The organism is Edaphosphingomonas haloaromaticamans (genome assembly GCF_001853345.1).
GTDB classification, from domain to species: domain Bacteria; phylum Pseudomonadota; class Alphaproteobacteria; order Sphingomonadales; family Sphingomonadaceae; genus Sphingomonas_E; species Sphingomonas_E fennica.
Genome location: NZ_MIPT01000001.1, coordinates 3,420,033 through 3,476,140, shown reverse-complemented (window position 1 = coordinate 3,476,140; position 56,108 = coordinate 3,420,033). Strand labels below are relative to the sequence as shown.

The following is a 56,108-nucleotide window of genomic DNA, read 5'->3' as shown; positions in this document are numbered from 1 at the left end:
ACGCTGACGCCGGGCGCCAATTGGGGGGAGATCGCGACGATGACGGTGGGCTACGGCCACGGCATCGCGGTGACGCCGCTGCACCTCGCCACCGGCTATGCCACCCTGTTCAACGGCGGCATCTGGCGTCCGGCGACGCTGATCAAGACGGGGCCGCACCATCCCGTCCCGGCCGGCCGGCGCGTGTTCACCGAGGAGACGTCGGACAGGATGCGCGCGCTGCTGCGCCTCGTCGTCACCAACGGCACCGGCAAGAACGCCAATGCGCCGGGCTATCGCGTCGGCGGCAAGACCGGCACGGCGGAAAAGATCCAGGGCGGGCGCTACACCCACGGCGCGGTGGTGACCACGTTCGCTGGTGTTTTCCCGATGGACGACCCCCGCTATGTGGTCATCGCGATGCTCGACGAGCCGAAGGCGACCAAGGAAACCTACGGCTTTCACACCGCCGGCTGGAACGTGGCGCCGGTGGTGAAGCAGGTCGTCGCGCGAATCGGCCCGCTGCTGGGGGTTGCCCCGGACGAGGGCCGCGATGTGGATCTGACCGGCGTGCTTCAGTACGTCCGTCCTGAAAAAGGCAAGTGAGTATGCGGCTCGGCGCGTTGACCGGGGCAGATGAGGACCTGACGGTCACCGGCTTCGCGATCGATCATCGCAAGGTGGCCCCCGGCACGGTGTTCGGCGCCTTCACCGGCACGCGCTTCAATGGCGAGGATTTCATTCCCGCCGCGATCGCGGCCGGGGCCATAGCGGTGGTGGCGCGGCCGGAGGCGACGGTGGAGGGCGCCGTCCATATCGCCGATGCGGAGCCGCGCCGCGCCTTCGCCCGGCTTGCCGCCAAATTCTTCGCCCCCTTCCCGGAAACCGTGGTCGCGGTGACGGGCACCAACGGCAAGACCTCCACGGTGGAGCTGGCCCGGCAATTGTGGCGGGCGGCGGGCCATCACGCCGCCTCGATCGGCACGCTGGGCGTCACCACTTCGGAGGATCAGGTTTCGACCGGCCTCACCACGCCCGATGTCGCGACCTTCCTCTCCAATGTCGCCGGCCTCCGCCGCGAGGGCGTGACCCATGTTGCCTTCGAGGCATCGAGCCACGGGCTCGCCCAGTTTCGCACCGAAGGGCTGCCGGTGCAGGCGGCCGCCTTCACCAACCTGAGCCGCGACCACCTCGATTATCATCACACCATGGAAGCCTATCTGGAGGCGAAGCTCCGTCTGTTCAGCGAGGTGGTGGACGCCAACGGCACGGCGGTGGTGTGGGCGGACGATCCCGCATCCGCCCGCGTGATCGAGATAGCGCGCGAGCGCGGCCTCAAGGTGATCGATGTCGGCCACAAGGGGGAGGTGATCCGGCTGGCGGAGCGCATTCCCACCCATCTCGGCCAGACGCTGGTGCTGGAGATCGAGGATCGCCGCCACAAGGTGAACCTGCCACTGATCGGTGCCTATCAGGCGGCCAATGCGCTCACCGCGCTGGGCCTCGTGCTGGCGACCGGGGGCGAGCTTGAGCGGACGCTTGCCGATCTCGCCCGCGTCCAGCCGGTGCGCGGGCGGCTGGAGCGGGCGGTGATCGCCCGCAACGGCGCGCCCGTCTATGTCGATTACGCCCATACGCCCGATGGGCTGGAGGCCGCGATCCAGGCGCTGAAGCCGCATGCGAAAGGCCGCCTGATCACCGTGTTCGGCGCGGGCGGCGATCGCGATACCGGCAAGCGGCCGGAAATGGGCGCCATCGCCGTCCGCCTGTCCGATCATGTCATCGTGACGGACGATAATCCCCGCAGCGAGGACCCTGCCGCGATCCGCCGCGACGTGCTGGCCGGGGCGCCGGGCGCGATCGAGATCGGCGGCCGGCGCGAGGCGATCGCGGCGGCGATTGCGGAGGCGGGTGCCGACGATATCGTGCTGATTGCCGGCAAAGGGCATGAGCAGGGCCAGATCGTCGGCGACATGGTGCTGCCCTTCGACGACGTGACGGTCGCGCGGGAGTGCGCGGCATGAGCGGGAACGCGACCTTGCTCCTCCTCCCTTCCAAGGGAGGGGGCCGGGGAGCGGGCGAGTCCGGTGCATATCGGCGCGCGCTCACCCTTCTCGCAGCCGGCGCCACCCACCCCCAACTCCCCCCCTTGGAAGGGAGGGGGCTATGACGTCGCTCTGGACCGCCTTCGATATCGCCGCCGCCGTCGATGGCGAGGTGTTCGGCGATTTCGCCGCCAATGGCGTCGCCTTCGATTCCCGTGAGGTGGGGCCGGGCGACCTGTTCGTGGCGATGAAGGGCGAGACGACCGACGGCCACCGTTTCGTGAACGGCGCCTTCGCGGCCGGTGCGGCCGGTGCCCTCGTCAGCGATCCGGTGGATGGCCCGCACGTTCGCGTCGCGGATACGGCGGCCGCCTTGGACGCGCTCGGTCGCGCCGCCCGAGCGCGGACGGCGGCGAAGATCATCGGCGTCACCGGATCGGTCGGCAAGACGGGCACCAAGGAGGCGCTGTTCGCCGCGTTGGACCGCGCGGCGCCGGGCAGGGCCCACCGCTCGCTCAAAAGCTACAACAACCATGTCGGCGTGCCGCTCAGCCTCGCCCGCATGCCGGCCGCTACCCGCTTCGGCATCTTCGAGATGGGGATGAGCGCGGCCGGCGAACTGGCAGCGCTGACCCGGATCGTCCGCCCGCATGTCGCCATCGTCACTGCCATCGCGCCCGCGCACAGCGCCTTCTTCGCCAGCGAGGAGGCGATCGCCGACGCCAAGGGGGAGATATTCCAGGGGCTGGAGCCCGGCGGCACCGCCATCATCCCCTATGACAGCCCGCATCGCGACCGGCTGATCGCCGCCGCCCGGCCCTTTGCCGAACGGATCTGGACCTTCGGGCGGGGCGAGGGCGCCGATGTCCGCGCGCGTGAAGCGGTGCGCGGCCCGCGCGGCACGCTGATCGCCGCCGTGCTGCCCGGCGCGGAGCTGACCTTCACCCTTGCCCCTCCCGGCGATCACTGGGTGTCGAACGCCATGGCCGTGATCGCGGCCGTCCATGCCGTGGACGGCGATCTGGCGGCGGCGGGGCTGGCGCTGGCGGACATGGCCGGCCTTGCCGGGCGCGGCCGCCGCGTGATCGCACCCGTCGAGGGCGGCGAAGCGCTGGTGATCGACGAAAGCTACAACGCCAATCCGGCGTCGATGGCGGCCACCATCGCCCTTCTGGGCGAGGAGCCGGCCGAACGCCGCATCGCCGTGCTGGGCGACATGCGCGAGCTTGGCGAGAAATCGCCTTTGTTCCACGCGAGCCTCGCCCAGCCGCTGGTGCGGGCCGGCGTCGATTTCGCTCTGCTTGTCGGGCCGGAGATGGCCGCGCTCGCAAATGAGCTTGAGGGCCGGATCGATTTCGCGCATGTGCCCGACGCCGCCGCCGCGCTGGATCGCCTGGACGGGCTGATCGAGGCCGGCGACGCGGTTCTGATTAAAGGGTCCAACGCCATCGGGCTCGCTCGTCTCGTCGATCATTTCGGGTCCGGGGCGGTCGCGGCCGGGAACATGCCATGCTCTACCTGATCGCCGACCAGCTCGGATTTCCGGGCGTTCTCAACCTCATCCGCTATCTCACTTTCCGCGCAGGATCGGCGGCGATCACCGCGCTGCTGATCGGCCTCATCATCGGGCCGAAATTCATAGGCTGGCTGCGCGTGCGGCAGGGCAAGGGGCAGCCGATTCGGTCGGATGGCCCGCAGACCCACCTCGCCAAGGTCGGCACGCCCACCATGGGCGGGCTGATGATCCTGACCGCGATCGCGATATCCATGTTCCTGTGGATGGATCTTTCCAACCGTTATGTCTGGGCCTGCATCTTCGTGACGGTGGGCTTCGGGCTGATCGGCTTCCTCGACGATTACGACAAGGTGAAGAAGCGCAGCCACAAGGGCGTTTCCGGCAAGGTGCGCCTGCTCGCCGAATTCGCTATCGCGGGGCTGGCGAGCTGGCTGATCGTCTCCGGCACCGGCACCGAGCTTTATGTGCCCTTCTATAACGGCCCGGTCATCGATCTCGGGCCGTTCTACGTGCTGTTCGCCGCCTTCGTGATCGTCGGCGCGGGCAATGCCGTGAACCTGACGGACGGGCTGGACGGCCTGGCGACCATGCCGGTCATCATCGCCAGCCTCGCCTTCTTCGTGATCGCCTACCTCGTCGGCAACGTGAAGTTCGCGGATTATCTCGGCATTCCGCATGTGCCGGGCGCGGGCGACCTCATCATCCTCACCGCCTGCATCATCGGCGCGGGGCTGGCCTTCCTCTGGTTCAACGCGCCGCCGGCCGCGGTGTTCATGGGCGATACCGGCAGCCTCGCGCTCGGCGGCGCGCTCGGCGCGATCGCGGTCGCCACCCATCACGAGATCGTGCTGGCGATCGTCGGTGGTCTCTTTGTGCTCGAGGCCGTCTCCGTCATCGTCCAGGTCTATTATTACAAGCGCACCGGCAAGCGCGTGTTCAAGATGGCGCCGATCCACCATCATTTCGAACAGCTCGGCTGGTCCGAGCCTACCGTGGTGATCCGCTTCTGGATCATTTCCTTCGTGCTGGCGCTGGCCGGCCTTGCGACATTGAAGCTCAGATGATCACCAGCCCCGTCTTCTCCGGCAAGAAATACGCCGTCCTCGGCCTCGCGCGATCGGGGCTGGCCACGGTCGATGCGCTGCTGGCCAGCGGTGCGGAAGTCGTCGCCTGGGACGACAGGGATGCCGCGCGCGAGGCGCTGGCCGCCGCCCATCCGGGCGAGGCCGGGCTTTCCTTCGCCGATCCGCTGGTGATCGACCTTGCGGGCTTCGCGGGCGTGGTGGTGTCGCCGGGCGTGCCGATCATCCGCCATCCGATCCGGGCCAGGGCCGCGCAGGCCAATGTTCCCCTGATCGGCGATATCGAGCTGTTCGCCCAGGCGCGCGCCTCGCTGCCGGGCCACAAGATCGTCGGCATCACCGGCACCAACGGCAAGTCGACCACGACCGCGTTGATCCACCACATCCTGAAGGCGGCCGGCATTCCCACGCTGATGGGCGGCAATATCGGCCTGCCGATCCTCAGCCGCGATCCGCTGCCGGCGGGCGGGGTCTATGTGCTGGAGCTTTCGAGCTACCAGATCGATCTCACCTACAGCCTCGCCTGCGACGTCGCCGTGCTGCTGAACGTGACGCCCGACCATCTCGATCGCTATCCCGATTTCGAAGGCTATGCGGCGTCCAAGACGCGCCTGTTCGGGATGCAGCAGAATTGGGGCTATGCGCTGATTTCGACCGACGATGAGACGTCGGCGGCGATCGCCGTCATGGTCCAACGGCTCGGGCGCGGGCAACTGCGGCAGTTCAGCCGCTCGATGGTGGGCAACCAGTCCGGCTGGCCGGCGCTGCAGGGGCCGCACAACGCGCAGAATGTCGTCGCTGCGGTCAATGCCGCCTTGCTGCTGGGCGTGCCGGGCAAGGTGATCGACGAGGCCGTCGCCACCTATCCCGGCCTGCCGCACCGCATGGAGCGCGTGGCGGAGACAGGCGGCGTGCTGTTCGTGAACGACAGCAAGGCGACCAACGCCACGTCCACAGCGCCTGCGCTGGCGGCCTATCCGAAGATCCACTGGATATTGGGCGGCCTGCCCAAGGCCGACGATCTCGATCCCTGCGTGCCTTATTTCGATCATGTCGCGGCCGGCTACACGATCGGCCAGGCCGGGCCGATGTTCGCGCGCATCCTCGCCGCCGCCGGCAAGCCGGTGACGGAAAGCGGCACGCTGGATCAGGCCGTGCGCGATGCCGCCGCCGCCGCGCGGCCGGGCGAGGTGGTGATGCTGTCGCCGGCCTGCGCATCCTTCGATCAGTTCCGCGATTTCGAGGCGCGGGGCGATGCCTTCCGCGCCGCCGTGGAGGCGCTGCCGTCATGACCGGATCGACCGTCTATCGCCAGAAGCCATCGCAGGTTGTGCGGCTGGGCCGTGCCGACCGTAGCTGGTATGCCACCTGGTTCTGGGAGATAGACCGCGTCCTTTTGCTGCTGGTCGCGATGCTGATCGGCATCGGCCTGATCGCCGTGGCCGCCGCCTCGCCTTCGGCCGCCGCCAAGGATGGGCTGCCCGCGCTGCATTATTTCTGGCGGCAGATCGTCTGGATCATGCTGGGCGTGCCGCTGATGATCGCGGTGTCGATGCTGCCGCGCGACAGCGCCCGCCGCCTCTCGATCGGCGCGGCGGTGCTGTTCAGCCTGCTGCTGGCGCTGGTTCCGATCGCCGGCACCCAGGTGAACGGCGCGGTGCGCTGGCTGGGCGTGGACCCCTTCCGCTTCCAGCCGTCCGAATTCCTCAAGCCCTTCTTCGTCGTCGCCACGGCCTGGATGCTTTCGCTCCGTGCGCGCGACAGGGGGCTGCCGGTCGTGCCGCTCACCGGCCTGATCGTCGCCGTGATCGCCGCCCTGCTGATGAAGCAGCCCGATTTCGGGCAGACGGTGATCTTCTGCTCGGTCTGGGCGGCGCTGCTCGTGATATCGGGCGTGCAGACCCGCTTCCTCATGGCGCTCGGCGGGGCCGGCGTCGGCCTGCTCGCGCTGGCCTTCGTCTTCTACCGGAACGGCCGGGATCGCGTGATCGAGTTCCTCACCGGATCGGGTGACACCTACCATGTCGACGTCGGCTACGCGACGATCACCAATGGCGGCCTCGTCGGCCTGGGGCCGGGCGGCGGCGTCCAGAAATTCCGCCTGCCGGAAGCGCATAACGACTATATCTTCTCGGTGATCGGGGAAGAATTCGGCCTTATCTCGTGCATCGTCATCGCCATCATCTATCTCGCCATCATGGTCCGCGTGTTCCTGAAGCTGCTGGACGAGGAGGATCAGTTCGTCATGCTGGCCGCGTCCGGCCTCGCCATCCAGTTCGGGCTGCAGGCGGTGATCAACATGGCCGTCAACGTGCAGCTCGTTCCGTCCAAGGGCATGACGCTGCCGTTCATCAGCTATGGCGGTTCCTCGCTGCTGGCCGTGTCGATGGGCTTCGGCCTGCTGCTGGCCTTCACCCGGCGCAATCCCTTCCTCACCCGATCGCCCTATGTCGTCACATGGAGCGGGAAGTGAGAGGGACGCGGGAAATGAGGCTCCGGCCGTGATCGCACCGCGCCATTATGTTCTCGCCGCCGGGGGCACCGGCGGCCATATGATTCCCGCCCATGCGCTGGCGGCGGAGCTGATGCGGCGCGGGCACCGGGTCGCGCTCGTCACCGATGAGCGGGGCGCGCGCATCCCCGGCCTGTTCCAGGGCGTGCAGACGCATGTGCTGCCGGCGGGCCGCGTTGCCGGCGGGCCGGTGGGCTGGCTGCGCGCCGGCCGATCGATCCTGGCCGGGCGGGAAATGGCGCGGCGGCTCTACGAAACCTTCCAGCCTTCCGCCGTGGTCGGCTTCGGCGGCTATCCCGCGCTGCCGGCGATGCTGGCCGCGTTCAAGGACCGCATCCCCACCGCCATCCACGAACAGAATGCCGTGCTCGGCCGGGTCAACCGGCTGCTCGCGCGCAAGGTGGATGCCATCGCCACGGCCTATCCCCATGTCGATCGGCTGAAGGCGAAATATCAGGACAAGGTGCACCTGATCGGCAACCCCGTGCGCGAGGAGGTGCGGGCGCTGCGCGACCAGCCTTTCCCGCCGCTGACGGAGGACGGCATCTTCCGGGTGCTGGTGACGGGCGGCAGCCAGGGCGCGACGGTGCTGTCGCAGGTGGTGCCCGAGGGGCTGGGCCTGCTGCCGCTCAATTTCCGCCGCCGCATCCAGGTGACGCAGCAATGCCGGCCCGAGGATATCGAGGACGTGCGCGCGCGCTATGCGGCGCTCGGCATCCCCGCCGATCTCGCCACCTATCTGCCCGACATGCCGGACAGGCTGGCCTGGTCGCACCTCGTGATCGCGCGCGCGGGCGCCTCGACGATCGCCGAGCTTACCGTCGCCGGCCGCCCCGCCATCCTGATCCCGCTGCCTTCGGCCACGGACGACCACCAGACCGCCAACGCCCGCGAGCTGCACGAGGCCGGCGGCGCGCGTTCGATCCCGCAGCCGCGTTTCACCGCGGTGGAGCTGGCCAAGCAGATGCAGAAGCTGGCGCTGGAGCCGGGCTCGCTCCAGAATGCCGCCCGCCGCGCCTGGGCCTGCGGCCGGCCGGATGCGGCCAGCGCGCTCGCCGATCTGGTCGAGGGGTTGGGAGAGGGGAGCATCAACCATTCGGGGCCGGTGGACCCGGCCGAAACTTCGCCGCATGTGGGCGGCCGGGAGACAGTTGCGTGAAGGGCGTCGCCACCGATATCGGCACTATCCATTTCATCGGCATCGGCGGGATCGGCATGTCCGGCATCGCCGAGGTGATGCATAATCTCGGCTACAAGGTGCAGGGCTCCGACGTGGCGGAAGGCTATGTCGTCGAAGGGCTGCGCCAGCGCGGCATCCCCGTCGCCATCGGCCACAAGGCGGAAAATCTGGGCGATGCCGCCGTCGTCGTCACCTCCACCGCGATCAAGCGCGGCAATCCGGAGGTGGAGCTGGCGCTGGAACGCCGCGTCCCGGTCGTCCGCCGGGCGGAGATGCTGGCGGAACTGATGCGGCTCAAGTCCACCGTCGCGGTGGCGGGCACCCACGGCAAGACGACGACGACCTCGATGGTGGCGGCTCTGCTCGATGCGGGCGGTGTCGATCCCACCGTCATCAACGGCGGGATCATCAACAGCTATGGTTCCAACGCCCGGCTCGGTGCGTCGGACTGGATGGTGGTGGAGGCGGACGAGAGCGACGGCAGCTTCCTCCGGCTCGACGGCACGGTCGCGGTCGTCACCAACATCGATCCCGAGCATCTCGATCATTATGGCTCCTTCGATGCGGTGAAGGACGCCTTCGTCGAATTCGTCGAGAATGTGCCGTTCTACGGCGCGGCCCTGCTGTGCCTCGATCATCCCGAGGTGCAGGCGATCATCCCGCGCGTGCGCGATCGCCGCGTCGTCACCTACGGCTTCTCCGCCCAGGCGGACGTGCGCGGCGTGAACGTGACGCCGATCCCCGGCGGCAACCGCTTCGAGGCGATCATCCGCAACCGCGACGGCACGACCCGTTCGATCGAGGGGATCGAGCTGCCGATGCCCGGCCGCCACAATGTGCAGAACGCGCTGGCCGCGATCGGCGTGGCGATCGAGCTGGGCGTGCCCGACGACGTGATCCGCACCGGCTTCGCCAAGTTCGGCGGGGTCAAGCGCCGCTTCACCAAGGTGGGCGAGGTCGACGGCATCAGCGTGATCGACGATTACGGCCATCATCCCGTGGAGATACGCGCCGTGCTTTCGGCCGCGCGCGAAGGCGTGCAGGGCCGGGTGATCGCGGTCGTCCAGCCGCACCGCTTCACGCGGCTCCGCGATCTGATGGAGGAGTTCCAGTCCGCCTTCAACGATGCCGACATCGTCTATGTCGCCCCGGTCTATGCCGCCGGCGAGCAGCCGATCGAGGGCGTCGACGCGGCGGCGCTGGTGAAGGGCCTGAAGACGCGCGGCCACCGCGCGGCGCAGGAGATCGCCGATGCCTCCGCGCTCGCGGCGGAGCTAGCCGTCGTCGCCCGGCCGGACGACATGATCGTCTGCCTGGGCGCGGGCGACATCACCAAATGGGCGGCCGGCCTGGCGGACGGCATCGCCACGGCGCGAAAGGCGGGCTGATGGAACCGTTCAGCGCCTGGATCGACTTTCAGGCCGAGATGGTGAAGCTGCAGCGTTCCCAGCTTGCCGCCGCGCAGAAGGCGGTCGAGGCCGGGGGCGACATGGTGGCGGCGCAGAAGGCGATGGCCGACGCGGCGGAAGCCGGCGCCCGCGCCTGGAAGAGCTGGTTCCGCCTCTGGGGGCTGAAATGATCGCCGCCCCCGCCGCCACGACCATCGCCATGCCCGCCGTGCGCGGCCGCCTCACGGCCGATGCGCCGCTGGCTCCGCTCGTCTGGTTCAAGGCGGGTGGCAATGCGCAATGGCTGTTCGAGCCGGCCGAAGCGGACGATCTGGCCGCCTTCCTGCGCGATCTCGATCCCGCCGTTCCGGTGATGGGCCTGGGCCTGGGATCGAACATGATCGTGCGCGACGGTGGCGTGCCCGGCGTGGTCGTGCGCCTGGGCAAGGCCTTCGCGAAGGTCGACCGGGTCGATGCCACGACGCTGCGCTGCGGCGGCGGCGCTTCGGGCATCCTCGTTTCCTCCAGCGCGCGCGATGCGGGGATCGGCGGGATCGAGTTCCTGCGCTCCATCCCCGGCACGGTCGGCGGTTTCGTGCGGATGAACGGCGGCGCCTATGGCCGCGAGGTGAAGGACATCCTCGTCGAGTGCGAGGTGGTGCTCCGGTCCGGGGAGCGGAAGACGCTGGCGCTCGCCGACCTCGGCTACACCTATCGCCACAGCGATCTGCCCGAAGGCGCGATCGTCGTTGCCGCCACCTTCCGGGGCCAGCCCGCCGATCCCGACGCAATCCAGCGCGAGATGGACCGCATCGCCGCCGAGCGCGAGGCTTCCCAGCCGCTCCGTTCGAAGACGGGCGGATCGACCTTCAAGAACCCGCCGGGGCACAAGGCCTGGGCGCTGGTCGATGCCGCCGGCTGCCGGGGGCTGCGGCGCGGCGACGCGCAGGTTTCGGAAAAGCATTGCAACTTCCTCCTCAATCTCGGCGAGGCGACGTCCGCCGATATCGAGGGGCTGGGCGAAGAGGTGCGGGAAAAGGTGAAGGCGCATTCGGGCATCGTCCTGGAATGGGAAATTCAGCGGGTGGGGACGGCCGGATGAGCGTGAAGCCCCTCCATGTCGCCGTGCTGATGGGCGGCTGGTCCGCCGAGCGGGAGGTGTCGCTCACCTCCGGCGCGGGCGTCGCCGATGCGCTGGAATCGCTCGGCCATCGCGTCACCCGCATCGATATGGATCGCGATGTCGCGCTGCGCCTGCACGCGGCGAAGCCCGATGTCGTGTTCAACGCGCTGCACGGCACGCCGGGCGAGGACGGCACCGTGCAGGGCCTGCTCGACATCATGGGCCTGAAATATACCCATAGCGGCCTCGCCACGTCGGTGATCGCGATCGACAAGCAGCTCACCAAGAACGAGCTGGTGCCCCATGGCATCCGCATGCCGGAAGGCGTGATCGTTTCGTCCGAAAGCCTTTATGCCGGCGATCCCCTGCCGCGCCCCTATGTGCTGAAGCCGGTGAACGAAGGCTCGTCGGTCGGCGTCGCCATCGTCATGGCGGAAGGCAATTACGGCAATCCCATCGCCCCCGGCAGCGAGGGGCCGTGGAGGCATTTCGATCATCTGCTGGCCGAACCCTTCATCAAGGGGCGCGAGCTTACGGTCGCGGTGCTGGGGGACGAGGCGCTGGCCGTGACCGAGCTTCGGCCCAGGAACGGCTTCTACGACTATGACGCCAAATATNCCGACGGGCTGACCGNGCATGTCTGCCCGGCGGATANCCCCGCCGATATCGCCGAAGCGGCAATGGACATGGCGCTCCGGGCGCATAAGCTGCTCGGCTGCAAGGGCACGTCGCGGTCCGATTTCCGCTGGGATGACGAACGCGGCGAGGCGGGGCTCTATCTGCTGGAAGTGAACACCCAGCCGGGCATGACCCCGCTCAGCCTGGTGCCGGAACAGGCGCGCCATATCGGCATGAGCTATGCCGATCTGGTGCAGCGGATCGTCGAGGAGGCGCTATGAGCCGCAGCGGGACGATGGATGGAGGACAGGGGCGCGCGATGATCCGTCGCGGCGCCCAGCCGCGCCGTCGTCCGCCCGCCAAGGGGCGGGCGCGCAAGAAGGCGCCCGCGCGCAGCCCGTTCGCCTCGCTGCCCCCGCCGGTCGTCGCCATTGCGCGCAAGGTCGCCAATTATGCGCTGGTGGCCCTGCTGATCGGCGGCGTTGCCGCGGGCGTGTGGGCGATGCGGCTGCCGCAGATGGTCGGCACGGCCGCCGGGGAGGCTGTCGGCCGGGCCGGCTTCGCGGTGAAGAAGGTGGAGATCACCGGCATCGACCGGATGGATCGCGGCCCGGTGGAGGATGCCGCCTTCTCCGCGCAGGAACTGGCGATGCCGCTGGTCGATCTGGCGGAGATACGCGGCCGCCTGCTCCAGCAGGGTTGGGTGAAGGATGCGCGCGTGTCGCGCCGCCTGCCCGATACGCTGGTGATCGACATCGTCGAGCGGGAGCCCGCCGCCATCTGGCAGCACCGCCAGCGGCTGCACTTGATCGATGCCGATGGCCGGGTGATCGCGCAGCTTCGCCTGGCCGGCACGCCGCTGCCCGACCTGCCGATCCTGATCGGCCCCAACGCCAATTATCAGGTCGCCGCGCTGGATCGGCTGCTGGCATCCTCGCCGCAGCTCAAGCCGATGCTGGACGGCGCGACCTGGGTAGGCGACCGCCGCTGGGACATCCGCTTCCGTTCGGGCGAGACGCTGTCGCTGCCCGAAGGCGAGGGGCAGGCGCGCGCCGCGCTCGCCGAATTCGCCGAGCGGGATGGGACGATGCGGCTGCTGGGCCAAGGCATGCTGCGGTTCGACATGCGCAATCCCGGCCGCATCATCGTGCGGCCGGCGGCGCGCCCGGCCGCGGACCAGGCATCCGCCAGCGTCCGCCCGGCCACGGACAATGGCGAGGAACGGCCACCGGCCTCCACGGCGGCGGCCGACGCGCGAAGCATTTGAGGGCAGGGATTCAGGGAACGGTTTTCAGGGGGACAAGACGATCATGGCGCAGGCTCGCAGCGACAATCTGATTACCGCGCTGGACATCGGTTCCTCGAAGGTCTGCGCGCTGATCGCCGAGGTGACGGACGGCGGCGGCGAGATCCGCGTGCTCGGCACCGGCCAGCGCGAAAGCAAGGGCGTCCGCCACGGCTATGTGGCGGACATGGAGCGCACCGAGGCCGCGATCCGCGAGGCGGTGGAGCAGGCCGAGCGCATCGCCCGCACCAATATCGAGGATGTGTGGGTCAGCTTTTCAGCCGGCGGGCTGGTCAGCAAGCTGGCGGCCGTGGAGGTCGATCTCGGCGGCCACCGGATCGAGCAGCAGGATATCGATGCCCTCCTGAATGCCGGCCGCAACGCGATCGATCCCGAAGGCCGGATGGTGCTGCACGCCCAGCCGACCCTCTATACGCTGGATGGCCTCAAGGGCACGCGCACGCCGCTGGGCCTTCATGCCGACAGGCTGGGCGTGGACATCCACGTCGTCGCGGCCGAGGCCTCGCCCGTCCGCAATGTCGATCTCTGCGTCCGTTCCGCGCATCTCGCCGTGAAATCGATCGTCGCCTCGCCGATCGCCGCCGGCATGGCGGTGTTGTCGGAGGAGGAGCGCGACCTCGGCGTCGCGCTGGTGGAGATGGGGGCGGGCGTCACCAACGTTTCGCTTTTCGCCGGCGGCATGCTGGTGGGCCTCGCTTCGCTGCCAATGGGCGCGGCCGACATCACGGACAATATCGCCTCGGCGCTCGGCACCCGTCGCTTCGACGCGGAACGGTTGAAGACCTTCTACGGATCGGCGATGACGAGCCCACGGGACAACCACGACATGATCGATGTGGTGCCGGTGGCCGGCACGCAGGACGGGAGCGATCCGATGCGGATCACCCGCGCGCAGTTGATCGCGATCATCCGCCAGCAGCTCGAACGCTGGATGGGGGAGATCGGCACGACCCTGAAGGCGCTGGGTTTCACCGGCCCGGTCAGCCGCCAGATCGTGCTCACCGGCGGCGGCGCGGAGATGAAGGGGATTGCGGATTATGCGCAGGGCCTGCTCGGCCAGTCGGTGCGCGTCGGCAAGCCGCGCGGGCTTTCGGGCCTGCCCGAGGCGCATAGCGGCCCGGCCTTCGCCACGCTTGCGGGGCTGATCCACTATGCGGCGTCCGATCCGATCGACCTGCGCGCGATGGCGCCCGCCACCCAGACGGTCCATCGCGTGCATGGGGCCGGCATGATCCAGCGGATGATCGCCGCTTTTCGCAATGGTTATTGAGAAAATATCGCCGAATTACGCAGGGAACATAACTTTTCGCGTGCGTCGGCGAATCAGGTGATGTTAGATTCTTGTTCGGGGGCGCGTCGGATGCGCGCGGCACAGCGGAGTTGAGGTTATGACGATCGAGTTCATGCGGCCGGAAGTGGATGAGTTGCGGCCCCGTATCAGCGTGATCGGGGTGGGCGGCGCCGGCGGCAATGCCATCGCCAACATGATCAATTCCGATGTCCAGGGCGTGGATTTCATCGTCGCCAACACCGATGCGCAGGCGCTCAATGCCTCGGCGGCGGAACGGCGCATCCAGCTCGGCCTCAAGATCACCCAGGGCCTCGGCGCGGGCGCGCGCCCCGAAATCGGTCGTGCCGCGGCCGAGGAAGCGCTCGAGCTGGTTGATGCCGCGCTCGACGGCGCGCACATGTGCTTCATCACCGCCGGCATGGGCGGCGGCACCGGCACCGGGGCCGCGCCGGTGATCGCCAAGCTCGCGCGCGACAAGGGCATCCTGACGGTCGGCGTCGTCACCAAGCCGTTCAGCTTCGAAGGCAACCGCCGCTCCAAGTCCGCCGATGCGGGCATCGAGGAACTGCAGAAGCACGTCGACACGCTGATCGTCATCCCCAACCAGAACCTCTTCCTCGTCGCCAACCCGAACACGACCTTCAAGGAAGCGTTCAAGATGGCGGACGAGGTGCTCCAGCAGGGCGTCCGCTCGATCACCGATCTGATGGTGATGCCCGGCCTTATCAACCTCGACTTCGCCGACGTCCGTTCCGTGATGGGCGAGATGGGCAAGGCGATGATGGGCACGGGCGAAGCCTCGGGCGACAACCGCGCGATCGAGGCCGCCGAAAAGGCGATCGCCAACCCGCTGCTGGATGGCGTGTCGATGAAGGGCGCCAAGGGCGTCATCATCTCGATCGTCGGCGGCGAGGACATGCGCCTGATGGAGGTCGACGAGGCCGCCAACCACATCAAGGAGCTGGTGGACCCGGACGCCAACATCATCTGGGGTTCGGCCTTCAACAACGATCTGGAAGGCAAGATCCGCGTGTCCGTGGTCGCCACCGGCATTGAGGCGGAAGCCGCCGCCGTGCCGGAGCCGGCCAAGCTCTTCACCTTCCCGGCCGCGCGCAAGGAAGCGCCCGCCCAGACGCCCGCGCCCCAGGCGCAGCAGCCGGCGCCTCAGGCCCAGCAGGCGGCACCGGTGCAGCCTGCCCCGGTCGCGCCGCCCGTCGCCGTGGCGCCGCAGCCGGAAATCCGGCTCGAGCCGCCCGTCCAGGCGCCGGCCGATGCGCTCGACCTGTCGGCCAACGACATCGTGCCGCCCGCGACGGACGAACTGCTGCTCAACGAGACGCTGACGCCGCCGGTCGCGGGCAATCCGCTGCCGCCGCGCGATGCGGAAACCGGCTCGGCCCGCCCATGGCTGACGCCGGCTGCGGAAGCCCCGGCACCCGCGCCCGCGCCGCGCGCCCGTGAAGGGGCGACGCTGTTCGAACGCATGTCCAACATCGCCCGCGGCGCCGCCAAGGCGCAGGTGGACGAGGAAGGGCGCGGCGCCGATGTGCCGCGCTTCCTGAACCGCCAGAACAACCAGTAACCGGCGATCATCGCATGGACGGGGGCCGGCTGCCTTGGGGTGGCCGGCCCCCTTGCCTTTGGGCATGGCTTTCGGCGCCGCGGGCAGGCGGCGCCGGCCTGCCGCCGCCCGCCACCGGATCGGCGCGCGGCCCCCACGAATCCCTTGCGAAAGTGCGGCCGGCGGCCTCTATGGCGTGCACCATGTCACTCGCCTTTCCGTCGATCGCCCGCCGCCTGCTGGCCTGCACCGCCCCCTTTGCCATGCTGGTCGCGGCCCCGATGCCGGCGGCGGCTTTCTATCAGGCAAGCGCCCTGCCGCCGTTGATCGCGCCCGGCGATCCGGCGGAATCGCTGAGCCGCTATCTGCGCATGCTGGCGTCCAACCCGCGCGACTTCAATGCCTTGACCGGGGCCGGCCGCGCCGCGCTGATGGTGGGCGATCCGGAATCGGCCCTGAGCTTCTTCGCCCGGGCCGAGGAGATCCAGCCGCGCAACGGCCGGGTGAAGGCGGGCCTGGCATCCGCCCTCGTCCAGATGGAACAGCCGCGCGCGGCGTTGAAGCTGTTCGACGAGGCGACGGCGCTGGGCGTGCCTGAGGCGGAAATCGCCGGCGATCGCGGCCTTGCCTATGATTTGCGCGGCGACAACCGCAAGGCGCAGGCCGATTACACGCTGGCGCTCCGCAACAGCGACGATCCCGAAATCCTCAACCGCCTGGCCCTCTCCATGGCGATATCGGGGGACAAGCAGGGGGCGCTCACCATGATCGATCCGCTGGTGCGCAAGGGCGATCGCTCGGCCTATCGCACCCGCGCCTTCGTCCTCGCGCTCGGCGGCGACAAGGCCGGCGCCCAGCGCATCGCCGATGCCGCGATGCCGGGGCCGCAAGCCGCCGCGATGGGCCAGTTCCTGGGCCGCCTGCCGCAGCTCAAGCCGCCGCAGAAGGCGCTCGCCGTGCATTTCGGCCGGCTTCCCTCCGATGGCCGCCGTTACAGCGATGCGGAAATGTATGCCGATGCGGTGCTGGCGAAACCGGCGGGCCAGCCTCGCGCGGCCGCCGTTACGCCCGCCCCGCGCGCCGATGCCGGCCTAATCCCGTCGGGCAAGCCGCTGGGTGGCGCGGCGGAGCCGGCCCGCCGCGACGACGGCGATGCTTCGAAGACTGCGAGCGCGATTGCCGTGACGCCGCCGACGCGGATGTCCGCGCCGCGTGGCCCCGAGGCGGAACTGGCTTCGACCGACCCGGAAGTCGCCGCCGCGCGGGCCAAGGCGAAGACAGATGCCGATGCTGCCGCCAAGCGCAAGGCGGATGCCGCGGCAAAGGCGAAAGCGGACGCCAAGGCCAAGGCAGATGTGAAGGCCAAGGCCGACGCCAAGGCCAGGGCGGAGGAAAAAGCGAAGGCCGATGCCAAGGCGAAGGCCGAGGCGAAGCTGAAGGCGGCCAACCCGGAACGCTATTGGGTGCAGGTGGCATCCGGCAAGAACAAGGCCGATCTTCCCAAGGTCTGGGCGAAGCTGAAGGCGGACAAGCCCAAAGCCTTCGGCGGTCGTTCCCCCTGGGTTTCATCCTGGCGGATGTCGAACCGGCTGCTGGTGGGCCCGTTCAAGACCGATGGCGAGGCGCAGGCATTCGTCAACCAGCTCGCCAAGGAAGGCATGTCGACGATCCAGTTCACGTCGCGCGCCGGCGTGCCGGTGGAGCCGCTCGGCGGGAAATAGGCACCGGGCTGGACTTGTCGGCCCATGCCCGGCATGGGCCCGCGCATGTCCCGCCTCGCATCCTATGCTTCCGATCCCGCCCGCAGCCGTGGCCGCGCTCATGCCGAGGCCGGCGGCGAGACGCGAGGGCCGCGCGATGCTTTCCAGCGCGACCGCGATCGGATCATCCATTCGATCGCCTTCCGCCGGCTCCGCCACAAGACGCAGGTGTTCGTGGCGCCCGACGGCGATCATTTTCGCGTGCGCCTCACCCACAGCCTGGAAGTCGCGCAGATCGGCCGCACCATCGCCCGCGCGCTGGGCCTGAACGAGGATCTCACCGAGGCGCTCTGCCTCGCGCACGATATCGGCCATCCGCCCTTCGGCCATTCGGGGGAGGACGCGCTCAAGGCCGCCACCGCGGATGCCGGCGGCTTCGATCACAACGCCCATACGCTGCGTATCCTGACCCGGCTGGAAACGCCCTATCCCGGCTGGGACGGCCTCAACCTCTCGTGGGAGACGCTGGAGGGGCTGGCCAAGCATAACGGCCCGGTGGTGGCGGCGACCTGGGCGATGGTGGAGGCGGACGCGGCTTTCCCGCTCGATCTTTCCACCTTCGCTTCGCTGGAGGCGCAGGTGGCGGCGATCGCGGACGACATCGCCTATGACAATCACGATATCGACGATGGCCTGCGCGCCGGGCTGATCGCGCTCGACGATGTGATCGCGCAGCCGCTGGTGGCGCCGGGCTGGGCGCGGGTCGTGGCACGCCATCCCCACGCGCCGCGCGGGCGCCTGATCGCGGAGCTGATCCGCGAGCAGATCGGCCGGATGGTGACGGACCTGCTCGATGCCACCCGCGTCCGGCTGGCCGATATCGCGCCGGGCAGCGTGGAGGCCGTGCGCGCCGCCGGCCGGCCGATCGTGGGCTTTTCCGATGCGATGGCGGCGGACGAGCGCGCCTTCAAGCGCTTCATGTATGCCCGGCTCTATCATCATCCCAGCCAGCTCCATGTCGCGGCGGAGGCGGGGCGGATCGTCGCCGGGCTGGCCGCCGCCTATCGCGCGGACCCGAAGCTGCTGCCCGACCATTGGCGCGAGACGCTGCCCGAGGCCGAGCCCGCGCGCACCCGCCACATCGCCGATTTCATCGCGGGGATGACGGATCGCTACGCCGTGGCCCGCCATCGCGAAGTGGTGGGTCCGGTAGAGATGCCGGAAGGCCTCTGATCGCGCCAAGGCGCATGCTTTCCGGCTTCCCGCTTCAATTCGCCGCCGTCCCGCGCTAAGGCCGCGCGGTTTACCCTGTTTGCCGGATATTCGCCCGTGACCCTTTACGCCCGCTTCGCCGATCGCATCGGCCAGATCCTCGACGACCTCGCCCAGGCGGGCGACCTGCCGGCCGGGCTCGATCGACGGAACGTCACGGTCGAGCCGCCGCGCGATCCCGCGCATGGGGATCTCGCCACCAACGCCGCGATGGTGCTGGCCAAGCCCGCCGGCAAGAACCCGCGCGAGCTCGCCTCGCTGATCGCGCCCAAGCTCGCGCGCCTGCCGGAGATCGCGTCCGCCGAAGTGGCCGGCCCCGGCTTCATCAACGTCCGCCTCACCGAGGAAAGCTGGCGTGAGGAGCTGGCCGCGATCCTGGCGGGCGGCGCCGATTACGGCCGCTCGACGATCGGCAAGGGCGAGCGCGTCAATGTCGAATATGTCTCCGCCAATCCGACGGGGCCGATGCACATGGGCCATTGCCGGGGCGCGGTGGTGGGCGATGCGCTGGCGAGCCTGCTGGAATATGCCGGCTACGCCGTCACCCGCGAATATTATATCAACGATGCCGGCAGCCAGGTGGAGACGCTCGCCCGCTCCGCGCACCTGCGTTACCGGCAGGCGCTGGGCGAGCAGGGGATCACCATCCCCGAGGGACTCTATCCCGGCGACTATCTGATCCCGATCGGCGAGAAGCTGGCCGCCGAGTTCGGCGATCGCTACGCCCGCGCCCCCGAAGGCGAATGGCTGGTGCTGTTCCGGGAAAAGACGGTCGCGGCGATGATGGACCTGATCCGCGCCGATCTGGCGCTGCTCGGCATCCATCACGACGTGTTCGCCTCCGAAGCCAAGGTGCAGAAGGACGGCCGGGTCAAGGCCGCGCTCGACAAGCTGCGCGCCGAGGGCCTCGTTTACGAAGGCGTGCTGGAAGCGCCCAAGGGCGAGGTGCCCGAGGATTGGGAACCGGTGGAGATGACGCTGTTCCGCGCCACCGCCTTCGGTGACGACAGCGACCGGCCGGTGATGAAGGCCGACGGCAGCCTCACCTATTTCGGCACCGACCTTGCCTATCACGCCCAGAAGGCGGAGACGGCGGACCAGCTCATCGACATCTGGGGCGCCGACCATGCCGGCACCGTCAAGCGCATCCAGGCGGCGGTGAAGGCGCTGACCGGCGGCAAGGTGCCGCTGGATATCAAGCTGGTGCAGATGGTCCGGCTGCTGCGCGGCGGCGAGCCGGTGAAGATGTCCAAGCGTTCGGGCAGCTTCGTCACCCTGGCGGACGTGGTGCGCGAGGTGGGCAAGGATGTGGTCCGCTTCACCATGCTCACCCGCAAGGCCGATGCGCAGATGGACTTCGATTTCGCCAAGGTGGTCGAAGCGTCGAAGGACAATCCCGTCTTCTACGTGCAATATGCGCACGCGCGGGTCCATTCGCTCCACCGCCGGCTGGCGGAGGCGGGGCTGGCGCTGCCGGCCGCCGATCTCGGCCGGCTGGATGGGGAGGAGCTGGCGCTGGTCAAGCTCGCCGCGCAGTTCCCGCGCCTGATCGAAGGGGCGGCGGCGAATCACGAGCCGCATCGCGTCGCCTTCTACCTCTACGATCTCGCCGCCGCCTTCCACGCGCTGTGGAACCGGGGCAATGACGATCCGTCCCGTCGCTTTTTGCTGGTGGATGATGCCGAAACCACGGCGGCGCGTCTGGCCCTTGCCGATGCGATCGGGCAGATTATCCGCAACGGCCTGGCCGTCATGGGGGTCGCCGCGGCCGAGGAGATGCATTGATGACGGATGCTGTTGAGCGGGGACGCTTCGGTGTCGCGGATGAGGATCGCCTGCCCTGGCTGGAGGCGGTCGAGGATGAGGACGATCATGGCGGCGTCGGCACGGCCAAGCTGATCGGGGCCGTGATCGCGGCGCTGGTGTTCATCGGCCTGCTGGTCGGCGGCATCTTCTGGATGCGCGACAGGGACAAGAGCGCGGGCTCGGGCGAGCTGATCGCCGCGCCGGAAGGCGATTACAAGGTGCCGGCCGAAGGCGCCTCCGCCAACGGCATGGCCGTCGCCGGGGAAGGCGATGCCGCTTATGCCGCCAGCGAAGGCCAGGTGATCGATTCCCAGATCAACCCCAATGCCCGGCCGGAAGCCCCCGTCGCGGGCGTTTCCGCCGGCATGGATGTGGCGCCGGTGCCCACCGTCACCCTGCCGCCGTCGCAGGTGGCAAAGGCGGAAGTGACGCCGGGCACGCCCAAGCCGGCCGCTCCTGCGCCCGCCCCGGCAAAGCCGGCGCCCGCACCGGCCAAAGCCGTTGCCGAAACGGCGACGGCCCATGCGCCCGCCAATCTGCTGCCTACGCCCGCCCCGGCCGCGAAGCCGGCGATGGGCGGCGGCACCATCCAGCTCGGCGCGTTCAATTCCGAAGCGATCGCGTCCGGCGAATGGGGGCGGCTCGCCAGGCAGTTCCCGGAACTGGGCAAGCTCAGCCGCTCGATCACCACGGTCGAGGTCGGCGGCAAGACGCTCTATCGCCTGCGGGCCAGCGGCATCGGCGCGCGCGAAGCCTGCAAGGCGATCAAGGCCGCCGGAAAACCCTGCAACCAGGTGTGATCCGATCGGGGCCGGCCGCGCCGCCGGCCTCCATTCCCCTCATTCGATCGACAGGCACAAGCATGACCCCTCTCATCCTCGGCCTCGCCGGCCCTGTTCTTTCGGATGAGGAACGGGCCTTCTTCGCCGATGTCGATCCGGCGGGCTTCATCCTGTTCCGCCGCAATATCGAGGATGCGGCGCAGCTTCGCGCGCTCACCGATGCCCTGCGCGCCGTTTCGGGCCGCGCGGACGTGCCGATCCTGATCGATCAGGAAGGCGGGCGCGTGGCGCGGATGCAGCCGCCGGTCTGGCCGGCCTTCCCGCGGGCCGAGGTCTTCGACCGGCTCTACGATGTGGCGCCGGCTTCCGCGATCGAGGCGGCGAAGGCGAATGCGCAGGCCATCGCGACGATGCTGCATGAAGCCGGCATCAACGTGAACTGCCTGCCGCTGCTCGACGTCCGCCAGCCGGATGCGCATGACATCATCGGCGATCGCGCGCTGGGCGCCGAACCGCTGCGCGTCGCCGCGCTGGGCCGTGCGGTGCTGGAAGGGATGCAGGCGGCCGGCGTGGTCGGCGTCGTCAAGCATATCCCCGGCCACGGCCGGGCGATGGCCGACAGCCATGTCGAACTGCCGGTCGTCACCGCTCCGGCGGAGGAACTGGAAAGCGATCTCGCGCCCTTCATCGCGCTCAACGGCGCGCCGATGGGGATGACCGCCCATGTCGTCTACACGGCGTGGGATGCGCAGGAATGCGCCAGCCTCTCGGCCAGGGTGATCGGCGATGTCATTCGCGGCCGCATCGGCTTCGATGGGCTGCTGATGTCGGACGATCTCGGCATGCACGCGCTGTCCGGCGATTTCGGGGAACGCGCGGCCGGCGTGCTGGCGGCGGGCTGCGACATCGCGCTCCATTGTTCGGGCGACATGGCGGAGATGAGGGCCGTGGCGGGCGCCGTCGGCGCGATCGCGGATGACGCGCGCGCGCGCCTCGACCGGGCCATGGCGACCGTCGCCGGGCGGGGGCCGGATATCGCCTTCGCCGATCTGGTCGCGAAGCGGGATGCCCTGCTGGCCTATGCCTGACGGGGGCTTGCCGTCCGAACAATGATGGCGCCCCCGCAAAAGCCGCGCTAGCCTGTCGCCATGGCCGATGACGACGATTTCGAACTGCCTCTCGCCTCTCCCGATACGCTCACCCTCGCGCTCGACGGGTGGGAGGGGCCGCTCGATCTGCTGCTCAACCTGGCGCGGGCGCAGAAGGTGGACCTGCGCGAAATCTCCATCCTCGCGCTGGTCGAGCAATATCTGGCCTTCATCGAGGGCGCCAAGGCGCTGAAGCTGGAGATCGCCGCCGATTATCTCGTGATGGCGGCCTGGCTCGCTTACCTCAAATCGGGCCTGCTGCTGCCCAAGGACCCGGAGATCGATCCCAGCCCCGAGGAACTGGCGCTGCGCCTCCAGCTCCGGCTGCAGCGGCTGGATGCGATGCGGGAGGCCGGCGCCCGGCTGATGGCGCGGGATCGGCTGGGGCGCGATGTCTTCCAGCGCGGTTCGCCCGAAGGATTGAAGGTCGTCCGCAAGGCGGCGTGGCAGGTCGGCCTCTATGATCTGATCGCGGCCTATGGCGAGGTGCGCGCCCGTGCCGAGCCGGTTTTCCACGTCGTCTCCCGCCGGCCGGTGATGACGCTGGACGAGGCGATGCGCCGGGTGGAACGGATGATCGGCGTCAGCCTCGACTGGGCCTCGCTCGAAAGCTTCCTGCCGCCCACGCTCGATCCCGAATATCGCCGGTCGGCGCTGGCATCCAGCTTCCTGGCCGCGCTGGAGCTGGCACGGCTGGGCAAGGCGCATATCGAGCAGGCGGAGCCTTTCGCGCCGCTGATGATCCGCGCCGCATGAACCCGCCCGATGATCTGAAGCGCGCGATCGAGGCGGCATTGTTCGCGGCCGAGGCGCCGCTGACGCTTACCGAGATCATGGCGGCGGTGGGCGAGGCGGGCGATGTCCGCCGCACGCTGGGGGCGCTGGCGGACGATTATGCCGGCCGGGGCATCAATCTGGTCGAACGCGGTGGGCGCTGGCATTTCCAGACGGCGCCGGACCTTGCCCATATCCTCCGCCGCGATCGGGAGGAGCCGCGTCGCCTTTCCCGCGCCGGGGTCGAGACGCTGGCGATCATCGCCTATCACGAGCCCGTCAGTCGCGCCGAGATCGAGGCGATTCGCGGCGTCCAGATATCGAAGGGCACGCTGGACGTGCTGATGGAAGCCGGCTGGATCCGCCCGGCGGGCCGCCGCGAGGTGCCCGGCCGGCCGCTCACTTATGCGACCACCTCGGCCTTCCTCGCCCATTTCGGCCTCGCCAGCCGGCGCGACCTGCCGGGGATCGACGATCTGAAGGCCGCGGGGCTGCTGGACCCCGTCGATCTCGCCTTCGCGCAGTTGGAGGTGGAAAGCGACGACGCGGACGACTAGATAGGGGGCTTACCGGGAGAATTTACATGGGTGGCCTCAGTATCTGGCACTGGCTCGTCGTGGGCATCATCGTCCTCCTGCTGTTCGGCAAGGGGCGGTTTTCGGACATGATGGGCGACGTCGCCAAGGGCATCAAAAGCTTCAAGAAGGGCATGGCAGACGAGGATGAGGCGCCCAAGCCCGCGCCGCGCCTCCAGGCCCAGCCGCCGCTGGAGCCGAATGCCGATCGCAACCTCCAGCCGATGCAGGACGATCGGCCCGCGCAGCCCTGACGGGCGCGCCGCTTGTGCTGATCCGGGCCGGGATGCCGGCCCGGCTCGCGCCGTGACGATGCGCAGACAGGAATGGCGGGGCTGGCCGGCAGGTGATCCGGCCGGCCGCACCGCCCCGCGAAAGTAACCGAAGCTTCGATGTTCGATATCGCCCCTACGGAACTGATGCTGGTCGCGCTGGTCGCGTTGGTGGTGATCGGCCCTAAGGATCTGCCGCGCCTGATGCGTGTCGTCGGCCAGTGGGTCGCGCGCGCGCGCGGCATGGCCCGCCACTTCCGCTCCGGCTTCGACGAGATGATCCGCCAGTCGGAGATCGAGGAGATGGAGCGGAAATGGGCGGAGGAGAATGCCCGGATCATGCGCGAGCATCCGGTGATGCGGGAGGAAGGCGCCCCGGCCATGACGCCGCTGCCGCCGCCCGGGGACGGCGCGCCCGATAGCCCGCCGGCCGCCGATGCGCCCGCCGTGGACAGGCCGGCATGAGGGATATCGACGACACCAAGGCGCCGCTGCTCGACCATCTGATCGAGCTTCGCCGCCGCCTGCTATGGAGCTTCGCCGCGCTGGGCGTGGCCTTCGCGCTCTGCCTCTATTTCGCCAAGCCGATCTTCGCCTTCCTGGTGCAGCCGCTGCTGAAGGCGGGGCAGGGCAGGCTGATCTACACCAATATCTTCGAAGCCTTCTTCGTCGAGATCAAGGTGGCCTTCTTCTCGGCGCTGATGCTGGCCTTCCCGGTGGTGGCCAACCAGCTCTGGCAGTTCGTGGCGCCGGGGCTCTACGCCAAGGAGAAGAGGGCGCTGCTGCCCTTCCTCGCCTTCACGCCGCTGCTGTTCATCGCCGGAGCGGCGATGGCCTATTATGTCGCCATGCCGGTCGCCCTGCATTTCCTGCTGAGCTACCAGGGCAATATCGGCGGCGTCAGCCAGGAAGCGCTGCCCGGCGTCGGCAACTATCTGGATTTCGTGACGAAATTCATCTTCGGCTTCGGCGTCGCCTTCCTGCTGCCGGTGCTGCTGATGCTGCTGGAACGCGCCGGGATCGTGACGCGGGCGCAGCTCAAGTCCGGGCGGCGCTATGCCATCGTCGGCGCCTTCGCGGTCGCGGCGGTGCTGACCCCGCCCGACGTGGTATCCCAGCTTATGCTCGCGATCCCGCTGGTGCTGCTCTACGAACTGGCGCTGATCGCGATCTGGTTCACCGAGAAGCGCCGCGCCCGGGATGTGGCGGCGGAAGACGCCACCACCGCCTGACGCGGGCGTTCCGGCTCCGTTGGTGTGGCAGGGTTACTTGGCGGCGTCCTCCACGGCCTCGCCGGCAGATTTCACGTCCTTGCCGGCGCCTTCCACGGTATTGCAGGCGGCCAGCAGCATCGTGCTGGCCATCAGGGCCAGGGTGAAGATCCTACGCATGGAAATCTCCTCTAACGTTCCGGCGCGGGCCGGAAGACGGAGGGACAATGCGCGGTCATGAAGCTTTGTTCCGCGGGTGGTTCGATTCGGAACAACGCCTGGTCGCCCTGGAGGAAAGCCGTCTGCGGACCCGCTGATAGAATGCGGACCCGGGAACCGTCGTCGGGGGGAGGATCGACGGTCCCGGGCCCTGGGTTCGGATAGCGTGAGCGGGGGGGCATAAGGTCGCTATCCGAATTGCGGGAACGAGCCGGGAAGCCGCCGGTTCCGGGGCCATGAAAAAAAATCTGCGGGTCGTGGAGTCCGGGGGACGGGACGGCGATATAGCGCGATGATCTGCAAGGGCTGGGGCCGGAATCCGTCGATATGGTCGCATGTTCTACTTGGATGCGGCAGCCGGATATTGTGCCATTGCATCGCGTGGCCGCCGCGTTACGGAAGGGGCGGGGATCAACCACAGGGAATGGAACCGGATGCCGACCGGACTGGTAGCGTTGCTGGACGACGTGGCGGGCATCGCCAAGCTGGCGGCGGCATCGCTGGATGACGTGTCGGCCGCCGCCGGCCGCGCCGGCACCAAGGCGGCGGGCGTGGTGATAGACGATACCGCCGTCACGCCGCGCTATGTGGTGGGCTTCTCCCCGGATCGCGAACTGCCGATCATCGGCAAGATCGCCTTGGGATCGGTGCGCAACAAGCTCCTGATCCTGCTGCCCGCCGCCCTGCTGCTGAGCGCCTTCGCCGAATGGGCGATCACGCCGCTCCTGATGCTGGGCGGCGCCTATCTCTGCTTCGAGGGCGCCGAGAAGCTGGTCCACAGCCTGGGCGGCCACCATGACGAGGCGGACGGCGAGGAGGCGGTGCCCGCCTTCGAGGAACCCGCCGCGATCGAGGCCCGGAAGGTGAGCGGGGCGGTGCGCACCGATCTGATCCTGTCGGCCGAGATCATGGCGATCGCGCTCGCCGACGTGGCGGAAAAGTCGCTCGCCACCCAGGCGATCGTGCTGGCGGTGGTGGCGCTGCTGGTGACGGCGGGCGTCTATGGCGTCGTCGGCCTGATCGTGAAGATGGACGATATCGGCCTGCACCTTTCCCGCCGCGACAACGGCCTGGTCCGCGCGGTGGGCCGGGGGCTGGTGAAGGGCATGCCGGTGGTGCTGCGCGCGCTGGCGACGATCGGCATCGCGGCGATGATCTGGGTGGGCGGCGGCATCATCGTCCACGGCCTCGAACATTTCGGCCTCACCCCGCTTCCCCACCTGATCCACGACGCTGCCGAGGCCGCCGCCCATGCGCTGCCGGCGATCGGCGGTTTCGCGAGCTGGTTCGTCCAGGCGCTGGGATCGGGCATCTTCGGCGTGGCGGTCGGCGCGCTGATCGTGGGCGGCCTGAAGCTGGTGAAGCGATAGAAGCGGGCGGGCTGCTCCGGCCGGGGAGCGCGCCCGCAGGCTCCGTTCAAAAGGCCGGGATGTCGGTGATCGCGCGGCCGAGGATCAGGGCGTGGACGTCGTGGGCGCCTTCGTAGGTGTTCACGGTTTCCAGGTTCATCGCGTGGCGCATCACCTGATATTCGCCCGAAATGCCGTTGCCGCCGTGCATGTCGCGGGCGGCGCGGGCGATGTCGAGCGCCTTGCCGACATTGTTCCGCTTGACGATCGAGATCATCTCCGGCGCGAAACGGCCCTCGTCCATCAGCCGGCCGACGCGCAGCGAAGCCTGCAGGCCGAGCGCGATATCGGTCATCATGTCGGCCAGCTTCTTCTGGTAGAGCTGGGTGGCGGCCAGCGGCCGGCCGAACTGCTTGCGGTCGAGGCCATATTGCCGTGCGGCGTGGAAGCAGAATTCGGCAGCGCCGAGCGAGCCCCAGGAAATGCCGTAGCGCGCGCGGTTGAGGCAGCCGAACGGCCCCTTGAGGCCGGACACGTTGGGCAGTAGCGCCTCTTCTCCGACTTCGACCCCGTCCAGCATCAGCATGCCGGTGATCGACGCGCGCAGCGAAAGCTTGCCCTCGATCTTCGGTGCGCTCAGGCCCTTCATGCCCTTTTCCAGCACGAAGCCCCGGATGGCGCCGCCATGGGCATCGGATTTCGCCCAGACCACGAATACGTCGGCGATCGGCGCGTTGGATATCCAGGTCTTGGAACCGCTGATCCGGTATCCGCCGTCGATCTTCTCCGCTCGCGTGCGCATCGCGCCCGGATCGGATCCGGCGTCGGGCTCGGTCAGGCCGAAGCAGCCGATCCATTCGCCGGTCGCCAGCTTCGGCAGATATTTGTGGCGCTGCTCTTCCGATCCGTAGGCATGGATCGGATACATGACGAGCGAGGATTGCACCGACATCATCGAACGATAGCCGGAATCCACCCGCTCCACCTCGCGCGCGACGAGGCCGTAGGCGACATAGGATGCGCCCACCCCGCCATATTCGGCCGGGATGGTCGGCCCCAGCAGGCCCAGCGCCCCCATCTCGCGGAAGATCTCGGTATCGGTGGTCTCGTTGGCGAACGCCTCGATCACGCGCGGCTGCAGCTTTTCCTGCGCATATTGGGCGGCGGTATCGCGCACCATCCGCTCATCCCCGGTCAACTGGTCTTCCAGCAGGAAGGGGTCCGCCCAGTCGAACTTGGCCATGCCGCTCATCGTAACGCCTTTCTCTCACTCAAGCTGTCGTGCCCGCGATGGGGCCGGTTCATTCGGCGGCTTCGGCCGCCGCGTCCGCCACGGCGGGCGGCTGGCAGACGTCCACCCAGCGCGCGCCGACCAGATCGGCCAGCCGGGCGGGCGTCAGCCGGACCGAGCTGGTGGTCGATCCCGCCGCCGGATAGACCTCCGCGAAATCGCGCAGCGATATGTCGCAATAGACCGGGATCGCCGTCGCCAGGCCGAAGGGGCAGACCCCGCCCACGGGATGACCCGTCAGCGCCTGCACCTCCTCGGCCCCCAGCATGCGCGGGCGTCCGCCGAAGGCTGCCTTGGTCTTGCGATTGTCGATCCGGGCATCGCCGCGGGCCACCACCAGCACCACCGCATCGTTGATGCGCACCGACAGCGTCTTGGCGATCTGGCCCGGCTCCACGCCCAGCGTGCGGGCGGCATCCGCCACGGTGGCGGTGCTTTCTCCCTGATCGATGATGGCGATATCCGGCGCATGGACGGCAAGCCATGCCCGCACCGATTCCAGGCTCATCTCTATCCTTCGGAATTGTTCGTTGCGGACATCCTTGGCCGCCCGCGAGGCGGCTGACAACCCCGGCGGCTATCCGGCCGCGAAGACGGATTTGGGGATGTGGGTGATCCGGCAGGCGAGATCGGCCTCGCCCGATGCGACGACATAATGATCGCCCGCATCGGCGATGCCGGTGGTGAACACCACGTCGCGTAGATACATCAGGTCCTCGATCGGGCGGGTGAGGCCGGCATTGGCCTCCAGCAGCGGCGCCTCCCCGCCGCGCAGCACGCGCGACGGATCGTCGCGGTCGAGGATCGACCAATAGGTGCGGTATATGCCGACGATCTCGTGCCGTTCCACCCCGTGCCACAGGGTCAGCCAGCCTTCGTCGGTGAGGATGGGCGGCGCCCCGCCGCCAATCCGCGCGCTGACGGCCGTGCCCGCGCGGGGGCGGATGCCGGGGCGCTCGTACGGCTTCCAGTGGAGCGCATCGGGCGAGGTGGCGAGGTTGATCGATGGGCCGGCGCGCCATTCGCTGCCCGGCGGATAAGCGAAATACAGGTCGCCCAACGGCCGCGTCTGCGCCCAGTAACGGCCATCGATCAGCCCTTCGAAGATCAGCATGTCCTTGTTCTGGTGATCGAGGACGATGCCCTCGAACCGCCAGTCGAGCGCGTTTTCCGAGCTGTAGAGCGTGGTGCTGTGCCGTTCGGGGCTGACGGAGCAGGTCGTCATCAGCCAGCGATCGCTCACCCGGCTGATGCGGGCATCCTCTATGCCATAGCATTGCAGATCGGCCTGGGGCGCGATGGCGCGATCATAATGGACGGCCACCACCTCCAGCCCGTCCGGCGCAAGCTCCACGGGCAGCAGCCAGGAAAGCGAGGTGAGCGCCATCACCTTCCACCCGCCGCCCTGCAGCAGGAACTTGCGCGGATCGGCGGTGTCGGCCTGCTCCAGCGGCCAGGGATCGAGCACGTAGCGCCCGTCCGCCCAGCGGATGGCGTGGACATGGTCGTTGCGCACGGGCTCGCGCAAGGCCTCCGCCACACGGACCATCATCAGCAGATTGCCGTTCGGCAGCCGGGTCAGCCCCGGATTGAAGGCGCCGAGCACATAGGTTTCGGCCATCAGATGCCCGGCCAGCGGCGAGCGCGCGAGATCGACGTCGCCGGGGGCGAAGATCAGCCGATCGACCGGATATCCGGCCGCCGGGCCATTTGCGGGCGCGGCCATGGGGGGACCTTGCCGCAAGCGGGCGGCGCCCACAAGGCGGCAATGCCTGTCGACGGCGCTTACAGGCGACCGGGGAGTGGCTCGGCCGTTAACCATCGGAGAACAAAGGAATCCATGGCTTTCGCGATCGGGCAGGGCGCTTGCTTGGTTCTGGCCATGCGTGAGCGGGGAGTGGCTTTGCATGGTGCGTGGCGTGAGCGTGGGGTGTGAAGCAGGCCGGGGGACGGGCGTGGGACAGGTGATCGCGGCAATCGCGCTGGCGGGGGTGCTGGCGGGCCTGATCGGCTACCCGCCCGAGCCGGCGGGCTGGGCGATGACGCTGGTGGCCTTCGCCACCGTCGCCGCCTCGGTCCGCCGGCGGCCGAGCCGCAGGGCCGGCCAGATCGTGTGAAGGGCGACCGGAACCGGCGCGGGGAGGCGCTGGTTCCGGGGGCTTCGGTCGGGCTGCATGGGCAAAAGCGGATTGGCACCGGCGCCAGCGGAATGGCCTGTCCGCACGAGACGACCGGGCGGCCATTCCTCCCCTTTCTGAAAGGGAGGGGTTGTGGGAGGTCAGCGCGCGGAGCGAGGCCCGCCAGCAAGGGGCAGATAGAAAGCGAGCGCCTGATCTGGCGGCGGCTATCCCGCTACCGGCCGCGATTCATGAGGTAGTTTGTCGTCGGCCCCTATGGCTGATGCAATCTTGCAAGGGCCGCCGAGTGCCTCGGCGGAATCCACCCCCAGCCCTCCCTTCCAGGGGGGGAAGTGCTGAAGGCCGTTTCCCCAATCGGCCGGTCATCGGGTAGGCCGGCGCAGCGCCCCTGAAACCCACAGCCGTTGCGGCCCGCATTCCGTCAGCTACCTCGATGCAGCGAGGCGGCGAAGGCGACCACGAATTCTTCGAGCTGGGTGAGGACCGCGGGATCGGTCAACTCGCCTTCCGCGTCGAAGGCCTTGCCCGCGCGGGAGACGAGCAGGCGCCCGCCGGACCATTGGCGGCAGCCGAGCGAGCGCAGCACTGGTAGCCAGGCGGTCTGCGACAGGATCGTGCCGAACCCGCCGGGCGATGCGCCGATCACCGCGACGGGCTTGTCGGCGAACACCCGGCCGCTGTCCGCCGGCGGGCGCGATGCCCAGTCGATCGCGTTCTTCAGAACGCCGGGAATCGAGTTGTTATATTCGGGCGTCGCGATCAGCAGCCCGTCGGCGGCGGCGATCCGGTCCTTGAGCGTTGCGACGGCGGGCGGGATGCCGTCCTGCGCCTCGACGTCGCCGTCATAGAGCGGGATGCCGGCGATCGAGACGATATCGATCGTCACGCCTTCGGGCGCGCGGGCGGCGGCGGCGCGGATCAGGCCGCTATTGTAGGAATGGCGGCGCAGGCTGCCCGACAATCCGACGATCGTGACCATGCTGGCGGCTCCCTGTTGTGGCGGCGGGCAGGCTGGAACGGCACGGGGCGGGAATCAAGGGCCGCCGCCGGCTATGTTGCAAAGATTGCCGCGCCGGCCCGCTCCTACACCCGGCCATCCACAAGATACCGCCCTTGGGTGGCCGGGCGTGGGCTGTGCCGCATCGAATTTCTAGAAGCGGATTCCCAAACGGACCCTCAGAACCACGCCCGGATGCCGATCAGCGCGCGCCAGCCGCCGACACCTTCGTCGGCATCGCGGGCGAAATCGGCGGTGTCGCCGATCTTCCGTTCATATTCGACGCCGACATAGGGGGCGAACTCGCGCGCGAATTCGTAGCGCAGCCGAGCGCCGGCGGCGATTGACGTAAGGCCGGAGCCGAGTCCCAGCTCCCGCACGGCCTGCGCGGAAAGGTCGATCTCGACGCGGGGCTGGAAGATCAGCCGCTGGGAGAGGCGCTGGTCATATTCCACCTCCGCCCGCGCGGTGAGATCGCCCTTGTGCGAGACGAAGGCGGCGGCGTCGACCTCGAACCAGTAAGGCGCGAGGCCCTGGACGCCGAGGACGATCTGGGCGCGATCCGGGCCGGGGCGGAAATCGCCGCGCAGGCCGGCCTGGAGATCGAACCAGGGGCCGATCGCGTGGCTCCACAGCGCCTGCACCTCGGCATCGTCGATCCGCCCGCCGAACGTGCCCTCGCCCTCGGCCTTCAGCCACAGCCGGTCGATATCGCCGCCATACCAGCCCTGCGCGTCCCACAGATAGGCATCCGGCCCATTGCCGATCCGCGCCTCCAGCCGATCGAGCATCGCCGTGTAGCGAGTGCCGCCGCCATGCTCCCGCCCAAGCTGCGCGCGCGCGGCCGCCATCGCCCGCGGATCGAACAGCCCGTCGGCGGCGAAGCGCGGTCCGGCCAGCGCCTCCGCCGGAGGCGGTGACAGCGGCGGGGCATCGGCGGGGGGGGGGGCCATATTGTGGCCGGCGTGCGGATCGGCTGGCGTGGCCGGTGGCACGACGTGGCCGGCGTGCGGATCGACCGGAGCAGCCGGTGGCATGCTGTGACCGGCATGTGGATCGACCGGAGCGGCCAGCGGCATGTGGTGGCCCGCATGCGGATCGGCCGGGGGGGCCGGAGGCATGTCATGCCCCGCATGCGGGTCCGCGGATTGCGCGTAAGCGGGCGCGGCGAGGAGGGCGCTCGCCAACGCGGCGGCGAGGAGGGGCTTCATGCGTCCTCTCCGTCGAGCGGGCGGACGCTGACGACGCGGAACATGCCCGCATGCATGTGATAGAGCAGGTGGCAGTGGAAGGCCCAGTCACCCGGCGCGTCGGCGGTGAGGTCGAAGCTCACCTTGCCACCGGGCAGCACGTTCACCGTATGCTTCACGGGATGGTTGCCGGTGTGGCCGTTCACCACCTCGAAGAAATGGCCGTGCAGGTGGATGGGGTGCGCCATCATGCTGTGGTTGACGAGATCGACGCGCACCCGTTCGTCGCGGGCGAAGCGGATCGGCTCGGTCACCTCGCTATAGGTCTCCCCGTCGAACGACCACATGAAGCGTTCCATGTTGCCGGTGAGGTGCAGCTCCACCCGGCGCGCGGGCGGGCGCGTGTCGGCATTGGGGGCGAGCGATACGAGATCGCGATAGGTGAGCACCTTGTGGCCGGCATCCTCCAGCCCCAGGCCCGGATCGCCGGTGCGGTCCACGGGCATGGCCGCGATCGAATCCACGCCGGGGCCGACCTTCAGGCCCGGCGGCGCCTTGCTCTTGTCGCGCATCTTCATGGGCAGGGCGCCGCCATTGTCCATCCCGCCATGATCCATCCCGTCGTGGCCCATGGCGCCATGATCCATGCCCATATCCTTCATGGTGAGCGTGGGGCGGGGGCGGAGCGGGGGGACGGGGGCCTGCATCCCCAGGCGCGGCGCCAGCGTGGCCCGGGCCATGCCGGATCGATCGACCGATTCCGCGACGAGGGTGAAGGCGCGGTCCTCCGTGGGCGTGACGATCACGTCATAGGTTTCGGCGACGGTGATCTGCAGCTCGTCCACCGTGACGGGGCGGACATTCTGGCCGTCGCTCGCCACCACGGTCATGGCGAGGCCGGGGATGCGGACGTTGAAGATCGTCATCGCGGAAGCGTTGACGATGCGCAGCCGCACCCGCTCGCCGGGGCGGAACAGGCCCGTCCAGTTTTCCGCCGGGCCGTGGCCGTTGACGAGATAGGTGTAGGTGGCGCCGGTGACGTCGGCGATGTCGGTGGGGTCCATCCGCATCCGGCCCCACATCGCGCGATCCGCGGCCGACATGGCGCCACCGTCGCCCAGCGCCTGCTTCTGCCAGTTGAAGTAGCCGCCCTGGGCCTTCATCTTGCGGAAGATCTCGTGCGGATGGAGGAAGCTCCAGTCCGACAGCACGATCACATGCTCGCGATCATAGGCCACCGGGTCCGCGCCCGCCGGATCGATCACGATAGGGCCGTAATGGCCCATCTGCTCCTGCAGGCCGGAATGGCTATGATACCAGTAGGTGCCGGCCTGGCGGACGGGGAATTCGTAATGGAAGGTCTCGCCCGGCCTGATGCCGGGGAAGCTGACGCCCGGCACGCCGTCCATCTGGAAGGGCAGGATCAGGCCGTGCCAGTGGATCGACGTATCCTCGTCGAGGCCGTTGGTTACGGAAAGGCGGACCTGCTGCCCCTCGCGCAGGCGGACCAGCGGCGCGGGCAGCGTGCCGTTGACGGTGATGGCATGGCCGCTCCTGCCGCCGACGGCGAAGCGGGAATGGCCGACGGCGAGCTTGATGTCCGTGCCGCTGAGCATCGGCATGTCGGCCGTGAGGCCGTGCGCGCCGCTATGCGCCCAGGCGGGCAGGGCCGCGTTCAGCAGCAGGCCGCCGCCGAGCAACGAGGCGCCGCGCAACACATCGCGGCGGCCGATTCCATCCTTCATGCCAATTCCCACTCTCGGGGCCGGCCGGCCCCTTATTGCGACATCGGACCGGCGCGCTCGGCCGATCGCGCCCATCATATCGCCGGTCGCCGGCATGTCAGCGACTTTCCCACGGCGCCGCCGGCCGGCAATCTTCGGTTACGATAGGGCACAATGTGGCCATATTTGCCGCTTAGGGCGCACGGCGTCGTAAACCGCCGATCGGGCATCGGCTGGCGTTGCGACATGGGCAAATCAGGGGAGGCGCGGCCGGTCCGCGTCCGCAATCGCTTTCATGGCAGTTTTCACGTCACGGCACATCATGGCGGCCATGCCGCTCGGCCTGAGCCTGATCTGCGCCACGCCGGCGGCGGCCGAACCGATCTCCGCCGAGGAGGCGCAGCGCATCCGCGAGGAGATCAGGCTGCTGAAGGCGCAGCTCGCTCGGCTGGAAAGCCGGCTGGGGCCGGAAGAGGAGGCCGCGCCCACCGCGACGAGCGCGCCGGCTGCCGCGCCGGCGCCGCCGCAGGCATCCACCGCCGTGGCCGCCGCCGCCCCGCCGCCGCCCGCCAAGGCCGCGCCCGAAACCGGCATCAGCTGGAAGGGATCGCCCCAGTTCACCAGCGACGATCGCGCCTTCAAGGTGAAGGGCCGCATCCAGGCGGATGCGGGCTATGTCTCCCACCCGCCAGGTTCGGACGACAAGGGCTTCGGCTTCACCAGCGAGATGCGCCGCATCCGCCTGGGCGGCGAGGGCAAGCTGGGCTCGGGCTTCGGCTACAAGCTGGAACTGGAGCTTTCGGACAACAAGGTCGATCTGGTCGACACCTTCGTTACCTATGAGACGAAGGACTGGCTGGTCGCGATCGGCAACCAGAACCAGTTCCAGTCGCTGGACGAGCTGACCGGCGATACCACCGGATCGGTGATGGAACGCGCCGCCTTCACCGATGCCTTCGGCTTCGAACGGCGGCTGGGCATTTCCGCCCAATATCATCACAAGGACTGGCTGCTGCAGGGCGGCATCTTCACCGACGATATCGGTGCGCTTTCCAACAGCAGCGACGGGCCTTCGGGCGGGGACGAGAATAACAGTTTCGGCGTGGACGGCCGCGTCGTCTTCGCGCCCAAGGTGGACGATACCCAGCTCCATTTCGGCGCATCGGGCCATTGGCGGACGCTGAAGCGGCTGGCGGACAAGCCCACCGTCTACCGCCAGCGCCCCTTCCTGCACGGCACCAACAGCTATGTGCTGGAAACGCCGGGGCTGAACGTGGACGACGAGGTGAATTACGGGCTGGAAGCGGCCGCCATCCGCGGCCCCTGGCATGCGGTGGCGGAGGCGCACTGGCTGCGCGCCGTGCGGCCGGACGCGCCCGACGTCGGCTTCTTCGGCGGCTATGCCGAGGTCGGCTATTTCCTCACCAAGGGCGATACCCGATCCTACCGCAACGGCATATTCGGCGGCGCGGACCCGAAGCGCCCATTCGGCAAGGGCGGAATCGGCGCGGTCCAGTTGAACCTCCGCTACGACTATCTCAGCCTGAACGATCGATCGGCCGGCGTGCTGGGTGGCCGGCAGAACGCCTATCTGGCGGGATTGGTCTGGACGCCGATCAACTATCTGCGGTTCAACCTGAACTACGGATATCTCACTTATTCGCCGGGCGTGGCGGCCGACGGCGTGTTCGACGACTATAACCTGCACGTCATCGGCACGCGGATCGAACTGGACTTCTAAGCGGCGCGGACAAATTCGGATCACGGCCGCTGCTGGAATTTTCGACGACATTGCTGTCTGTACGGACCCGACGACATTGCGGACGTTGTGGCTGCCTAGCTAATTGGCCCGTCGGCGCTGTCGTATATGTCGAGGTGTAGGGACAGACCACGACAAGCCAGTGCCTGAAGTGTATCCGTTGAGAGCTTGGTCTCCTCGTTCGCGCCGCCCATGATGAGACCACAGAAGACATCGCCTGATAGACTGGTGTTGATCCTATCCCACAAGGCAGCGTCGTCCGGCACTCGATCCAGCAACTCACCTATTAGGCGTTCCAGCGGCTTGCCGGTATGCCAGCCGGTCGTTAGCTGAAATCGACCGGTGCTTGCTACCATCTCTTCACCCTCATCGGTGTAGTAGGTGTCGCCCTTGCGAGCCTGATAAGCAGGTGCGCATCCCAGCCATTCAGCAAGTTCGTCGGGGTTAAGGGTGTCGCCGACGATCCACAATGAGACCTTGCATTCGGGAATATCATTCATCGCGTGAGCTTAGCCAATCCGAGACCGCATTCCACCCCCAGCAGGGCATGCAGCGTTCCTTCGAACCGTTCGCTTGCCCCGACTTTTCTGGCGCTGATCGCCGTGCTTCCCCGCGTCACCCCGGATGACGGACCTTTTTGAACGGACGCAACAGGGGGAGCAGAGCAGGAAAGTGCCGTCCGGCTCAGCCTGCCGCCGCTTCGTCGAGCTCGCGTTCCACGCCGTCCAGCAGGGCCTGGAAGCCCTTGTTGAGGGTGCGGTGCGGATCGGCCTTCCAGATCCATTTGCGGCTCTCCTCCACCAGCGCGCGCTGGGTAGGGGTGAGATCGGCGACGCCTTCGTCCAGCGCCACCATGTCCGAACGATCGAGCACCTCGGACTCGCTGGCATAATAAGTGCCGATCAGGCCGACCGTGGCGGCCAGGAACCAGCTTGCCGTTTCGACCAGCGCCAGTTCCTTCAGGCCCATGCGGTGGAGCAGCTCCACCACCGGCGCCTGCACCTTGAGCCAGGGGCCGGCGAGCTGATCGTCCCACCCCATCAGCTTCATGACGCCATGGTGACTTTCGTACAGATTGGCGACGTGATTCTGCCAGGCGAGCAGCTGCTCGCGCCACGGCCTGTCCGCCGGCATGTCCGGGAAATCGGCGAACACCGCCGCCGACATCGCCGCCAGCAGCGCGGTGCGCGTCGGGAAATAGCGGTAGAGCGCGGGCGGGGAGACCGAGAGTTCGCGGGCGATCCGGGCCATGGTCAGCTCGTCGCCCGGATGCGCGTCCAGCAGCTTCAGCGCGATATCGACGATGGCGTCGGCCGAAAGCATCGCCGGGCGGCCGCGCATCGCGGCGGGCGTGACGGAGGGCGGCGTGTCCTCATCCGCGAACAGGGTCCGATTCTGGCTATTGCTGCTCGCCACGACTTAGTTTACCTCAATAAGTAAATAAGAGAAACAAATTCGATCCCCGCGATAGGCGAGCCCGGCGGGAAAGACAACCGAGGAGAGGATAATGGCTGATTTCCTGATCAAGGGCGGCACCGTCGTCGACGGCAAGATGACGCCCGCTTATGCCGCCGACGTGCGGGTGACGGGCGACCGCATCGCCGAGATCGGCGCCGGCCTGGCGCCGCGCGGCGGCGCTGAGCGGGTGGTGGACGCGACCGGATGCTATGTGACGCCGGGCTTCATCGAGGCGCACACCCATTTCGACGCGACGATGTGGTGGCAGGACGATCTCAACCCGCTGCCCGGCTATGGCGCGACGACGATCATCATGGGCAATTGCGGTTTCTCCTGCGCGCCCATCTCCGACGACAAGGCCGCGACGCAGGAGGTGATCAACATCTTCTCCTTCTTCGAGGACATCGCCAAGGAGCCGTTCGTCTCCGAGCTGCCGTGGGACTGGCGCAAGTGGAGCGAATATAAGGCGTCGCTGACCTCCAAGGTCCGCATCCCGCTGAATTATGCCGCCTATGTCGGCCATATCGCCATCCGGCTTGCGGTGATGGGCCTCGATGCGTGGGAACGCACCGCCACCCCGCTGGAGATCGAGCGGATGTGCGAGCTGCTGGACGACGCGCTCAACGCCGGTGCGCTCGGCCTTTCGACCAACCTGCTCGATCATGACGGCGACGACCGCCCCGTGCCGACGCAGATCGCCGACGATGCCGAATATGCCGCCCTGTTCGAGGTGCTGGATCGCCACCCCGGCAGCGCCGTCCAGGTCATCATCGATACCTTCATGCGCATGACCGGCCCGGAAATGGTCGCCCGCATGGGCCGGCTGCTGGAAGGTAAGTCGGTCCGCATGCAGTGGGCCGGCCTCCCCACCCTCGAATTCCAGAAGCCGACCCTCGGGCCGCTCCAGAAGCTGCACGACGACTTCAAGGCGCAGGGCAAGGATTATTGGACGGCCTTCACCCATGTCTCGCCGACCAACACGCTCTCGCTCACCAAGTCGCTGATCTTCGCCCAGTCGAACGATTATGCCTGGCACGAGGTGGTGCAGGCCGAGACCGACGAGGAGAAGGAGCGCCTGCTCGCCGATCCCGAATGGCGCGCCCGCGCCCGCGACAGCTGGGACAACCATGCCTGGGCGCATGCGCCGATGAACCGGCCGGACGACCTGCTGCTGCGCAATTCGGATAATGGAGCGGGGCCGGTGAACCTGACGCTGACCGAATATATGAAGCAGTCGGGCGCGGCCCACCGTTCGGATGCGATGGCGGACTGGATCCTGAAGAACGGGGTGAAGTCCACCGTCCACATGGCGCCGTTCCCGATGAACGAGGAACTGGTGATCGAGCTGATCCGCGATCCGATGTCGGTGGGCAATGTCTCCGACGCCGGCGCCCATGCCCAGATGTTCTGCGGGCCGGGCGAGAATATGCTGCTGTTCACTTATTATGTGCGGGGCGGCAAGATCAGCATCGAGGAGGCCGTGCACGTCCAGACCGGCAAGCTCGCCAGGCATTTCAACCTGAAGGGACGCGGCGTTCTGGAAGAAGGCGCGCCGGCCGATATCACCGTGTTCAACATCGAGGAGATCGAACGGCGCGAGGAGCGCAAGATCTTCGACGTGCCCGATGGCCATGGCGGCATCACCTGGCGCTATACCCGCGATCCCGCGCCGATGCGCCTCACCCTCGTCAATGGCGAGGCGACCTTCGACGGCGGCGAGCCCACCGGCAAGCGGCCGGGCGAGTTCCTGAGCCCGCAGGTGGATTCCGCCTACAGCATGGCGGCCGAATAAGGGGCCGGACCGGCGGGACGGGGCGTTTCATCCGTTCCGCCGGATCACGGAAAGGCGATAACGCCAAAAGGACTCGATGAACGAATAAGCGACCTAAGTCGGGCGGGGTGTCGCGCAAAGTCGAGCAAAGACGAGCGGGAAGTCTCGATCGTCGAATTTGGCCCGATCGCGCATCAGAATTTCGATGCAAGGCGCTTCATTATTCGCCGGGGGAGATGTAGCCTCCGGTACAGATACGAGCCGGCGCCCAAGCCGGTCGCATCCACAGGGAGAGGAAAATGAGGAAGTCGCTTGTCGCGGCGTTGCTCGCCAGCGCCGCTATGTTCGCTTCGGTTCCCGCTTACGCCCAGGACAGCGCCGCCGCCGACGCGCAGGAGACTGTCGGCATCGCCGATATCGTCGTGACCGCGCAGCGGCGCGAGGAAGCGCTGCAGAACGTGCCGGTCGCCGTGACCGCGCTCAGCAGCGACGCGCTGGACCAGATGCGCGTCACCAACGTGAAGAACCTGGCGGGCGTGGCGCCCAACCTGCAGATCAACACGCAGGGCCTGCAATCCAATCCCACCATCATCATCCGCGGCATCGCATCGGGCACGTCCAACAACGCCGTCGATCCCAAGGTCGGCATCTATCTGGACGGCGTCTATATCGGCCGCACCGTCGGCTCGGTGTTCGACCTGGCCGATATCGAGCGCGTCGAGGTGCTGCGCGGTCCGCAGGGCACGCTGTTCGGCCGCAACGCGACATCGGGCGCCATCAGCCTCGTCACCGCCGCGCCGAGCGGCGAATGGGGCATGAAGGCCACCGGTTCCTACGGCAATTACGATGCGTGGCGCGGCAAGATCACGCTGGACCTGCCGGCGCTGGGACCGCTTTCGGTGAAGGTTGCCTATCTGCACGACCAGATCGAGGGCGACCAGACCAACCTGATCGGCGGCCGGACGCTGGACCTGAGCGTGCGCGATCCGCGCTTCGGCAACCTGCGTTACAGCAACAAGCTGGGCGGCCGGAACATCGACGGCGGCCAGCTCGCTGCGCGGCTTGATGCGTCGGATGATTTCCGCATCGATTACCGCTTCGACTATACCGATGCCCGCGCCGTGGGCCGTGGCGTGCAGAGCCTGGGCGTGATCCCGGATGCCTCCGGCCAGCTCCTCCAGCCGATCGTGAACCTGCAGGGATTGCTGGGCGGGATCACCAACGAATCCACGAAGCGGATCGACAATCTCGCCAACGCCACCTCGCTTGAACATGTCGTGACGCAGGGCCACAGCCTGACGCTCAACTGGGACGTAAGCGATGCGCTGACGGTGAAGAGCATCACCGCCTACCGCAAGTTCAAGCAGGACCCGTATGTCTACGACCTCGCCGCATCGGGCGGGTTGAAGTTCACGGTCGGCCAGTTGCGCAGCCTGCTGCTGGATGGCGGAACGACGCTGTTCGATCCGGCCAATCTGCCGGGACCTAACGACAGCTTCTTCTCGCTCCTGACCGCGCGCGCGACCAAGCAGAAGCAGTTCACCCAGGAAGTGCAGTTCCAATATACCCAGGACCGCTGGGAACTGACGGCCGGCGTGTTCTACTTCCATGAAAACTCGCCCGCGACCGACATTCTCGGCATCCTCCAGCCGGTGGCGAACGGCAAGGTCGTTGGCGATCAGGCGATCCTGACGGCGTTCCCGGTCGGCACGCCGCTGGCGCCGTTCGGCATCGACATCAATGGTGACGGGGTGCTCGATGCCCGCGACGTCAATTCCTTCGATGCGCTGTTCGGCAGCGGCACGACCGACACCCGCGCAATCAACGACTCGATGGCGATCTACGGCCAGGCAACCTGGCACGTGACCGACAAGTTCGATCTGACCGGTGGCCTGCGCTACACGCTCGACGATCGGCAGACCAATATCTACAGCATCGCCGGCGGCCAGGGCGGTCAGCTCGGGCCGGGCAAGTACAAGGCCCATTTCGACAAGATCAACTTCACCGCCATCGCCACCTACCGGCCGACCGACGACGTCACCGCCTACGGCAAGGTTTCGTCCGGTTACGTCGCGGGCGGCATCCTGAGCGGCATCCCCTACAAGCCGGAATCGCTGATCGCCTACGAACTGGGCCTGAAGACGAAATTCTGGGACAATCGCGTCCGGGCCAACTTCGCGGCCTTCTACAGCGATTACAAGGATCTACAGACGCAGAACTTCATCGATGGCGTCCAGTTCTTCGACAATGCCGGCAAGGCGCACATCAAGGGCTTCGAGGCCGAGGTGGACGTGGTGCCGGTGCGCGGCCTGACGCTGAGCGGCAATCTCGGCTATCAGGACTTCAACTATAAGGAGTTCATCCTAGCCGGCGTCGACGTTTCGGATGTCGCGCGGACGACCTATTCGTCCAAGTGGACCGGGCGGATTTCGGGCCAGTATGACGCGCCGGAATTCTCGAACGGCGGCAATGCCTTCGTCCGTCTGGAAGGCCGCTACAAGTCCAAGGCGCCGCTGGTCTCGACGCCGATCACCGACCTTGCCGGCAATGTCTCGCCGCTCGAACAATATGCCTACACCAAGGCCTATTGGCTGGTCGACGGGCGGCTGGGCGTCGCCAACCTGCCCCTGGGCGGGGTGGATGCCAGCATCTCCGTCTACGGCCAGAACCTGTTCGATGTGGACTACAACCCCTTCGGCGCGCCGGTGCTGTCGCTGACCACGACCTACGATCGCGGCCGCACCTACGGCGTGGAACTGGGCATCAAGTTCTAGGCCGGGGATGAATGTGAAGGGGGCGCCGGCAGCGGTGCCCCCGATTTTTTCCGGGCCGCCCGAAGGCCCGCAGATGATGAGGTTTCAAGATAATGGCTGATCCGAACCCCGTGCTCGCTGGCCGCGTGGCGCTGGTCACGGGCGCCAGCCGCGGCATCGGCCGGGCCATCGCCCAGCGGCTGGCGGCGGCCGGCGCCACCGTGGTGGTGACCGCGCGATCGCTGAACGGCGCCGCCGCATCCCAGCGCTTCGGCAACGCGCAGATCGTGCCGGGCACGCTGGCCGAGACGGTGGCGCTGATCGAGGCTGCCGGCGGGCGCGCCATCCCGATCGACGCCGACCTCGAAAAGGCCGAGGACCGCGCGACGCTGGTGGAGCGCGCAGTAGACGCGGCCGGGCGGATCGACATCCTCGTCAACAATGCCGGCTTCGCCGATTATGCCCGCATCGACGCGATGAGCCTGGAGACGTTCGATCGCACCTTCGAACATTATCTGCGCGCGCCCTTCGCGCTGATCCGCGCCGCCGTGCCGCAGATGAAGGCGCAGGGCGCGGGCTGGATCGTCAATATCGGATCGGTGACGGCGCTGCCGCCGACCCGGCCCTATCAGGATTATGCCAAGGCGGGTGGCGACACCGCTTATGCCGCGATCAAGGCGGCGCTCCACCGTTTCAGCCAGGGGCTGGCGGCGGAGCTGGTGGACCATGATATCGCCGTCAACGTGGTGGGGCCTTCCACCGCCATCCGCACGCCGGGCGCGTCCCAGCTGATCCCGGACGATTTCCCGACCGAGGATGTCGAATATCTGGCGGAAACCGTGCTCGCCATGTGCCACCGCCCGGCGGCCGAGCGCACCGGCCTGGTCGCCTTTTCCATGCATTATCCGCACCATGAAGGGCTGACCGTGCGCACGCTGGACGGCGCGGGCACGATGCCCGCGCGCGAGCCGCCGGCCTTTTCGCACCCGGCCATCGCGCCGGCCGGAATTTGAGGGGAGGGGCCGTGAGCACCGCCACGACCATCTATGTGATCGACGAGATCGTCGCCCTGCCGGGCAAAGGCCGCGCGCTGCTGGAGGCTTATCACGAACGCTATGCCCCCGGCGCCCGCGCGCGGGGCATGGCGCTGGATCGCGTCCTGGTATCGCCGCCGATGTGGCTGGACGACGACAGCAACACCATCACCATAAGCTGGACGATCCAGGGCGCGCCGGCCTGGTGGGGCATGAGCTTCCAGTCGCGCAACGATCCCGGCGTGGCGGACTGGTGGGCGGAGGTGGATGAGATGATCGTCCGCCGCAGCCGCCATTTCGCCACGGCCGAAAGCGATATCGCGGAGATCTGCAATGTTTAGCCTCGTCAGCCTGGTCCATCTGGCCGAGGGCGCCGAAGGCGATGTTTCGGCGGCGCTGGGCGCGCTGGAGGCCCGCGTGGCGCGGACGCTGCCGGGCACGTTCAACGGCGGCGACCTGATCGCCCATTTCGACTTCGCCGACGAGGACAGCTATCGCGACGTGCTGCCCGCGATCGATGCGGTGCTGGGGGGCGGGGGCGTGACGCGTGCCGACAGCGCCTTCTACCGCCACGGCCGCCACGGCGCGGCCGATCCGGGGCTGGCGACCGGCGTCTATCGCGCGCTGCTGCTGAGCGCGGACCGGCCGGTCAGCCGCCCGGTGCTCGACACGTTCGAGGCCGAGATGGTGCGCATGCCGCATTATATCCCCGCCATCCGCAACTGGCGGCTGAGCCGGGTGATCGAGGCGCGGGGCGAGCGGCGCTGGACGCATGTGTGGGAGCAGGAATATGCCTCGCTCGACGGGCTGAACGGCCCCTACATGCTCCATCCCTACCATTGGGCGCGGATCGACCGCTGGTTCGATCCCGAATGCCCCGACTGGATGATCGACACGCGGCTCTGCCACAGTTTCTGCGCCTTCGGGCGCGCTGTGCTGACCGCCTGAGGGAGAGGCCCGACATGCGGGGACTGGACGGCAAGGCGATCCTGATCGCGGGCGGCGGGGGCGGCATTGGCGCGGCATCGGCCGAACGGCTGGCCGCCGAAGGCGCGCGTGTGGTGGTGGGCGATCTGTTCCTCGAGGGCGCGGAAGCCTGCGCGGCGCGCATCCGCGCGGCCGGCGGCGATGCCGTGGCAATCGGCTACGATCAGGCGGAGGAAGCCTCCATCGCCGGGCTGGTGGCCGCAACCGTCGATCGGCTGGGCAAGCTCGATTGCGTGCTGGCCAATGCGGCGGACATGCAATCGATCATGCTGGACGGGGACATATTGTCCTGCGCGCTCGACGTGTTCGATCGCTCCATCCAGGTCGACATGCGCGGCTATTTCCTGATCGCGCGCCATGCCCTGCCGCATTTGATCCAGAGCAGGGGCGCGATCGCCTTCACCAGCTCCGCCGCCTCGATCGTGGGCGAGCCGGAGCGCGTGGCCTATGGCATGGCCAAGGCGGCGGTGAACGCGCTCACCCGCCACATCGCCTCGCGCTGGGGCAAGGAAGGCGTGCGGTCGAACGCGATCCTGCCGGGCTTCGTCTATACGGAAAAGACCCGCGATCACCTGCCCGAGGAATTCCGCCGTCATGCCGTGGCGGCGACGCGCAGCACGCGGCTGGGCGAACCGGCGGACATCGCCGCGATGGTGGCCCACCTGTTTTCGGACGACGGGGCCTGGATCAACGGCCAGACGCTGAGCGTGGATGGCGGCGCGACGATGCGCTGAGGCAGGGAGCAGGATTATGGACGACAAGGCGGCAATGAGCCCCGTTAAGGGCCTTCTGATCCTGCTGGCGGTGATCGTGGTGCTCGCCGGCTATATCGCCGCGGTCGCGGCGCTGCACCTGAGCGAGGCGTGGGCGGGCTTCCTCTTCCTCCTCTATTGGTCGATGGTCGAACAGGCGCGGGTGGACCGGCTGGCGAAATCGATCATCGGCGCCTTCGTCGGCGCGGGCACCGCCGCGATGATGGCGCTGCTGCCGCCGTTGATGGGCGCGGGGCCGGGCATGGCGCTGTTCCTGGCCGTCGTCCTGCTGCTGGTCTATGCGATCATCATGGGCTGGGCGCCGATCGCCGTGAACATGGCGACGATGATCTTCCTGACGGTGGGCACGGTCCCCCATGTGCAGGCCAATGCCGATTTCCTGCAGATTTTCTACGGCATCGCCGCCGGCATCGTCTATTTCGGCGGACTGGCGCTGATCGCCGGTGCGCTTTCGAAGAAGAAGACCGCCACGCCCGCCGAGGCGTAAGGACGCGTCCGGGAAGTCCGGCGGACCGGATTTCCCGGATTCTCACCGATCCCTATCGCCAATAATGGTTGGCGGCCGCCACCGTCTGGAAATTGATCGCGATTACCTGGGAGCCGGCGATGAGCTGCGCGGTATCGTGGTCATTGGCCGGGCGGAAGCTGCTGACGGACCTCATTCGATGGCTGGGTGACTTTCGCGCCGACGCGGGGACAGCTTGGCCGCGCGTTCGAACCCGGCCTCGGCCGTTGGGGTGACGAGGGTGGGAAGCCATGAATCCGCCATGGTGGTGCTCCTTCCGAAGGCCCGGCGCGGGCCGGCGCGGAAGACGGATCGTCGCGGCGATGCCGCTTATTTCCGCTCGGTGCGTATCCAGCGGGTTTCGCCGCCGCGCACCAGGCGGAGATAGATGGGCAGTTTCCACAGGAGATAGAGCGGCAGCCGCGCGATCGTGCCGATCCGCATGAACGTCCGGCCATGGCGCGCCCAGGCGATGAGGACGAGCAGCGCGTTGAGCCCGAACAGGGCGACGGCCGCGATGAAGGGCCGGGGCGGCATGCCGATCAGCGCCAGCAGGCCAAGCAGCGCCGCGACGGCGAGGTTGAGGCCCATCAGCAGCGCCAGCGGCGGGGTGAGGAGGTGGAGGCCCGTCCACAGGAGCGCCGGCCGCGCGCGGGCCAGCCCTTCGCCGATCAGGGGGATCGCCTGGCGGCGGGCGGTGGCCATGAAGCCGTTTTCCCACCGCGTCCGCTGGGTGAGCGTGCCGCCCTCGGTGCTCGGCTGCGTCCAGGTGCGGGCGCCGGGATCGAACAGCGGGGCATGGCCGTCGCGGGTAAGATCGATGCCAAGCGCCAGATCCTCGACGATATTGTCGGTGGCGAGCGCCGCGCGATCGAACAGGCCCCAGGGGAAGGCCATGCCCGAACCGGTGAGCAGGGCCGGCGCGCCGATCGCCCGGCCGCCATTCTGGCGCACGAGATTCTTCACCAGGATCGCGAAGTTGGAAATCTGCACCATCGGCGGCGCATCGCCGGCCGGCGCGAACAGATAGGCGCTTTGCACCGGCCGGCCGGTTCCGGCCGCCAGCGCGGCGATCCGTTCGAGTGCGCCCGGCTCCGCCGTGCAATCGGCATCGATCACGATCACCGCGCGCGGCGGGCTGGCCCGCAGATGATCGCGGCCGAAGGCGAGTGCGAAGCCCTTGCCGCGCCGGACGGGATCGTGCCGTTCGATCACCTCGGCGCCGGCCCGCCGCGCGATATCGGCGGTGGCATCGCTGCAATTGTCGGCGACGACGAGCATGCGGGTTTCCGGCGGCAGCACGGCCCTGAGCGCCGCCACGACCGCGCCGATGCCGGCCGCTTCGTCATGCGCCGGGATCAGCAGCGCGATATCGCCCGGCGGGATCGGCGCGGCCGCGCGGCCGCGCAGGCCGGCGACAAGCCCGAGCCCGGTTTCGACGGCGAAGACCAGGCCGACCAGCGCCACGGGGGCGAGAAGGATCCAGCCGATGGCAGCGGGCAGCGCGGATATCGTCATCGTCGCAACGCATCGCACAGGCGGGACGCGGGATAAAGCCGGCACGCGGGATAAAGCGGCGCGTGGCGAAAAGGGGCGGATCGGCCGGCTTCCGGGGCGCGATGACGTTTGCTGGAAATTCATGTCCCATATTCCGCAGCCCGCACTTGCCGGGCCGGTCGGCCGCCGGAAGGATGCGGCCTGAGGGAGAGGATGATGGCGGAAGAACGGATCGACGTCGGCGGCGTCGCGATCAATGCGGTGACGGCGGGCGAGGGGCCGCTGGTGCTGATGATCCACGGCTTTCCGGGGCTGGCATGGTCGTGGCGGCACCAGATGGCGCCGCTGGCCGATGCCGGCTTCAAGGCGGTGGCGATCGATTCCCTCGGCTATGGCGGGAGCGACCGGCCGGCGGACCCCGCGCTCTACGATTCCGATCATATGCAGCGTTATCTGCTGGCGATCCTCGATCATTATCGCGCGGAGACGGCCTTCATCGTCGGCCAGGATTTCGGCGCCCAATATGCCTGGAACCTGGCGGTGCGCGCGCCCGATCGGGTGCGCGCGCTGGTGGCGACCATCCCCTACGATTACGACCTTGCCGGCCGCGCGATGCTGGGATCGGCCGAGACGCTGCCGCCCGGCACGCCGCCGCAGCCGGTGATGGCATCGGCCGATCATCCGCCGTCCCGGCGCTTCGCGGCGATGGCGGCGCAGCATTTCCTCCACTTTCATTATTTCCAGGAGGTAGGCCCCGCCGAGCGCGAGCTGGGCGGCAATCTGGCGGAGTTCCTGAAGCGGGATTTCTTCGCGCTTTCGGCCAATGGCAATCTGTGGAACTGGCTGGACGTGCCGAGCGAAGGCAGCGGCTATCTGGATGCGCTGCCCCCCGCGCCGGACCTCCCCTGGCCATGGCTTTCGGAGGCGGAGTTCACCCGCTTCGTGGAGGGATATGACCATCCCGACATCATGAAGCGGGTGATCGGCGGGCTGAATTCCTACCGCACGGCGGACGCCAATTGGGAGATCGGCCGCGCCTGGGCGGACCATGACGTGACGGTGCCGACCCTGTTCGTACATGGCGCCAGGGACCCATCCTTCGGCTTCTTCCCCGAATGGCGCGAGCGGATGGCACGGCGGGTGCCGGGGCTGGTGGACGTGGTGNAGATCNNNGNNGNNGNCNNNTNNNTNNANNANNAACAGCCGGCGGCGTTCAACCGCGTGCTGATCGATTTCCTGAAAAGCCGGTGAGCTGGGCGGTCCCCTGGACGGCGCATCTGGGCCTGCGCGGGCCGGACGCGCCGCTGTTCCGCCACAGCGCGCGATCGGCCGATCCGTTCGACCAGATCGATTTCATCGCCGATCTCGGGCTGGCGGGCGTGCAGGACAATTATGCCGCGCTCAGGCCCGCTGACGAGCAGGAGCGGGTAGCCGCGCACGCCGCGCGGCGGGGCCTGCGGCTCGCCAGCTTCGTCCACGATCCGCTGGGCTGGGATCAGCCGCGCTGGAGCGCGCCGGACGAGGACGGCCGCGCGGCGTTGCTGGCCGAACTCGATCGATCCTTGGCGACGGCGCGGCGCATCGGCGGGCACACGCTGATCTGCGTGGCGGGGCTCGATCCCGCCCGGCCGCGCGCCGCCCAGCTCGCGGCAATGGCGGAGAACCTGCGGCGCGCGGGCGACCGGGCGGGCGCAGCGGGCGTGCGGCTCTGCGTGGAGATGACGTCCGCGCGCTGGCTGCCCTCGATGCTGGTCGACCGGTTCGACGATGCGGTGGCGGTGGTGCGCGCGGCGGGCCATCCGGCGGTGCGGCTGATGTTCGACGTGGGGCATATCGCGCTGGACGGCATCGATCCGCTATCCGCGCTGGCGGCCGCCGAGGGGCTGATCGGCGCGGTGCAGGTGGCCGATGTGCCGGCGGACGGATCGGCCGGGCGGATCGACATCGGCGCGGGCCGGATCGACTGGCCGGCGCTGATCCGGGCGATCCGGGCCACGGGCTATGACGGCCTGTTCGAGATCGAGCATGAAGCCCTGGGCGAGGGGCTGGCCGGCGAGCAGGCGCTGATCGAACGGCTGCGCGCGGTGGATCGGGCGGCGGGCTGAGGGGCGGCCGCTAGGCTTTTGGCACGCGCGCGCCGGGCCTGGTGAGCGATACGAGGATGAAGGCCAGCACCACCATCACGAGCAGGCCCGCGAAGGCGAGGTTGTAATTGCCCGTCTGGTCCCGGATGCGGCCGACCGCGTAGAGCGCGGCGATCGAGAGCGGCTGCATCCCCACCGCCATCGCGCCCAGCGCGCTGCCGAAGCTGCGCGATCCGAAGCTGTTGGCGGTGAGCACCGTCCACACCGGATAGACCCCGCCGACCGCGAGGCCGATCAGCGCGAAGGCGCCCAGCATCACCCAATATCCGGGCCAGATCATGTAGAGCGAAAGCAGGATGACGTGGAACAGCGCCACCACCGCGAAGACGCGGCGGACATCGACATGATCGGCCAGCCAGCCGGCGACGAGCTTGCCCACCACCGCCGATACGCCGCCCACCGATACCAGCCATGACGCGTCGATCAGCGAGATGCCCTTGGTCCTGAAATAGGGCGCGTTCGTCTGGATCAGCGTCTGATCGCTGGCGAGGATCAGGCCGCAGCCGAACATGATCAGCCAGAAATTGCGTTCGCGCAGCAGGGCGCGCGTGGACCAGACCGGCTCCGCCGCCGGGGCGGCCGCGCTGCCGTCCAGCATGGCGGGCGTGATCTCCCCGCCTTCGATCAGTTGCGCCTCGCTCGGCCGGTCGCGCATCAGCAGCAGCGCCAGCACGCCCACGATCAGGCTGACGCCCACGCCGATGCCGGCCACCGCCGCGCGCCAGCCGAAATGTTCGATGGCGTTGGCCGCGATCGGCGACATCACGGCATTGCCGCAGGATGTGGCGACGGCGATGATGCCGATCGCCAGCCCGCGCCGCCGGCGGAACCAGCGCGCGGTGATGGCATTGGCGGCCAGCGCGCCGGCCGCGATCATGCCGAAGGAGATTGGGCCGACCGTGGCGATCAGCATCACCTTGAGCGAGGTGGCGGTGGCGATCATCAGGAAACCCGCCGCGAACAGGACGGCGCCGGCCGCCACCATCAGCCGGATCGGCAGCCTGTCGATCAACCGGCCTACGAGCGGCGACCAGACCATCATGCCCAGGAGCAGGGCCATGATGCCGATATTGGCCTGAGCGTAGCCGAGGCCGAATTCCTCGACCAGCACGGGCACGAAGAAGGTGAAGGAATAGACCGTCGCGCCGACGGTGAGCATCGCGCAGACGAAGCCTGCGATCACCACCAGCCAGCCGCGATAGGGCAGCCCGCCCGATGGTCGCGCGATCGTCGCTTCCTGCATGTCCGATCTTCCTCCCCCGCTTCTTTGCGGACCTGATCTTGATTTTTTCTGCGCATCCTACAGGAGATCAGGGGCGCGTCACCTGCATAAGTGATCCGGGGACGCAATAATCGACCGGGGAGAGGGCAGATGGGCGTGGATGCGAATATCGCGGTGATGCGCCGCTTCTTCGACGCGATGAATGCGGGCGACGTGGCGACGATCATCGACAGCTATGCCGAGGACGGGCGCTGCGTGACCATGGGCGGCACGCTGATTTCCGGCGCGTTCGACAAGGGCCAGATCGCGATGGCCGCGGGGCGGATCTACGAGGCTTTCCCCGAAGGCGTGCGCTTCGTGATCCACGCGATCACCGCGCAGGACGATCGAGTCGCGATCGAGGCGGAATCCTTTGCGCGCCATGTTTCGGGCAAGGATTACAACAATAAATATCATTTTCTGACCCGCCTGCGCGACGGGCGGATCGTCGAATTCAAGGAATATTGCGATACCGAGCATATCACCGACGTAATCTGCGGCGGCGCCCGTCCCTGAAGATCTTTACGATTTAGCTCATTGTAAATACGGCTTTATTGCGCGCCGCCCCGGCGACGGCGCGCCTGCGGCTGAAAGATGAGCTTCAGCCTCGCGAACCAAAATTGCGAGAGTTTCCGATTCGGAATCGAAAATTGGGGTTGAGCGACTCGGCCGGATGCGGCATGGCGCTTCGCAAGCGCAGCATAGATTGCTCTGCGCAACGCATTTCGTGCGTGTATGAACGGGTTTTGATTGGAAAGGCATGCAATGAACAAGTTTGTGCTGCGCGGCGCGCTCGCTTTGGCCCTGATGGCTCCGGCCGCCGCCATTGCCCAGCCGGCCGACAATGCCGCCGCCGAGGCCGCCGCAGTGAAGAAGGGCTACGCCCTCTATGACAATGCCGGCAAGAAGCTGGGCCGCGTGGAGCAGGTCCGCCAGTCCGACGGCTATGTGACCTTCATCTACAACACCAAGATCTATCGCGTGCCGCTCGCCAGCATCAGCGTCGACGGCCACGCCGCCAAGACCACGCTGTCCTGGGACGAGATCAAGGGCTGATCCGATCGCCCTGACGAACAGGCCGCCCCGCGCGTGATCGCCGGGGCGGCCCGCCGTCCTTCCATCTAGACGATCATCCGGCGGAGGGTTTCGATCCTGTCCGCCTCGGCTGCCGGCTTGTCGTGCCGGATGCGGGCGATGCGCGGGAAGCGCATGGCCAGCCCTGACTTGTGCCGTCTGGATTCGTGGATCGAATCGAACGCGACCTCCAGCACCAGCGTCTTTTCCACCTCCCGCACCGGGCCGAAGCGCGCGACGCTGTGGTTGCGGACGAAGCGGTCGAGCCAGGCCAGTTCCTCGTCCGTGAAGCCCGAATAGGCCTTGCCCACCGGCAGCAGCTCGCCGCCCGTCGCGGGATCGCCGGTCCAGCAGCCGAAGGTATAGTCCGAATAGAAGCTGGAGCGTTTGCCGTGGCCGCGCTGGGCATACATCATCACGCAATCGGCGGTCAGCGGATCGCGTTTCCATTTATACCATAAGCCCGTGCGCCGGCCGGCGACATAGGGGCTGTCCCGCCGCTTCAGCATCACCCCTTCGATCGCGGCGTCGCGCGCGCCGGCGCGTATGTCCTCCAGCGCCGCGAAGTCGGCGGCGGGGATGATTTCGGATAGGTCGAAGCGGGCGGGATCGAGGGCGGCGGCGAAGCCTTCCAGCCGGATGCGCCGTTCGGACCAGGGCAGCGCGCGCATGTCCGCCGCGCCATCGAACAGGATGTCGTAGAGGCGGACGAAGGCGGGATAATCGGCCAGCATCCGTGCCGACACGGCCTTGCGCCCCAGCCGCTGCTGGAGCGCGTTGAAGCTCGCCGCCTCGCCGCGCTGGGCCACGCCCTTCACCAGCAATTCGCCGTCGACCACGCCGGGCGTGGCGAAGGCGGCGGCGACATCGGGGAAGCTGCGGCTGATATCGTCGCCCGCGCGGCTGTAGAGCCGGGTCTCGCCGCCGGCATGGACGATCTGGACGCGGATGCCGTCCCATTTCCATTCGGCGGCATATTCGGCGAGGTCGACGCGCATATCCTCCAGCGGATGGGCCAGCATGAACGGGCGGAAGACGGGCATGTCGCCGGGCTCCGGGCGGGCGCCGCCCGCGCCCCAGGCGAACAGGGCGCCATAAGGCGGGGCGAGGCCGTGCCACACCTCCTCGACATGATCGACGTCGAGGCCGAACGCCTGGGCGAGGGCCGTCTTGGCGAGGCGGGCGGAGATGCCGACGCGCAGGCCCCCCGTCGCCAGCTTTATCAGCGCGAAGCGGCCGCTGGCGTCGAGCCTGTCGAGCATCGCGGCCAGCGCGCGCGGCGCCTCCGACCGGCCGAGCGTGGAGAGGCGATCGACCGCGGCGGCAAGCGATAGGCTGCCATCGTCCACCTCCTCGGGCTGGTCCGCCGGCTTGGGCCAGATCAGCGCCACGGTTTCGGCGAAATCGCCGACATAGTCGTAGCTGAGGCCGAGCAGCACGGGATCGACCCGTTCCTCGACGATGGCGCGGATCGCGGCGGGCTTCACCGCCGGCAGGTCGAGCCCGCCGGTAAGGGCCGCCAGCGCCCAGCCGCGATCGGGATCGGGCGTGCGGCGCAGATAGTCGGCGATCAGCCGGAGCTTGCCATTGCGCGACCGCGTGTAGACAAGCCCGTCGAGCAGCTGGGAGAATTCACGCATCGGCGGCGCAACGCGCGAGGGCGGCCGGCGGATGCAGGGGGGAGAGCGACGGTTGGCGGGCGAGGATGCGGAACGGGTCTGGTGGGAACGAACGGCGCCGCTGCGCCCCGGCGAGGCGGCGCTGCGCCGCGCGGTGTTGGTCGATCCCGCGCCGGGCCGGGTGCGCGCCGCGCTGGAGGATGATTTCCATCATTTCGAGATCGAGATCGCCCATGCGGGCGGCATCATAACCGCGGTTTCGGCCACCACCATCCGCCATCCCTGGACGACCTGCGCGGGGGCGGGGCCGCTGCTGGTGGAGCGCCTGCGGGGCCGCCGGCTGGCGGACGCGGCGGCGTTCGACAGCCCCTATGCGCATTGCACGCACCTTTACGACCTGGCGGGGCTGGCGGCGTCACGCGCCTGCACGGAGCGGCCGGTGCTGTTCCGCCAGGTCGTGACCGACGCGGTGGATGGAAGGCGCGAGGCGCTGATCGATCGGGACGGCGCGCCGGTGCACGCCTGGACGCTGGATCGCGAGACGATCCTGCCGCCGCATCCTTATGCCGGCCGCAACCTGCGCGCGCTGCGGCAATGGGTGACGGAGCTGGACCCCGGCGAGGCGGAGGCCGCATTGCTGCTGCGCCGGGCGGTGTTCATATCGATCGGCCGCACCTTCGACCCCGATGTGCAGCGGGATGTGCCGACCCCGCCGCCGGGCGCCTGCTTCACCCACCAGCCCGAAAATTTCGATCCCGACGCCCGCGCCCGCGGATCGCGCCGCGATTTCTCCAAGGGCGGAGCGGGGCCGCTAGCGGATCGGATCGCGGCGCTGGCCGAACAATGATGGCCTGACGAAGGGGATTCCGGCGATCGGGGCTTGCCTGGTCGCGTTTCATGTAACAATAGATGATACATGAAACGCGACAGCCGCCTTTCGGGCATCCTTCACGTGCTGCTGCACATGGCGGAACAGGACGGCCCGGCCACATCCGAGACGCTGGCGACAGCGATGCAGACCAACCCCGTCGTCATCCGGCGGATCATGGCGGGCCTGCGCGACCGGGATTATGTGCGATCGGAAAAGGGCCATGGCGGCGGGTGGCGCCTTACCCCCGGCTGGGACGGCATAACCCTGCGCGACATATATGACGCCCTGGGCCATCCGTCGCTGCTGGCGATCGGCAACCGCACCGAGGCGCCGGGATGCCTGGTCGAGCAGGCGGTCAACGCCGCACTGGGCAGCGCCTTCGATCAGGCCGAGGCGCTGCTGCGCGCGCGGTTCGGCGAAATCACGCTGGGCATGCTCAGCGCCGATTTCCATGCGCGGCGGCCGGACGCCCCGATCCATTCCACCCCTTGCGACAAGGAGAGCGGCCATGGCCGATAACGCCCACGCCCACGCCCACGCCCACGCCCACGGCAATGCCGGCGCCCGCCATTTCCTGGATGCCTTCCGCGATCCGCAGGCGATCGCGCATTATGCCGAGGGGCCACGTCGGTTCGTTCCCGGCATCGATGCGCTGCATCGCATGACGGCGCTGCTGCTCGCCGAGAGCGCGCCTGCCGATGCGCGCGTGCTGGTGCTGGGCGCGGGCGGTGGGCTGGAGCTGAAGGTGCTGGCGGAAGCGCAGCCGGGATGGACCATCGTGGGCGTGGACCCGGCGGGGCCGATGCTGGATCTCGCCGCGCAGACGCTGGGGCCGCTCGCCGATCGCGTCCAATGGGTGGAAGGCTATATCGACGATGCCCCGGCCGGCCCGTTCGATGCCGCCACCTGCCTGCTGACGCTGCATTTTCTCGACGCGCCGGAACGGTTGCGGACGGTGGCCGAAATCCATCGCCGGCTGAAGCCGGGCGCCCCCTTCGTCGCGGCACATGGCAGCTTCCCACAGGATGCCACGCGATCGACGTGGCTGGAGAGATATGCGGCCTATGCTGTGGCCTCCGGCGCCGATCCCCAGCAGGCCAGCCAAGCGAAGGCAGCCGTGGCCGCCAATCTGAGCTTGCTGGACCCGGAAAGGGACGAGGCGATCCTGAAGGAGGCGGGCTTCGCCGATGCGGCCCTGTTCTATGCCGCCTTCACCTGGCGCGGCTGGATCGGCCATGCCGAATTCTAGATCCATGCCGAAATCCGCGCATGGATACGCGAGCAGGCCAAAGAGAAGGGCGCCCTTGCTGCCATTCGCAAGGCGATGGCGACTTTCGAAGTCGCCGCAGTTCTTTGTCATAGTCCGTGGTTTCTCTTGGACTTGCGGCCGCGTCGCCTGGCAACATGAGAAGCATTGAGGCGGTGAAAGCCCGAAGCGAATGCCAAACTTGACCGGACTGTCGAATTGAAGGCGCTGGCGGCGAAATACACACCGTTCGTTCGCGGCCTTGAGGCGTCGTTCAACAAGACCGTCGCGGTCAAATGGAACGATCGGGTTGACGCATGAACGACAACAGCCGGGGGCTAGTTCAATCCTTATGTGGTGGCGAAGGTGGTAGACGATCGCCGCATCGTCAAAGTCACTGTATATCAGTGCCTTATAGTCCGCGTAGGCGGGCACTCACTCCGCCGCCGCCTTCTCAATTTGCTTCTGAACAATCTCCGCAGCTTGCTTAACCCACGGTGCGCCAGCGCGCATTGCCGCCGGGCCAATCCCCGAAGCGCTCATTAGGGCAAGGCCAAGAAGCCCAATGATGACTTTGGACGCGGCCTTCGATCCTGCATCCACCAAATTATCCGCTGTTTTGCTGAAGAAGTTCAGGCTATGTCGAACGATACTTGAAACCAAATTCTCGATTGTACGGATCATTGCGAACGCCGCACGCTTCGATGACGCCCCCGGAAACGCGAGGAATTGGCGCACGAACGCAATCGTCTTAGGGACTTCAGGATCGGCAAGCGCAGCGTTTTCAGTGAGTGCCGCAATAACCTCGCCTGCCGCAATATCGACTTCGGCAACATCGTCTTCATCAAGATCAATCAAAGATGCCTTTTGCGTGAACTGCTCCCACTCAGGGAACTGCGCAACATACAAGGATATGCTCGCATTATACGCATTTAACATTCCTGCGATTGCGTCAGGAAGCTCCGTTTGGAACTGCGCTCCCATAACGCCGCAGGCCATGTTCGTTAAACCGATCTTGACGACGTTACCTTCGGATATCAGTTGCGAATGAAGCTCGCTTACACTTTCAAGCAAGCGCCGATCGCAGTTTGAATTTGCGAGGTTATTTAGAAGCTGCTCGCCGCTTCCGCGAATGTGTTCCAAAGCCGACTGAATGTTAGCTCGGTCTGCCTCGGCTGTCTTAGAGTCTGATTCAAAACTATCGGGCCTGATTTCATGCTCTTGCGATGCGGCGAGTAAGGAGCTGGATCGAGGCGATGAACAGCCACGCGGTTGCCGATGCGACGGTCTGCTCGAAGTCCTTGGCG

At 67.9% G+C, this 56,108-nt stretch carries 54 protein-coding genes and 2 pseudogenes (1 of these 56 only partly in view); 41 read left to right on the top strand and 15 right to left on the bottom strand.

The window, feature by feature from the left end:
• From BHE75_RS16080 to tatC, 24 genes are all read left to right on the top strand, one after another.
• A protein-coding gene (locus BHE75_RS16080; RefSeq protein WP_070934462.1) for a peptidoglycan D,D-transpeptidase FtsI family protein crosses the window boundary here: on the top strand, nt 1–585 show its 3' portion. It extends 1,062 nt beyond the left edge of the window; the window shows 585 of its 1,647 coding nt (coding positions 1,063–1,647); the start codon falls outside the window, past its left edge; its stop codon occupies nt 583–585.
• A gap of 2 nt (nt 586–587) precedes the next feature.
• Nucleotides 588–2,003: a UDP-N-acetylmuramoyl-L-alanyl-D-glutamate--2,6-diaminopimelate ligase gene (locus tag BHE75_RS16075; protein WP_070934461.1), complete on the top strand. Its 1,416-nt coding sequence runs from the start codon at nt 588–590 to the stop codon at nt 2,001–2,003.
• A 142-nt stretch (nt 2,004–2,145) separates the two neighbouring features.
• Nucleotides 2,146–3,546: a UDP-N-acetylmuramoyl-tripeptide--D-alanyl-D-alanine ligase gene (locus tag BHE75_RS16070; protein ID WP_070934460.1), complete on the top strand. Its 1,401-nt coding sequence runs from the start codon at nt 2,146–2,148 to the stop codon at nt 3,544–3,546.
• Entirely contained in the window at nt 3,534–4,604 is a 1,071-nt protein-coding gene (gene mraY / locus BHE75_RS16065; protein WP_070934459.1) for a phospho-N-acetylmuramoyl-pentapeptide-transferase, read from the top strand. The genes BHE75_RS16070 and mraY overlap by 13 nt, the downstream gene beginning before the upstream one ends.
• Nucleotides 4,601–5,914, top strand: coding sequence for a UDP-N-acetylmuramoyl-L-alanine--D-glutamate ligase (gene murD, locus BHE75_RS16060; protein WP_070934458.1), 1,314 nt, complete (start codon nt 4,601–4,603; stop codon nt 5,912–5,914). The genes mraY and murD overlap by 4 nt, the downstream gene beginning before the upstream one ends.
• Nucleotides 5,911–7,095: an FtsW/RodA/SpoVE family cell cycle protein gene (locus BHE75_RS16055; protein ID WP_015457853.1), complete on the top strand. Its 1,185-nt coding sequence runs from the start codon at nt 5,911–5,913 to the stop codon at nt 7,093–7,095. The genes murD and BHE75_RS16055 overlap by 4 nt, the downstream gene beginning before the upstream one ends.
• 79 nt (nt 7,096–7,174) lie before the next feature.
• Nucleotides 7,175–8,293 (top strand): undecaprenyldiphospho-muramoylpentapeptide beta-N-acetylglucosaminyltransferase, encoded by a 1,119-nt coding sequence (murG, locus tag BHE75_RS16050; RefSeq protein WP_070935994.1) that lies wholly within the window; start codon nt 7,175–7,177, stop codon nt 8,291–8,293.
• Nucleotides 8,290–9,702, top strand: coding sequence for a UDP-N-acetylmuramate--L-alanine ligase (gene murC / locus BHE75_RS16045; protein ID WP_015457851.1), 1,413 nt, complete (start codon nt 8,290–8,292; stop codon nt 9,700–9,702). The genes murG and murC overlap by 4 nt, the downstream gene beginning before the upstream one ends.
• Nucleotides 9,702–9,893, top strand: coding sequence for a hypothetical protein (locus tag BHE75_RS16040; RefSeq protein WP_015457850.1), 192 nt, complete (start codon nt 9,702–9,704; stop codon nt 9,891–9,893). Before murC ends, BHE75_RS16040 begins: the two co-directional genes overlap by 1 nt.
• On the top strand, nt 9,890–10,804 hold the full coding sequence (gene murB, locus BHE75_RS16035) for a UDP-N-acetylmuramate dehydrogenase (RefSeq protein ID WP_254684468.1): 915 nt from the start codon (nt 9,890–9,892) through the stop codon (nt 10,802–10,804). The genes BHE75_RS16040 and murB overlap by 4 nt, the downstream gene beginning before the upstream one ends.
• Entirely contained in the window at nt 10,801–11,724 is a 924-nt protein-coding gene (locus BHE75_RS16030) for a D-alanine--D-alanine ligase (RefSeq protein ID WP_070934457.1), read from the top strand. Before murB ends, BHE75_RS16030 begins: the two co-directional genes overlap by 4 nt.
• On the top strand, nt 11,721–12,710 hold the full coding sequence (locus BHE75_RS16025) for a cell division protein FtsQ/DivIB (RefSeq protein WP_015457847.1): 990 nt from the start codon (nt 11,721–11,723) through the stop codon (nt 12,708–12,710). Before BHE75_RS16030 ends, BHE75_RS16025 begins: the two co-directional genes overlap by 4 nt.
• A 43-nt stretch (nt 12,711–12,753) precedes the next feature.
• Entirely contained in the window at nt 12,754–14,019 is a 1,266-nt protein-coding gene (gene ftsA / locus BHE75_RS16020; protein WP_070934456.1) for a cell division protein FtsA, read from the top strand.
• Between the two features lie 118 nt (nt 14,020–14,137).
• Nucleotides 14,138–15,622: a cell division protein FtsZ gene (ftsZ, locus tag BHE75_RS16015; RefSeq protein WP_070934455.1), complete on the top strand. Its 1,485-nt coding sequence runs from the start codon at nt 14,138–14,140 to the stop codon at nt 15,620–15,622.
• Between the two features lie 182 nt (nt 15,623–15,804).
• Nucleotides 15,805–17,322: an SPOR domain-containing protein gene (locus tag BHE75_RS16010; RefSeq protein ID WP_254684467.1), complete on the top strand. Its 1,518-nt coding sequence runs from the start codon at nt 15,805–15,807 to the stop codon at nt 17,320–17,322.
• A 45-nt stretch (nt 17,323–17,367) separates the two neighbouring features.
• A complete protein-coding gene (locus BHE75_RS16005; RefSeq protein ID WP_070935992.1) occupies nt 17,368–18,534 on the top strand; it encodes a deoxyguanosinetriphosphate triphosphohydrolase in 1,167 nt (388 codons plus the stop codon).
• Nucleotides 18,535–18,630: 96 nt separating this feature from the next.
• The gene (argS, locus tag BHE75_RS16000) at nt 18,631–20,358 is read left to right on the top strand and encodes an arginine--tRNA ligase (RefSeq protein ID WP_070934453.1); all 1,728 of its coding nucleotides are present in this window, start codon (nt 18,631–18,633) and stop codon (nt 20,356–20,358) included.
• Nucleotides 20,358–21,179: an SPOR domain-containing protein gene (locus tag BHE75_RS15995; protein ID WP_070934452.1), complete on the top strand. Its 822-nt coding sequence runs from the start codon at nt 20,358–20,360 to the stop codon at nt 21,177–21,179. The genes argS and BHE75_RS15995 overlap by 1 nt, the downstream gene beginning before the upstream one ends.
• A gap of 62 nt (nt 21,180–21,241) precedes the next feature.
• Nucleotides 21,242–22,249, top strand: coding sequence for a beta-N-acetylhexosaminidase (gene nagZ / locus BHE75_RS15990; protein ID WP_070934451.1), 1,008 nt, complete (start codon nt 21,242–21,244; stop codon nt 22,247–22,249).
• A gap of 60 nt (nt 22,250–22,309) precedes the next feature.
• On the top strand, nt 22,310–23,065 hold the full coding sequence (locus BHE75_RS15985) for a segregation and condensation protein A (RefSeq protein ID WP_015457839.1): 756 nt from the start codon (nt 22,310–22,312) through the stop codon (nt 23,063–23,065).
• Nucleotides 23,062–23,640, top strand: a complete 579-nt coding sequence (scpB, locus tag BHE75_RS15980; protein WP_015457838.1) for an SMC-Scp complex subunit ScpB — start codon at nt 23,062–23,064, stop codon at nt 23,638–23,640. The genes BHE75_RS15985 and scpB overlap by 4 nt, the downstream gene beginning before the upstream one ends.
• A gap of 26 nt (nt 23,641–23,666) precedes the next feature.
• On the top strand, nt 23,667–23,912 hold the full coding sequence (locus BHE75_RS15975; protein WP_015457837.1) for a twin-arginine translocase TatA/TatE family subunit: 246 nt from the start codon (nt 23,667–23,669) through the stop codon (nt 23,910–23,912).
• A gap of 138 nt (nt 23,913–24,050) precedes the next feature.
• A complete protein-coding gene (gene tatB, locus BHE75_RS15970; protein ID WP_070934450.1) occupies nt 24,051–24,395 on the top strand; it encodes a Sec-independent protein translocase protein TatB in 345 nt (114 codons plus the stop codon).
• A complete protein-coding gene (tatC, locus tag BHE75_RS15965; RefSeq protein WP_070934449.1) occupies nt 24,392–25,162 on the top strand; it encodes a twin-arginine translocase subunit TatC in 771 nt (256 codons plus the stop codon). Before tatB ends, tatC begins: the two co-directional genes overlap by 4 nt.
• Nucleotides 25,163–25,195: 33 nt before the next feature.
• On the opposite strand, the gene BHE75_RS15960 is transcribed toward tatC, so the two are convergent.
• Nucleotides 25,196–25,321 (bottom strand): entericidin A/B family lipoprotein, encoded by a 126-nt coding sequence (locus BHE75_RS15960; protein ID WP_015457834.1) that lies wholly within the window; start codon nt 25,319–25,321, stop codon nt 25,196–25,198.
• A 473-nt stretch (nt 25,322–25,794) separates the two neighbouring features.
• Here BHE75_RS15960 and BHE75_RS15955 point away from each other — a divergent pair, with 473 nt between their 5' ends.
• The gene (locus BHE75_RS15955) at nt 25,795–26,730 is read left to right on the top strand and encodes a DUF808 domain-containing protein (protein WP_070934448.1); all 936 of its coding nucleotides are present in this window, start codon (nt 25,795–25,797) and stop codon (nt 26,728–26,730) included.
• A 46-nt stretch (nt 26,731–26,776) separates the two neighbouring features.
• On the opposite strand, the gene BHE75_RS15950 is transcribed toward BHE75_RS15955, so the two are convergent.
• The 3 genes from BHE75_RS15950 to BHE75_RS15940 form a co-directional block, all read right to left on the bottom strand.
• Complete coding sequence (locus BHE75_RS15950) at nt 26,777–27,961, bottom strand: acyl-CoA dehydrogenase (protein WP_070934447.1); 1,185 nt, start codon at nt 27,959–27,961, stop codon at nt 26,777–26,779.
• A 49-nt stretch (nt 27,962–28,010) separates the two neighbouring features.
• Nucleotides 28,011–28,508 carry a YbaK/EbsC family protein gene (locus BHE75_RS15945; RefSeq protein WP_015457831.1) on the bottom strand — a complete coding sequence of 166 codons (498 nt, stop codon included), beginning with the start codon at nt 28,506–28,508 and terminating at the stop codon, nt 28,011–28,013.
• A 69-nt stretch (nt 28,509–28,577) separates the two neighbouring features.
• A complete protein-coding gene (locus tag BHE75_RS15940; protein ID WP_070934446.1) occupies nt 28,578–29,726 on the bottom strand; it encodes a glycosidase in 1,149 nt (382 codons plus the stop codon).
• 193 nt (nt 29,727–29,919) lie between these two features.
• On the opposite strand from BHE75_RS15940, the gene BHE75_RS15935 reads away from it, so the two are divergent.
• Nucleotides 29,920–30,117: a hypothetical protein gene (locus tag BHE75_RS15935; RefSeq protein ID WP_139181748.1), complete on the top strand. Its 198-nt coding sequence runs from the start codon at nt 29,920–29,922 to the stop codon at nt 30,115–30,117.
• Nucleotides 30,118–30,559: 442 nt separating this feature from the next.
• Here BHE75_RS15935 and BHE75_RS15930 read toward each other — a convergent pair whose 3' ends face one another.
• The 3 genes from BHE75_RS15930 to BHE75_RS15920 form a co-directional block, all read right to left on the bottom strand.
• Nucleotides 30,560–31,117 carry an NADPH-dependent FMN reductase gene (locus BHE75_RS15930; protein ID WP_070934444.1) on the bottom strand — a complete coding sequence of 186 codons (558 nt, stop codon included), beginning with the start codon at nt 31,115–31,117 and terminating at the stop codon, nt 30,560–30,562.
• A gap of 197 nt (nt 31,118–31,314) precedes the next feature.
• Complete coding sequence (locus BHE75_RS15925) at nt 31,315–32,346, bottom strand: copper resistance protein B (RefSeq protein WP_070934443.1); 1,032 nt, start codon at nt 32,344–32,346, stop codon at nt 31,315–31,317.
• Nucleotides 32,343–34,070: a copper resistance system multicopper oxidase gene (locus BHE75_RS15920; RefSeq protein ID WP_070934442.1), complete on the bottom strand. Its 1,728-nt coding sequence runs from the start codon at nt 34,068–34,070 to the stop codon at nt 32,343–32,345. Before BHE75_RS15920 ends, BHE75_RS15925 begins: the two co-directional genes overlap by 4 nt.
• Nucleotides 34,071–34,380: 310 nt before the next feature.
• Between BHE75_RS15920 and BHE75_RS15915 the strand changes: the two genes are divergently transcribed.
• On the top strand, nt 34,381–35,790 hold the full coding sequence (locus BHE75_RS15915; protein WP_070935990.1) for an OprO/OprP family phosphate-selective porin: 1,410 nt from the start codon (nt 34,381–34,383) through the stop codon (nt 35,788–35,790).
• 95 nt (nt 35,791–35,885) lie between these two features.
• Here BHE75_RS15915 and BHE75_RS15910 read toward each other — a convergent pair whose 3' ends face one another.
• Both BHE75_RS15910 and BHE75_RS15905 read right to left on the bottom strand, forming a co-directional pair.
• Nucleotides 35,886–36,308, bottom strand: a complete 423-nt coding sequence (locus tag BHE75_RS15910) for a DUF4279 domain-containing protein (RefSeq protein ID WP_015457825.1) — start codon at nt 36,306–36,308, stop codon at nt 35,886–35,888.
• A gap of 184 nt (nt 36,309–36,492) precedes the next feature.
• Nucleotides 36,493–37,224 (bottom strand): TetR/AcrR family transcriptional regulator, encoded by a 732-nt coding sequence (locus tag BHE75_RS15905; RefSeq protein ID WP_070934441.1) that lies wholly within the window; start codon nt 37,222–37,224, stop codon nt 36,493–36,495.
• 91 nt (nt 37,225–37,315) lie between these two features.
• Between BHE75_RS15905 and BHE75_RS15900 the strand changes: the two genes are divergently transcribed.
• From BHE75_RS15900 to BHE75_RS15870, 7 genes are all read left to right on the top strand, one after another.
• Nucleotides 37,316–39,058, top strand: coding sequence for an N-acyl-D-amino-acid deacylase family protein (locus BHE75_RS15900; protein ID WP_070934440.1), 1,743 nt, complete (start codon nt 37,316–37,318; stop codon nt 39,056–39,058).
• A gap of 278 nt (nt 39,059–39,336) precedes the next feature.
• Nucleotides 39,337–41,811 (top strand): TonB-dependent receptor, encoded by a 2,475-nt coding sequence (locus BHE75_RS15895; RefSeq protein WP_015457822.1) that lies wholly within the window; start codon nt 39,337–39,339, stop codon nt 41,809–41,811.
• 92 nt (nt 41,812–41,903) lie between these two features.
• Nucleotides 41,904–42,803, top strand: a complete 900-nt coding sequence (locus BHE75_RS15890; RefSeq protein WP_015457821.1) for an SDR family NAD(P)-dependent oxidoreductase — start codon at nt 41,904–41,906, stop codon at nt 42,801–42,803.
• Nucleotides 42,804–42,814: 11 nt separating this feature from the next.
• Nucleotides 42,815–43,165, top strand: coding sequence for a hypothetical protein (locus BHE75_RS15885; RefSeq protein WP_015457820.1), 351 nt, complete (start codon nt 42,815–42,817; stop codon nt 43,163–43,165).
• The gene (locus tag BHE75_RS15880; protein WP_070934439.1) at nt 43,158–43,772 is read left to right on the top strand and encodes a Dabb family protein; all 615 of its coding nucleotides are present in this window, start codon (nt 43,158–43,160) and stop codon (nt 43,770–43,772) included. Before BHE75_RS15885 ends, BHE75_RS15880 begins: the two co-directional genes overlap by 8 nt.
• Nucleotides 43,773–43,786: 14 nt before the next feature.
• Nucleotides 43,787–44,545 carry an SDR family NAD(P)-dependent oxidoreductase gene (locus tag BHE75_RS15875; RefSeq protein ID WP_015457818.1) on the top strand — a complete coding sequence of 253 codons (759 nt, stop codon included), beginning with the start codon at nt 43,787–43,789 and terminating at the stop codon, nt 44,543–44,545.
• A gap of 16 nt (nt 44,546–44,561) precedes the next feature.
• The gene (locus BHE75_RS15870) at nt 44,562–45,071 is read left to right on the top strand and encodes an archaellin/type IV pilin N-terminal domain-containing protein (RefSeq protein ID WP_070934438.1); all 510 of its coding nucleotides are present in this window, start codon (nt 44,562–44,564) and stop codon (nt 45,069–45,071) included.
• Nucleotides 45,072–45,123: 52 nt separating this feature from the next.
• Here BHE75_RS15870 and BHE75_RS24750 read toward each other — a convergent pair whose 3' ends face one another.
• Both BHE75_RS24750 and BHE75_RS15860 read right to left on the bottom strand, forming a co-directional pair.
• Complete coding sequence (locus tag BHE75_RS24750) at nt 45,124–45,246, bottom strand: hexameric tyrosine-coordinated heme protein (protein WP_217494730.1); 123 nt, start codon at nt 45,244–45,246, stop codon at nt 45,124–45,126.
• A gap of 173 nt (nt 45,247–45,419) precedes the next feature.
• Nucleotides 45,420–46,607, bottom strand: coding sequence for a glycosyltransferase family 2 protein (locus BHE75_RS15860; protein ID WP_070934437.1), 1,188 nt, complete (start codon nt 46,605–46,607; stop codon nt 45,420–45,422).
• 192 nt (nt 46,608–46,799) lie between these two features.
• Here BHE75_RS15860 and BHE75_RS15855 point away from each other — a divergent pair.
• Nucleotides 46,800–47,837 (top strand): annotated as a pseudogene (locus tag BHE75_RS15855) (alpha/beta fold hydrolase).
• Nucleotides 47,834–48,691 carry a sugar phosphate isomerase/epimerase family protein gene (locus BHE75_RS15850; RefSeq protein WP_070934436.1) on the top strand — a complete coding sequence of 286 codons (858 nt, stop codon included), beginning with the start codon at nt 47,834–47,836 and terminating at the stop codon, nt 48,689–48,691. The pseudogene BHE75_RS15855 and the gene BHE75_RS15850 overlap by 4 nt, the downstream one beginning before the upstream one ends.
• Nucleotides 48,692–48,701: 10 nt before the next feature.
• On the opposite strand, the gene BHE75_RS15845 is transcribed toward BHE75_RS15850, so the two are convergent.
• Nucleotides 48,702–49,973, bottom strand: coding sequence for an MFS transporter (locus BHE75_RS15845; RefSeq protein ID WP_015457812.1), 1,272 nt, complete (start codon nt 49,971–49,973; stop codon nt 48,702–48,704).
• A gap of 129 nt (nt 49,974–50,102) precedes the next feature.
• On the opposite strand from BHE75_RS15845, the gene BHE75_RS15840 reads away from it, so the two are divergent.
• Both BHE75_RS15840 and BHE75_RS15835 read left to right on the top strand, forming a co-directional pair.
• Complete coding sequence (locus BHE75_RS15840) at nt 50,103–50,507, top strand: nuclear transport factor 2 family protein (RefSeq protein ID WP_070934435.1); 405 nt, start codon at nt 50,103–50,105, stop codon at nt 50,505–50,507.
• 249 nt (nt 50,508–50,756) lie between these two features.
• Entirely contained in the window at nt 50,757–51,047 is a 291-nt protein-coding gene (locus tag BHE75_RS15835; protein WP_015457810.1) for a hypothetical protein, read from the top strand.
• A 65-nt stretch (nt 51,048–51,112) separates the two neighbouring features.
• On the opposite strand, the gene BHE75_RS15830 is transcribed toward BHE75_RS15835, so the two are convergent.
• The gene (locus tag BHE75_RS15830; protein WP_070934434.1) at nt 51,113–52,705 is read right to left on the bottom strand and encodes a cisplatin damage response ATP-dependent DNA ligase; all 1,593 of its coding nucleotides are present in this window, start codon (nt 52,703–52,705) and stop codon (nt 51,113–51,115) included.
• Nucleotides 52,706–52,757: 52 nt separating this feature from the next.
• Here BHE75_RS15830 and BHE75_RS25230 point away from each other — a divergent pair, with 52 nt between their 5' ends.
• The 3 genes from BHE75_RS25230 (at nt 52,758) to BHE75_RS15815 (ending at nt 54,804) form a co-directional block, all read left to right on the top strand.
• Nucleotides 52,758–53,531, top strand: coding sequence for a hypothetical protein (locus tag BHE75_RS25230; protein WP_070934433.1), 774 nt, complete (start codon nt 52,758–52,760; stop codon nt 53,529–53,531).
• A 69-nt stretch (nt 53,532–53,600) separates the two neighbouring features.
• Nucleotides 53,601–54,074 (top strand): Rrf2 family transcriptional regulator, encoded by a 474-nt coding sequence (locus tag BHE75_RS15820; RefSeq protein ID WP_070934432.1) that lies wholly within the window; start codon nt 53,601–53,603, stop codon nt 54,072–54,074.
• Entirely contained in the window at nt 54,064–54,804 is a 741-nt protein-coding gene (locus tag BHE75_RS15815) for a class I SAM-dependent methyltransferase (protein ID WP_070934431.1), read from the top strand. The genes BHE75_RS15820 and BHE75_RS15815 overlap by 11 nt, the downstream gene beginning before the upstream one ends.
• Before the next feature lie 432 nt (nt 54,805–55,236).
• Here BHE75_RS15815 and BHE75_RS15810 read toward each other — a convergent pair whose 3' ends face one another.
• Together BHE75_RS15810 and BHE75_RS24160 are read right to left on the bottom strand one after the other, a co-directional pair.
• On the bottom strand, nt 55,237–55,944 hold the full coding sequence (locus BHE75_RS15810) for a hypothetical protein (RefSeq protein WP_139181747.1): 708 nt from the start codon (nt 55,942–55,944) through the stop codon (nt 55,237–55,239).
• Between the two features lie 70 nt (nt 55,945–56,014).
• A pseudogene (locus tag BHE75_RS24160) lies at nt 56,015–56,108 on the bottom strand (IS5/IS1182 family transposase); the annotation flags it as partial.

Excerpts from the sequence above, each read along its gene's own strand:
- BHE75_RS16055 (WP_015457853.1), top strand. The coding sequence starts at position 5,911 with ATGACCGGATCGACCGTCTATCGCCAGAAGCCATCGCAGGTTGTGCGG.
- BHE75_RS15820 (WP_070934432.1), top strand. The coding sequence starts at position 53,601 with ATGAAACGCGACAGCCGCCTTTCGGGCATCCTTCACGTGCTGCTGCAC.
- tatB (WP_070934450.1), top strand. The coding sequence starts at position 24,051 with ATGTTCGATATCGCCCCTACGGAACTGATGCTGGTCGCGCTGGTCGCG.
- BHE75_RS16075 (WP_070934461.1), top strand. The coding sequence starts at position 588 with ATGCGGCTCGGCGCGTTGACCGGGGCAGATGAGGACCTGACGGTCACC.
- BHE75_RS16070 (WP_070934460.1), top strand. The coding sequence starts at position 2,146 with ATGACGTCGCTCTGGACCGCCTTCGATATCGCCGCCGCCGTCGATGGC.
- BHE75_RS15900 (WP_070934440.1), top strand. The coding sequence starts at position 37,316 with ATGGCTGATTTCCTGATCAAGGGCGGCACCGTCGTCGACGGCAAGATG.
- ftsA (WP_070934456.1), top strand. The coding sequence starts at position 12,754 with ATGGCGCAGGCTCGCAGCGACAATCTGATTACCGCGCTGGACATCGGT.
- BHE75_RS15815 (WP_070934431.1), top strand. The coding sequence starts at position 54,064 with ATGGCCGATAACGCCCACGCCCACGCCCACGCCCACGCCCACGGCAAT.
- BHE75_RS16010 (WP_254684467.1), top strand. The coding sequence starts at position 15,805 with ATGTCACTCGCCTTTCCGTCGATCGCCCGCCGCCTGCTGGCCTGCACC.
- BHE75_RS15940 (WP_070934446.1), bottom strand. The coding sequence starts at position 29,726 with ATGGCCGCGCCCGCAAATGGCCCGGCGGCCGGATATCCGGTCGATCGG.
- BHE75_RS15985 (WP_015457839.1), top strand. The coding sequence starts at position 22,310 with ATGGCCGATGACGACGATTTCGAACTGCCTCTCGCCTCTCCCGATACG.
- murB (WP_254684468.1), top strand. The coding sequence starts at position 9,890 with ATGATCGCCGCCCCCGCCGCCACGACCATCGCCATGCCCGCCGTGCGC.
- BHE75_RS15955 (WP_070934448.1), top strand. The coding sequence starts at position 25,795 with ATGCCGACCGGACTGGTAGCGTTGCTGGACGACGTGGCGGGCATCGCC.
- BHE75_RS15930 (WP_070934444.1), bottom strand. The coding sequence starts at position 31,117 with ATGGTCACGATCGTCGGATTGTCGGGCAGCCTGCGCCGCCATTCCTAC.
- BHE75_RS15975 (WP_015457837.1), top strand. The coding sequence starts at position 23,667 with ATGGGTGGCCTCAGTATCTGGCACTGGCTCGTCGTGGGCATCATCGTC.
- BHE75_RS15845 (WP_015457812.1), bottom strand. The coding sequence starts at position 49,973 with ATGCAGGAAGCGACGATCGCGCGACCATCGGGCGGGCTGCCCTATCGC.
- BHE75_RS15840 (WP_070934435.1), top strand. The coding sequence starts at position 50,103 with ATGGGCGTGGATGCGAATATCGCGGTGATGCGCCGCTTCTTCGACGCG.
- BHE75_RS15960 (WP_015457834.1), bottom strand. The coding sequence starts at position 25,321 with ATGCGTAGGATCTTCACCCTGGCCCTGATGGCCAGCACGATGCTGCTG.
- BHE75_RS16005 (WP_070935992.1), top strand. The coding sequence starts at position 17,368 with ATGTCCCGCCTCGCATCCTATGCTTCCGATCCCGCCCGCAGCCGTGGC.
- scpB (WP_015457838.1), top strand. The coding sequence starts at position 23,062 with ATGAACCCGCCCGATGATCTGAAGCGCGCGATCGAGGCGGCATTGTTC.
- BHE75_RS15830 (WP_070934434.1), bottom strand. The coding sequence starts at position 52,705 with ATGCGTGAATTCTCCCAGCTGCTCGACGGGCTTGTCTACACGCGGTCG.
- BHE75_RS15995 (WP_070934452.1), top strand. The coding sequence starts at position 20,358 with ATGACGGATGCTGTTGAGCGGGGACGCTTCGGTGTCGCGGATGAGGAT.
- BHE75_RS15915 (WP_070935990.1), top strand. The coding sequence starts at position 34,381 with ATGCCGCTCGGCCTGAGCCTGATCTGCGCCACGCCGGCGGCGGCCGAA.
- nagZ (WP_070934451.1), top strand. The coding sequence starts at position 21,242 with ATGACCCCTCTCATCCTCGGCCTCGCCGGCCCTGTTCTTTCGGATGAG.
- BHE75_RS15890 (WP_015457821.1), top strand. The coding sequence starts at position 41,904 with ATGGCTGATCCGAACCCCGTGCTCGCTGGCCGCGTGGCGCTGGTCACG.
- BHE75_RS15945 (WP_015457831.1), bottom strand. The coding sequence starts at position 28,508 with ATGAGCCTGGAATCGGTGCGGGCATGGCTTGCCGTCCATGCGCCGGAT.
- murG (WP_070935994.1), top strand. The coding sequence starts at position 7,175 with ATGATTCCCGCCCATGCGCTGGCGGCGGAGCTGATGCGGCGCGGGCAC.
- mraY (WP_070934459.1), top strand. The coding sequence starts at position 3,534 with ATGCTCTACCTGATCGCCGACCAGCTCGGATTTCCGGGCGTTCTCAAC.
- BHE75_RS15870 (WP_070934438.1), top strand. The coding sequence starts at position 44,562 with ATGGACGACAAGGCGGCAATGAGCCCCGTTAAGGGCCTTCTGATCCTG.
- BHE75_RS15860 (WP_070934437.1), bottom strand. The coding sequence starts at position 46,607 with ATGACGATATCCGCGCTGCCCGCTGCCATCGGCTGGATCCTTCTCGCC.
- BHE75_RS15875 (WP_015457818.1), top strand. The coding sequence starts at position 43,787 with ATGCGGGGACTGGACGGCAAGGCGATCCTGATCGCGGGCGGCGGGGGC.
- BHE75_RS16025 (WP_015457847.1), top strand. The coding sequence starts at position 11,721 with ATGAGCCGCAGCGGGACGATGGATGGAGGACAGGGGCGCGCGATGATC.
- BHE75_RS15895 (WP_015457822.1), top strand. The coding sequence starts at position 39,337 with ATGAGGAAGTCGCTTGTCGCGGCGTTGCTCGCCAGCGCCGCTATGTTC.
- ftsZ (WP_070934455.1), top strand. The coding sequence starts at position 14,138 with ATGACGATCGAGTTCATGCGGCCGGAAGTGGATGAGTTGCGGCCCCGT.
- BHE75_RS24750 (WP_217494730.1), bottom strand. The coding sequence starts at position 45,246 with ATGAGGTCCGTCAGCAGCTTCCGCCCGGCCAATGACCACGATACCGCG.
- BHE75_RS15950 (WP_070934447.1), bottom strand. The coding sequence starts at position 27,961 with ATGAGCGGCATGGCCAAGTTCGACTGGGCGGACCCCTTCCTGCTGGAA.
- tatC (WP_070934449.1), top strand. The coding sequence starts at position 24,392 with ATGAGGGATATCGACGACACCAAGGCGCCGCTGCTCGACCATCTGATC.
- BHE75_RS15910 (WP_015457825.1), bottom strand. The coding sequence starts at position 36,308 with ATGAATGATATTCCCGAATGCAAGGTCTCATTGTGGATCGTCGGCGAC.
- murD (WP_070934458.1), top strand. The coding sequence starts at position 4,601 with ATGATCACCAGCCCCGTCTTCTCCGGCAAGAAATACGCCGTCCTCGGC.
- BHE75_RS15880 (WP_070934439.1), top strand. The coding sequence starts at position 43,158 with ATGTTTAGCCTCGTCAGCCTGGTCCATCTGGCCGAGGGCGCCGAAGGC.
- BHE75_RS15920 (WP_070934442.1), bottom strand. The coding sequence starts at position 34,070 with ATGAAGGATGGAATCGGCCGCCGCGATGTGTTGCGCGGCGCCTCGTTG.
- BHE75_RS15925 (WP_070934443.1), bottom strand. The coding sequence starts at position 32,346 with ATGAAGCCCCTCCTCGCCGCCGCGTTGGCGAGCGCCCTCCTCGCCGCG.
- BHE75_RS15835 (WP_015457810.1), top strand. The coding sequence starts at position 50,757 with ATGAACAAGTTTGTGCTGCGCGGCGCGCTCGCTTTGGCCCTGATGGCT.
- BHE75_RS16040 (WP_015457850.1), top strand. The coding sequence starts at position 9,702 with ATGGAACCGTTCAGCGCCTGGATCGACTTTCAGGCCGAGATGGTGAAG.